General features: G+C 71.8%; 51 protein-coding genes (1 of these 51 cut by a window edge). 16 read left to right on the top strand and 35 right to left on the bottom strand.

All coding sequences use genetic code 11. The features are described from left to right. From ABD346_RS27860 to ABD346_RS27850, 3 genes are all read left to right on the top strand, one after another. Window positions 1–395, top strand: partial view of a DegV family protein gene (locus ABD346_RS27860; RefSeq protein WP_344378600.1) — the final stretch only. 451 nt of this gene lie to the left of the window's left edge; only the last 395 of its 846 coding nucleotides appear in the window; its start codon lies off the left edge, out of view; it ends in the stop codon at window positions 393–395. 287 nt (window positions 396–682) lie between these two features. Next, entirely contained in the window at window positions 683–1735 is a 1053-nt protein-coding gene (locus tag ABD346_RS27855) for a ComEA family DNA-binding protein (RefSeq protein ID WP_344378598.1), read from the top strand. Window positions 1736–1926: 191 nt separating this feature from the next. Next, on the top strand, window positions 1927–4281 hold the full coding sequence (locus ABD346_RS27850; protein ID WP_417801268.1) for a ComEC/Rec2 family competence protein: 2355 nt from the start codon (window positions 1927–1929) through the stop codon (window positions 4279–4281). A gap of 76 nt (window positions 4282–4357) precedes the next feature. Here ABD346_RS27850 and ABD346_RS27845 read toward each other — a convergent pair whose 3' ends face one another. Further along, window positions 4358–4819 carry a pyridoxamine 5'-phosphate oxidase family protein gene (locus tag ABD346_RS27845; protein WP_344378596.1) on the bottom strand — a complete coding sequence of 154 codons (462 nt, stop codon included), beginning with the start codon at window positions 4817–4819 and terminating at the stop codon, window positions 4358–4360. A gap of 309 nt (window positions 4820–5128) precedes the next feature. On the opposite strand from ABD346_RS27845, the gene ABD346_RS27840 reads away from it, so the two are divergent. Then, window positions 5129–6016: a YceI family protein gene (locus tag ABD346_RS27840; protein ID WP_381226749.1), complete on the top strand. Its 888-nt coding sequence runs from the start codon at window positions 5129–5131 to the stop codon at window positions 6014–6016. Between the two features lie 33 nt (window positions 6017–6049). Here the strand turns inward: ABD346_RS27840 and ABD346_RS27835 are convergent, their stop codons facing one another. Then, the gene (locus tag ABD346_RS27835; RefSeq protein ID WP_344378595.1) at window positions 6050–6298 is read right to left on the bottom strand and encodes a hypothetical protein; all 249 of its coding nucleotides are present in this window, start codon (window positions 6296–6298) and stop codon (window positions 6050–6052) included. Between the two features lie 90 nt (window positions 6299–6388). Between ABD346_RS27835 and holA the strand changes: the two genes are divergently transcribed. After that, a complete protein-coding gene (gene holA / locus ABD346_RS27830; RefSeq protein ID WP_344378593.1) occupies window positions 6389–7375 on the top strand; it encodes a DNA polymerase III subunit delta in 987 nt (328 codons plus the stop codon). A gap of 283 nt (window positions 7376–7658) precedes the next feature. Here the strand turns inward: holA and ABD346_RS27825 are convergent, their stop codons facing one another. From ABD346_RS27825 to ABD346_RS27800, 6 genes are all read right to left on the bottom strand, one after another. Then, entirely contained in the window at window positions 7659–7871 is a 213-nt protein-coding gene (locus ABD346_RS27825) for an acyl-CoA carboxylase subunit epsilon (protein ID WP_344378592.1), read from the bottom strand. A 9-nt stretch (window positions 7872–7880) separates the two neighbouring features. Further along, the gene (locus ABD346_RS27820; RefSeq protein ID WP_381226947.1) at window positions 7881–9455 is read right to left on the bottom strand and encodes an acyl-CoA carboxylase subunit beta; all 1575 of its coding nucleotides are present in this window, start codon (window positions 9453–9455) and stop codon (window positions 7881–7883) included. Further along, complete coding sequence (locus tag ABD346_RS27815) at window positions 9448–10512, bottom strand: Gfo/Idh/MocA family protein (RefSeq protein WP_344378589.1); 1065 nt, start codon at window positions 10510–10512, stop codon at window positions 9448–9450. Before ABD346_RS27815 ends, ABD346_RS27820 begins: the two co-directional genes overlap by 8 nt. Further along, window positions 10505–11962: an NDP-hexose 2,3-dehydratase family protein gene (locus tag ABD346_RS27810; protein WP_344378587.1), complete on the bottom strand. Its 1458-nt coding sequence runs from the start codon at window positions 11960–11962 to the stop codon at window positions 10505–10507. The genes ABD346_RS27815 and ABD346_RS27810 overlap by 8 nt, the downstream gene beginning before the upstream one ends. A 73-nt stretch (window positions 11963–12035) precedes the next feature. Next, window positions 12036–13337, bottom strand: coding sequence for a lipopolysaccharide biosynthesis protein RfbH (gene rfbH, locus ABD346_RS27805; protein WP_344378585.1), 1302 nt, complete (start codon window positions 13335–13337; stop codon window positions 12036–12038). A 39-nt stretch (window positions 13338–13376) separates the two neighbouring features. Then, complete coding sequence (locus tag ABD346_RS27800; RefSeq protein WP_344378583.1) at window positions 13377–14408, bottom strand: NAD-dependent epimerase/dehydratase family protein; 1032 nt, start codon at window positions 14406–14408, stop codon at window positions 13377–13379. Between the two features lie 117 nt (window positions 14409–14525). Here ABD346_RS27800 and ABD346_RS27795 point away from each other — a divergent pair, with 117 nt between their 5' ends. Further along, window positions 14526–15149 (top strand): dTDP-4-dehydrorhamnose 3,5-epimerase family protein, encoded by a 624-nt coding sequence (locus tag ABD346_RS27795; protein ID WP_344378581.1) that lies wholly within the window; start codon window positions 14526–14528, stop codon window positions 15147–15149. A 195-nt stretch (window positions 15150–15344) separates the two neighbouring features. On the opposite strand, the gene ABD346_RS27790 is transcribed toward ABD346_RS27795, so the two are convergent. From ABD346_RS27790 to ABD346_RS27770, 5 genes are all read right to left on the bottom strand, one after another. Further along, complete coding sequence (locus tag ABD346_RS27790; protein WP_344378579.1) at window positions 15345–16949, bottom strand: FAD-dependent oxidoreductase; 1605 nt, start codon at window positions 16947–16949, stop codon at window positions 15345–15347. Continuing rightward, complete coding sequence (gene rfbB, locus ABD346_RS27785; protein ID WP_344378578.1) at window positions 16946–17962, bottom strand: dTDP-glucose 4,6-dehydratase; 1017 nt, start codon at window positions 17960–17962, stop codon at window positions 16946–16948. The genes ABD346_RS27790 and rfbB overlap by 4 nt, the downstream gene beginning before the upstream one ends. Next, a complete protein-coding gene (locus ABD346_RS27780; protein ID WP_344378575.1) occupies window positions 17959–19026 on the bottom strand; it encodes a glucose-1-phosphate thymidylyltransferase in 1068 nt (355 codons plus the stop codon). Before ABD346_RS27780 ends, rfbB begins: the two co-directional genes overlap by 4 nt. Before the next feature lie 96 nt (window positions 19027–19122). Next, window positions 19123–19698 (bottom strand): NADPH-dependent FMN reductase, encoded by a 576-nt coding sequence (gene ssuE, locus ABD346_RS27775; RefSeq protein ID WP_344378573.1) that lies wholly within the window; start codon window positions 19696–19698, stop codon window positions 19123–19125. 66 nt (window positions 19699–19764) lie between these two features. Further along, complete coding sequence (locus ABD346_RS27770; protein ID WP_344378572.1) at window positions 19765–20907, bottom strand: MupA/Atu3671 family FMN-dependent luciferase-like monooxygenase; 1143 nt, start codon at window positions 20905–20907, stop codon at window positions 19765–19767. 357 nt (window positions 20908–21264) lie between these two features. Between ABD346_RS27770 and ABD346_RS27765 the strand changes: the two genes are divergently transcribed. Both ABD346_RS27765 and ABD346_RS27760 read left to right on the top strand, forming a co-directional pair. Beyond that, window positions 21265–22788 carry a class I adenylate-forming enzyme family protein gene (locus tag ABD346_RS27765; RefSeq protein WP_344378570.1) on the top strand — a complete coding sequence of 508 codons (1524 nt, stop codon included), beginning with the start codon at window positions 21265–21267 and terminating at the stop codon, window positions 22786–22788. A 39-nt stretch (window positions 22789–22827) separates the two neighbouring features. After that, window positions 22828–23091 (top strand): phosphopantetheine-binding protein, encoded by a 264-nt coding sequence (locus tag ABD346_RS27760; protein WP_344378569.1) that lies wholly within the window; start codon window positions 22828–22830, stop codon window positions 23089–23091. 374 nt (window positions 23092–23465) lie between these two features. Here ABD346_RS27760 and ABD346_RS27755 read toward each other — a convergent pair whose 3' ends face one another. The 9 genes from ABD346_RS27755 to ABD346_RS27715 all read right to left on the bottom strand — a co-directional run bounded on the left by ABD346_RS27755 (window position 23466) and on the right by ABD346_RS27715 (window position 34457). Further along, complete coding sequence (locus ABD346_RS27755) at window positions 23466–24581, bottom strand: nucleotide disphospho-sugar-binding domain-containing protein (RefSeq protein WP_344378568.1); 1116 nt, start codon at window positions 24579–24581, stop codon at window positions 23466–23468. Further along, window positions 24517–26214, bottom strand: a complete 1698-nt coding sequence (locus tag ABD346_RS27750; RefSeq protein ID WP_344378567.1) for an MFS transporter — start codon at window positions 26212–26214, stop codon at window positions 24517–24519. Before ABD346_RS27750 ends, ABD346_RS27755 begins: the two co-directional genes overlap by 65 nt. Continuing rightward, entirely contained in the window at window positions 26211–27380 is a 1170-nt protein-coding gene (locus ABD346_RS27745) for a nucleotide disphospho-sugar-binding domain-containing protein (protein WP_344378566.1), read from the bottom strand. The genes ABD346_RS27750 and ABD346_RS27745 overlap by 4 nt, the downstream gene beginning before the upstream one ends. After that, window positions 27368–28534 (bottom strand): nucleotide disphospho-sugar-binding domain-containing protein, encoded by a 1167-nt coding sequence (locus ABD346_RS27740; protein ID WP_344378565.1) that lies wholly within the window; start codon window positions 28532–28534, stop codon window positions 27368–27370. Before ABD346_RS27740 ends, ABD346_RS27745 begins: the two co-directional genes overlap by 13 nt. Then, the gene (locus ABD346_RS27735; RefSeq protein ID WP_344378563.1) at window positions 28522–30213 is read right to left on the bottom strand and encodes an AMP-binding protein; all 1692 of its coding nucleotides are present in this window, start codon (window positions 30211–30213) and stop codon (window positions 28522–28524) included. The genes ABD346_RS27740 and ABD346_RS27735 overlap by 13 nt, the downstream gene beginning before the upstream one ends. Then, window positions 30210–31463: a nucleotide disphospho-sugar-binding domain-containing protein gene (locus ABD346_RS27730; protein ID WP_344378561.1), complete on the bottom strand. Its 1254-nt coding sequence runs from the start codon at window positions 31461–31463 to the stop codon at window positions 30210–30212. Before ABD346_RS27730 ends, ABD346_RS27735 begins: the two co-directional genes overlap by 4 nt. Window positions 31464–31604: 141 nt before the next feature. After that, a complete protein-coding gene (locus ABD346_RS27725) occupies window positions 31605–32318 on the bottom strand; it encodes an ABC transporter permease (RefSeq protein WP_344378560.1) in 714 nt (237 codons plus the stop codon). Next, entirely contained in the window at window positions 32318–33247 is a 930-nt protein-coding gene (locus ABD346_RS27720) for an ABC transporter ATP-binding protein (protein WP_344378558.1), read from the bottom strand. Before ABD346_RS27720 ends, ABD346_RS27725 begins: the two co-directional genes overlap by 1 nt. Window positions 33248–33290: 43 nt before the next feature. Then, window positions 33291–34457, bottom strand: a complete 1167-nt coding sequence (locus ABD346_RS27715; RefSeq protein WP_344378557.1) for a nucleotide disphospho-sugar-binding domain-containing protein — start codon at window positions 34455–34457, stop codon at window positions 33291–33293. A gap of 261 nt (window positions 34458–34718) precedes the next feature. Between ABD346_RS27715 and ABD346_RS27710 the strand changes: the two genes are divergently transcribed. From ABD346_RS27710 to ABD346_RS27700, 3 genes are read left to right on the top strand one after another with little or no spacing between them, the layout of a single operon-like run. Beyond that, window positions 34719–35783 carry a ketoacyl-ACP synthase III family protein gene (locus ABD346_RS27710; RefSeq protein WP_344378556.1) on the top strand — a complete coding sequence of 355 codons (1065 nt, stop codon included), beginning with the start codon at window positions 34719–34721 and terminating at the stop codon, window positions 35781–35783. A gap of 34 nt (window positions 35784–35817) precedes the next feature. After that, the gene (locus ABD346_RS27705) at window positions 35818–36579 is read left to right on the top strand and encodes an NAD-dependent epimerase/dehydratase family protein (protein ID WP_344378553.1); all 762 of its coding nucleotides are present in this window, start codon (window positions 35818–35820) and stop codon (window positions 36577–36579) included. A 28-nt stretch (window positions 36580–36607) separates the two neighbouring features. After that, entirely contained in the window at window positions 36608–37276 is a 669-nt protein-coding gene (locus tag ABD346_RS27700) for an antibiotic biosynthesis monooxygenase (RefSeq protein ID WP_344378552.1), read from the top strand. Between the two features lie 66 nt (window positions 37277–37342). Here ABD346_RS27700 and ABD346_RS27695 read toward each other — a convergent pair whose 3' ends face one another. The 7 genes from ABD346_RS27695 to fabG all read right to left on the bottom strand — a co-directional run bounded on the left by ABD346_RS27695 (window position 37343) and on the right by fabG (window position 44505). Then, window positions 37343–38605, bottom strand: a complete 1263-nt coding sequence (locus ABD346_RS27695; RefSeq protein ID WP_344378551.1) for an FAD-dependent monooxygenase — start codon at window positions 38603–38605, stop codon at window positions 37343–37345. Next, window positions 38602–39432, bottom strand: coding sequence for an SRPBCC family protein (locus ABD346_RS27690; RefSeq protein WP_344378550.1), 831 nt, complete (start codon window positions 39430–39432; stop codon window positions 38602–38604). Before ABD346_RS27690 ends, ABD346_RS27695 begins: the two co-directional genes overlap by 4 nt. A gap of 11 nt (window positions 39433–39443) precedes the next feature. After that, window positions 39444–40475, bottom strand: a complete 1032-nt coding sequence (locus tag ABD346_RS27685) for an aldo/keto reductase (protein WP_344378549.1) — start codon at window positions 40473–40475, stop codon at window positions 39444–39446. A gap of 43 nt (window positions 40476–40518) precedes the next feature. Continuing rightward, window positions 40519–41139 carry an antibiotic biosynthesis monooxygenase family protein gene (locus tag ABD346_RS27680; RefSeq protein WP_344378547.1) on the bottom strand — a complete coding sequence of 207 codons (621 nt, stop codon included), beginning with the start codon at window positions 41137–41139 and terminating at the stop codon, window positions 40519–40521. Window positions 41140–41155: 16 nt separating this feature from the next. After that, window positions 41156–42679 (bottom strand): class I adenylate-forming enzyme family protein, encoded by a 1524-nt coding sequence (locus ABD346_RS27675; protein WP_344378546.1) that lies wholly within the window; start codon window positions 42677–42679, stop codon window positions 41156–41158. Continuing rightward, the gene (locus ABD346_RS27670) at window positions 42672–43622 is read right to left on the bottom strand and encodes an aromatase/cyclase (RefSeq protein ID WP_344378545.1); all 951 of its coding nucleotides are present in this window, start codon (window positions 43620–43622) and stop codon (window positions 42672–42674) included. The genes ABD346_RS27675 and ABD346_RS27670 overlap by 8 nt, the downstream gene beginning before the upstream one ends. An 85-nt stretch (window positions 43623–43707) precedes the next feature. Continuing rightward, window positions 43708–44505, bottom strand: a complete 798-nt coding sequence (gene fabG, locus ABD346_RS27665; RefSeq protein ID WP_189964197.1) for a 3-oxoacyl-ACP reductase FabG — start codon at window positions 44503–44505, stop codon at window positions 43708–43710. 437 nt (window positions 44506–44942) lie between these two features. On the opposite strand from fabG, the gene ABD346_RS27660 reads away from it, so the two are divergent. Next, complete coding sequence (locus tag ABD346_RS27660; protein WP_344378544.1) at window positions 44943–45383, top strand: nuclear transport factor 2 family protein; 441 nt, start codon at window positions 44943–44945, stop codon at window positions 45381–45383. Window positions 45384–45821: 438 nt separating this feature from the next. Here ABD346_RS27660 and ABD346_RS27655 read toward each other — a convergent pair whose 3' ends face one another. From ABD346_RS27655 to ABD346_RS27630, 6 genes are all read right to left on the bottom strand, one after another. Continuing rightward, window positions 45822–46079 (bottom strand): acyl carrier protein, encoded by a 258-nt coding sequence (locus ABD346_RS27655; protein WP_344378541.1) that lies wholly within the window; start codon window positions 46077–46079, stop codon window positions 45822–45824. 48 nt (window positions 46080–46127) lie between these two features. Further along, on the bottom strand, window positions 46128–47375 hold the full coding sequence (locus ABD346_RS27650; protein WP_344378540.1) for a ketosynthase chain-length factor: 1248 nt from the start codon (window positions 47373–47375) through the stop codon (window positions 46128–46130). Next, window positions 47372–48643 (bottom strand): beta-ketoacyl-[acyl-carrier-protein] synthase family protein, encoded by a 1272-nt coding sequence (locus tag ABD346_RS27645; RefSeq protein WP_344378539.1) that lies wholly within the window; start codon window positions 48641–48643, stop codon window positions 47372–47374. Before ABD346_RS27645 ends, ABD346_RS27650 begins: the two co-directional genes overlap by 4 nt. A gap of 60 nt (window positions 48644–48703) precedes the next feature. Beyond that, window positions 48704–49543 (bottom strand): thioesterase II family protein, encoded by an 840-nt coding sequence (locus ABD346_RS27640; protein ID WP_344378538.1) that lies wholly within the window; start codon window positions 49541–49543, stop codon window positions 48704–48706. Then, entirely contained in the window at window positions 49540–50310 is a 771-nt protein-coding gene (locus ABD346_RS27635) for a cyclase family protein (RefSeq protein ID WP_344378537.1), read from the bottom strand. The genes ABD346_RS27640 and ABD346_RS27635 overlap by 4 nt, the downstream gene beginning before the upstream one ends. A gap of 157 nt (window positions 50311–50467) precedes the next feature. Then, complete coding sequence (locus ABD346_RS27630; protein ID WP_053726113.1) at window positions 50468–51286, bottom strand: AfsR/SARP family transcriptional regulator; 819 nt, start codon at window positions 51284–51286, stop codon at window positions 50468–50470. Window positions 51287–51584: 298 nt separating this feature from the next. Here ABD346_RS27630 and ABD346_RS27625 point away from each other — a divergent pair, with 298 nt between their 5' ends. The 4 genes from ABD346_RS27625 to ABD346_RS27610 all read left to right on the top strand — a co-directional run. After that, window positions 51585–51749, top strand: coding sequence for a hypothetical protein (locus tag ABD346_RS27625; RefSeq protein WP_344378536.1), 165 nt, complete (start codon window positions 51585–51587; stop codon window positions 51747–51749). Continuing rightward, window positions 51749–54031, top strand: coding sequence for a TOMM precursor leader peptide-binding protein (locus tag ABD346_RS27620; protein WP_344378535.1), 2283 nt, complete (start codon window positions 51749–51751; stop codon window positions 54029–54031). Before ABD346_RS27625 ends, ABD346_RS27620 begins: the two co-directional genes overlap by 1 nt. Window positions 54032–54091: 60 nt before the next feature. Beyond that, complete coding sequence (locus ABD346_RS27615) at window positions 54092–54736, top strand: hypothetical protein (protein ID WP_344378533.1); 645 nt, start codon at window positions 54092–54094, stop codon at window positions 54734–54736. A gap of 209 nt (window positions 54737–54945) precedes the next feature. Further along, window positions 54946–56674: sensor histidine kinase (locus ABD346_RS27610; protein WP_344378531.1), on the top strand; the 1729-nt coding region annotated here is incomplete at its 3' end.

Here is a 56674-nt window from a genome sequence, read left to right as displayed (position 1 = left end):
GCGCCGGTGAGACCTCCGCCTTCTTCTACGTCGACACCCTGGACTATCTGCGCCGCGGCGGCCGCATCGGGGCCGCTCAGGCGCTGCTCGGCTCGGCCCTGGCGGTCAAGCCGCTCCTCCAGCTCGACGGCGGCCGGATCGACATGCTGGAGAAGGTACGTACCGCCTCGAAGGCCATCGCCCGCCTTGAGGAGATCGTGGTCGACCGGGCCGGGAGCAGCCCGGTCGACATCGCCGTGCACCACCTCGCGGCACCGGAACGCGCCGCCACCCTCGCCGACCGGCTGCGGGCGCGGGTGCCGGGCCTGGTCGACCTGTACACGAGCGAGGTCGGAGCGGTGATCGGCGCGCACACGGGGCCGGGGCTCCTGGGGGCGATCGTTTCACCGCGCTGAGGTGGATGAGGGGCGGTTCGAGGCTGTCGAGGCGGCCGCGCTGAGGTGCGTGAGGGGTGGGGCGGGGCCGTCGAGTCAGCGCGCACTGAGGTGGGTGAGGGGTGCTTCGGGTTCGTCGAGTCGGCTCGGGCTGAGGGGCGTCGGCGTGCCGAGGCCGCCCCGCTGAGCGGTCCGGATCGGGCCGGACTCCCCCGTACGGGTGGCGGAGTTGTCCACAACTCGCTTGCCGTCCACCGGAATTGGGCCTGCTCGGCGGGCTCGCGCCCGGGTGCCTAACGTCTCGTGACATGGCACTCCGATCACCACGCACCGCCACGAGCGGACCGGGCCGGGCCCCCGGCTCCGACGGCCGGGCCCGCCCGGGCCACGGCCGCCGAAGCCGCACCGCCCAGGCCCACGTCTCCGCCCTGACCGCACGCAGGCGCGCGGACGCGCTGTTCCTCCCGCCGCCACCGGGCACGGCGGCCCCGCCACACGAACCCGCCGCCCCGACGGTGCGCACCCTCGGGGAGTCGGCGCTGGCACCTCCGCCTGAGCCCGAGCGGGCTGCCCGGGGGACGCTCGCCGCGCCGGAAGGAGGTCTGGCCGGTCCCGGTGTGCGGGAGCGGGCCTGGGTGGCGGTGCGGGAACGGCTGCCGGTGTGGGCCCAGTCGAGGTTCGGTCTCGCGCCGCGCAGCCTGGCCGCGCTGTGCGTGGTGCTGGTGGTCGCGGCGGGGTTCGCCGTGCACCACTTCTGGGCCGGGCGCCCGCAGTCCGTACGCGCCCCTGACCTGGTCGACGGGTCGGCCCCGACGCTGCCCGGGGTGAAAAGCGCAGGCGGCAGCGCATCGGGACGTGGGGTGAGCGCCGGGGCGACGCCCCGGCCGGTGGCCAACGCGGCGCCGTCGCCGGCCGGAGTGCTCGTGGTGGACGTCGGCGGGAAGGTGCGGCGGCCGGGGATCTACCGGCTGCCCACCGGATCGCGGGTCGCCGATGCGCTGGCCGCGGCGGGCGGGGTGCGCGACGGCGCCGATCTGACCGGCCTCAACCGGGCGCGGCTGCTCACGGACGGAGAGCAGGTGCTGGCCGGAGTGCCGGGCGCGGCGCCCTCCGGGACGGGCGGCGGTGCCGCCGCCGGTACCGGCGGTGGCCTCGGCGGCGGATCGAGCGGTCCGGTCAGCCTCAACTCCGCTTCGGCCGAGCAGTTGGACGGGCTGCCCGGCGTCGGTCCGGTGCTCGCGCAGCACATCGTGGACTACCGCACCCAGCACGGCGGCTTCCGCTCGGTCGATGAACTGCGGGAGGTCAACGGGATCGGCGAGCGCAGGTTCAACGATCTGCAATCCCTGGTGCGGCTGTGAACCGCCTGGAGATCCATGCCGAGTCGGGCCACCGGCTGGGCGCGGCCAACCCGTACCGCGAAGAGCCGGCGGACCTGCGCCTGATCGGCCCGGCGCTGGGGGCGTGGGGCGGCGCGGCTGCGGCGCTCAACTCACCTGCAAATGCCGCGATTTGGAGTGTCGCGGGGTGTCTCGCCGTGGCAGGGGTGCTAATGGCGCCGGTCCTTCGGCGGGTCCTGGCGGGGTGGATGTCGGGCGCGGGGTTGCGTGGAGTTCGCGAACGGGTCCGGGAGGAGGGCGGCCGTCACGTCGGTGCAGTAGGCGAGAGTGACGCGGCAGTGGGCGGCGGCGGGGTCTGGAGGTGTCGAGGCGCTGTCGCGGGGGTGTTGGTCTGTGCGGCGGCTGGGATCGTGGCCGGGGGGCTGCATGCCGCCGAGGTGCGGCGGGGGCCGCTGCCGGAGCTGGCGCGGGAGTTCGGGCAGGCCACCGTGGAGCTGGCGGTCCGGGGGGATCCGAGACCGACGCGGTCCGCCGGGTGGGGTGGCGCCTCGGTCGCGGTGGATGCCGAGGTCGAGCGGGTCCTCGGGCCGGGTGGCAGGGCCGAGCGGGTCCATACGCCCGTGCTCGTCATCGCGCCCGCGAGCTGGCGGGGGCTGCTGCCGTCCACCCGGGTGCGGGTGACCGCGAGGCTCGCGCCGGGCGACGGGAAGATCGCCGCCCTGCTCAGGGCCCCGAACGGGCCGCCCCGTATCACCGGGCCGCCAACTGTCATGCAGCGCTGGGCCGGTGGGCTGCGGGACGGGCTGCGCGAGGCGGCCGAAGGGCTTGCGCCGGATGCGCGGGCGCTGCTGCCCGGCCTGGTCGTCGGCGACACGTCCGGGGTGACGCCCGAGCTGCGCGCCGCCTTCGAGTCGACCGACCTCATGCATGTCATGGCGGTATCCGGAAGCAACTTCGCGATCATGCTGGCCCTGTTGATCGGATCGCCGGGGAAGGCCCTGCTGGCCGAGCGGGGTGGCCTCGCGCCGCGGCTCGGCATCTCCCTGAGGGCGACCGCACTGCTGGGCGGGGTGCTCGCGCTGGCCTTCGTCGTGGTGTGCCGACCGGAGCCGAGCGTGCTGCGGGCCGCCGCATGCGGCCTGGTCACACTGCTGGCGATCGGCACGGGCCGGCGCAGATCGCTGATCCCCGCGCTGGCCGCCGCCGTCCTGCTCCTGGTGCTGTACGCGCCCGAGCTGGCCCGGAGTTACGGGTTTCTGCTGTCGGTGCTCGCGACCGGGGCGCTGCTCACGATCGCGCCGGGATGGGCCGCGGCACTGCGAGGGCGCGGGGTGCCGGCCCGGCTGGCGGAGATGCTGGGCGCGGCGGGAGCGGCGCAGGCGGTGTGCGCTCCGGTGGTGGCCGTGTTCGCGGCGCGGGTCAGCCTGGTCGCGGTGCCCTGCAATCTGTTGGCAGAGCCGGCGGTGGCGCTGGCGACGGTCGCGGGCTTCGCCGCACTGGTCGTTGCGCCGGTCGCGATGCCCCTCGCCGAATCGCTGGCCTGGAGCGCCGGTTGGCCCACGGGCTGGATCGCGTCGGTGGCCCGCACCGGAGCGGCCCTGCCCGGGGCGGAGTCGGGGTGGCCGGGCGGCTGGCGCGGGGGAGCGCTGCTCGCCGTCGTCACCGGGGTGGCGGTGCTCGTGGCGCGGCGGCTGCCCCGGTACCCCTGGGCGGCCGCAGTGCTGGCGCTCATTGTGCTGCTCGCCGTGATGCGGCCGGCCCCGCTGGCCAGGATCGTCACGGGCTGGCCGCCGCCGGGCTGGTCGTACGCCATGTGCGATGTGGGGCAGGGCGATGCCACGGTGCTGGCCGCCGGGGAGGGGACGGCGGTGGTGATCGACACCGGGCCCGAGGCCCTCCCGGTCGACCGCTGTCTGCACGAGCTCGGGGTGAACCGCATTCCGCTGCTCCTCCTCACCCACTTCCATGCCGATCATGTGGGCGGCCTGGCAGGGGTGTTGCGGGGCCGGTCCGTCGGGTTGATCGAGACGACGGGGTTCGCGGAGCCGCCCGACCAGGCGGCGTTCGTGTGGCGCACCGCCGCCGCGGACGGCGTGCCGGTGGTGCCGGCCACGTACGGGGAACGGCGGACGCTGGGCGGGCTTTCGTGGGAGGTGCTGTGGCCGCCGCCCGCGCCCGGGCCGGTGCCGGACGGGCCGAACGACGCCAGCGTCACCCTGCTGGTCCGCACCGCCGCCGGGCTGACCCTGCTGTTGCCCGGCGACCTCGAACCCCGTTCGCAGCGCCGGCTGTTGAGGCGGAATCCGGGGCTCGCTCGGGTGGACGTCCTCAAGGTCGCCCACCACGGCTCGGCACACCAGGACCCCGCGCTGCTCGGGGTCGTACGTCCGAGGCTGGCCCTGATCTCGGTCGGCCGGGCCAACCGGTACGGCCACCCCGCGCCCGGCACCATCGCCGTACTGCGCGCGTGGGGTGCGGCCGTGCTGCGCACGGACACGGACGGGGCGATCGCGGTGACGGGGGCGGGGGAAGGGCTGCGGGCCGTACCTCGGGGGCGGGACCCGTGACGCGGGGCTCGTGATGGGGCGCGGCCAAGGCGTGGCCGCCGGCCGGGGAGGCGCCGGGTGCCCAGTGGTCTGCGGGTCAGACGAGCCAGGCTCCCTCGCGCATCAGGTCGCGGTCGGGGATTTCGTTGGCCTCGCGCCAGGCCTGGATGCGCTGGGGGACGACGCGGAAGTAGGTGTACGAGGGGCCGCTGTCGCGCGGATCCCAGATGACCTTGGCGGCGAAGGCGTCCCCCGAGGACTTCGGGAGTTCGGTGGTGGGGATCACGGTGACGGTGCCGGTGATGTGCACGACGTCCCGGGTGTGGCCGAGCGTGACCTGCACCGGGCGGCCGCCGGGCAGCAGGTTGCGCAGGGTGGGGTTGGTCAGGCGGGTGCACATGAGCAGGGAGCCGTCCTCCCAGACGAAGGAGAGAGGCATGAGGTGGGGGTCACCGGAGGCGGAGGCGGTCGCGACCCAGGCGTCCTCGTCGTTTTCGAGGCGGGTCAGAACGTCCTGCTTGCGTTGTTCGCGGCTGCGCGCCGGCTCGCGTGTCGTCATGTCCCGTTACGCTAGCGGCGGTTGGGGCCCGAGTGCCTCGGGCGCCGGACCTAGGACCTGCGGGGGAGAGCGGGATCCGCAGGGGGCAGAACGCGGTCCGTTCGGGCCGGGCAAGCGAAATGGCCAATTCGGGCCTCTGGTGACAGGTGCCTCAACAGTGCCCAGGCGCCGCGTTTGCCTCGAACAGCACAACAGTGATCGAATGCATCTTCGTCAAGGGGCCGCAGTCCTGCTGTGGCGAGGACGGACGAGGATGTCTGCCCCCTGCGCGGCCCGGCAGAAATTTCAACGCACGGGGGTGCGTACACAGTGTTCAGCCGCTGGTTCGGCAAGAGCTCGACCAGTTCTCCGCTTCGTACCGGGCCACTGGCCGGCCTGTCCGTCCCGTCGACCGCGGGCGTGCTCAGCTGCCGGGTGCTCGATCCGGTCAGCGAGCCGGTGCAGCGGGCCGAGTTCGTGGTCAGCGACGCCTCGGGCCGCCGGGTCGTGGGCGGGGAGACCGACCCGTTCGGGACCGTGGTCACGACGGTTCCGGCGGGTGAGTACCGGCTGGCCGTCACGGCCGAGGGATATACGCCCTTCCACGCCAACGCCACCATCAGCGCGAGCGGGCTCGCCGCGCTCGGCGACGTCACGCTCCAGGTGGCGGCCCCTCCCTCATTGCCCGACCCGGGCGAGTGGGAGCTCGACCCGACGCACTCTCAGATCGGCTTCACCGCGAGCCATATCGGCCTTGCCCGGATCCACGGCCGGTTCAACACCTTCGCCGGGGCCATCCGGATCGGGGAGCGCATGGAGGGGTCCGCCATGCACGTCATCATCGACACCGCCTCCATCGACACGGGCGTGCGGATGCGCGACGACCACCTGCGCTCCGGCGACTTCCTGGACGTCGGGAGCTATCCGACGATGGAGTTCTACAGCGACCGGTTCGTGCACCGGGGCGGCGGCCGGTGGGCGATCATCGGAGGGCTCACCCTGCACGGCGTGAGCCGTACGGTGACGCTCGACACGCAGTACCTGGGGCTCGGCACCGGGCTCGGCGGCGAGACCCGGGGCGCCTGCCGGGCCAGCACCGAACTGCACCGCGAGGACTTCACGCTCACCTGGCAGACCATGCTGGCGCGGGGCATCGCGGCGATCGGGTCCTCGATCTCGATCGACCTCGACATCCAGCTCGTGCCGAAGACGGGCTGAGCCCGGGAGAGTCAGGAGGGTCCCCCGGGTGCGTCAGGGGGATTCGAGCCAGCCGTCGTGTTCGGCGGCCAGGGCGTCCAGCGCCTCGGGGTCCAGGCGGGCGTCCGGGTCCTCCACGACGACGAGCCACTGGGCGTCCTCGGCGTCGTCCTCGCCGGCCAGGGCGTCGCGGACGAGCTGGGGCTCCTCGGCGAGGCCGAAGAGGTCGGTCAGCTCGGTGGCCACGTCCTCGGCGGCGTCGCGGTCCGGGAGCACCAGTACGTGTCGGGTCACATCGTTCACCTGGCCATTCTCCGATATGGGGGTGGCACGGGAAGGAGGGGGCCGGGAGCGGGCCGGGACTGTCAGTGGCCCGTGGGATGCTGGAAGGCGATGGCCACCAGGAAGAACTCCACCGACGATCCGCTCGCCCCCGTCACGCTCGCCGTGGGCCAGGAGGACCTGCTGCTCGACCGCGCCGTGCAGCAGGTGGTGGCGGCCGCCCGGGCCGCCGACTCCGACACCGATGTGCGTGACCTGACCTCCGACCAGTTGCAGCCCGGCACGCTGGCCGAGCTGACCAGCCCCTCCCTCTTCGCCGAGCGGAAGGTGGTGGTCGTACGCAATGCGCAGGACCTGTCCGCGGACACGGTCAAGGACGTGAAGGCGTACCTCGACGCGCCCGCCGAAGAGATCACCCTGGTGCTTCTTCACGCGGGCGGCGCCAAGGGCAAGGGGCTGCTTGACGCGGCCCGCAAGGCGGGGGCGCGGGAGGTCGCGTGCCCCAAGACCACGAAGCCGGCCGAGCGGCTGACGTTCGTACGGCAGGAGTTCCGGGCGCTGGGGCGTTCGGCCACGCCCGAGGCCTGCCAGGCGCTCGTCGACTCCATCGGCAGCGATCTGCGCGAGCTGGCGTCGGCGGTGTCGCAGCTCTGCGCGGACGTGGAGGGGACGATCGACGAGGCGATCGTCGGGCGCTACTACACGGGGCGGGCCGAGGCGTCCAGCTTCACCGTCGCGGACCGGGCGGTGGAGGGGCGTGCCGCCGAGGCGCTCGAAGCGCTGCGGTGGTCGCTGTCGACGGGGGTCGCGCCGGTGCTGATCACCAGTGCGCTCGCGCAGGGGGTGCGGGCGATCGGGAAGCTGTCCTCCGCGCGGGGTGGGCGGTCGGCGGATCTCGCGCGGGAGCTCGGGATGCCGCCGTGGAAGATCGACCGGGTGCGGCAGCAGATGCGGGGGTGGACGCCCGAGGGGGTTTCCTTGGCCCTGCGGGCCGTGGCTGAGGCGGATGCGGGGGTCAAGGGTGGGGGGGACGACCCTGAGTACGCCCTTGAGAAGGCCGTCGTCACGATCGCCCGGGCGGCACGGTCCGGGCGGTAGCACCCTGGGCTGCGCCCTGGCCCGCCTCGGAGGGTGACCGGGGTTTCGCCCCGGGCCCCTTCGCACGGGGCTGCGCCCCGGGCCCCGCATTTTCGTCGGCCGCGGGCCGTGTGTGGCTGGTCGCGCAGTTCCCCGCGCCCCTGAAGGGCCTGGGCTGCGCCCGACCCTTGAGCCCCTCGGGTCCCTGAGCCCCCAACCTCAACCCCCAACCCTCACCCTCCAACCCCCGCACCCAAGCGCCCAAGCCAAGGGCGTGGGGGTTGGGGGCTGGAGGATGGTGGAGTTACGCCGCCCTTCGCCAGCTCACCGGTGGGGCGTACGGCTGGCGGCGCCAGGCTGCCAGGGGGACTACCGGGGCCAGGGCCGCGGGTGGCTCCGCTCTCAGGGAGAGGAGGACCACCGTCAGGGCGGCCAGTTCGGCCTCCGTCGGGGTGCCTCTCAATACCCGGAACAGAGGGTCGGCCGACTCGGCTGGCGCATTCGAATCGTTCGGCACGCTCACTCCTTACTGCGGGGGATTTCCGTGCTTGCGGGACGGCAGGTCCGCGTGCTTCGTGCGGAGCATCGCCAGAGCCGCGGCCAGTACCGCCCTCGTCTCGGCCGGATCGATCACGTCGTCCACCAGGCCTCGCTCGGCCGCGTAGTACGGGTGCATCAGCTCGGATTTGTACGCTGCGATCTTCGACGCCCGCACCGCCTCCGGGTCGTCCGAACTCGCTATCTCCCGGCGGAAGATGACGTTCGCCGCGCCTTCCGCGCCCATCACCGCGATCTCGTTCGTCGGCCAGGCGTAGGTCAGGTCGGCGCCGATCGACTGGGAGTCCATGACGATGTACGCGCCGCCGTACGCCTTGCGCAGGATCAGGGAGATGCGGGGCACCGTCGCGTTGCAGTACGCGTACAGGAGCTTCGCGCCGTGGCGGATGATGCCGCCGTGCTCCTGAGAGACGCCCGGCAGGAAGCCCGGCACGTCGACCATGGTCAGGAGCGGGATGTTGAACGCGTCGCAGAGCTGGACGAAGCGGGCCGCCTTTTCGCTCGCCTCGATGTCCAGGACGCCCGCCAGGAACTGCGGCTGGTTCGCCAGGATGCCCACCACACGGCCGTCGATCCTGGCAAGCGCGCAGATGATGTTGCGGGCCCAGTGCTCGTGGACCTCAAGGAGGTCGCCGTGGTCGACGATCTCCTCCAGGACCTTGCGCATGTCGTACGGGCGGTTGCCGTCCGAGGGCACCAGGTCGAGCAGCACGTCGTTGCGGCGGTCCGCCGGGTCGTCCCCCGCAGGCAGGGGCGGGGGCATCTCCCTGTTGTTGGAGGGGAGGAGAGAGATCAGATAGCGGACCTCCGCCAGGCACGTCTCCTCGTCGTCGTGGACGAAGTGGGCCACGCCCGAGACCCCGGCGTGGACGTCCGCGCCGCCGAGGCCGTTCTGGGTGATCTCCTCACCCGTCACCGCCTGCACCACGTCCGGGCCGGTGATGAACATCTGCGACGTCTCCCGGACCATGAAGACGAAGTCCGTCAGGGCGGGGGAGTACGCGGCGCCGCCGGCGCACGGGCCCAGCATCACGCTGATCTGCGGGATCACCCCGGACGCCCTCGTGTTGCGCTGGAAGATGCCGCCATAGCCCGCCAGCGCGCTGACGCCCTCCTGGATACGGGCGCCCGCGCCGTCGTTCAGCGACACCAAAGGCGCCCCCGCCGCGATCGCCATGTCCATGATCTTGTGGATCTTTGTCGCGTGGGCCTCGCCCAGGGCGCCGCCGAAGATGCGGAAGTCATGGGCGTACACGAAGACCGTGCGGCCCTCGACCGTGCCCCAGCCGGTGACCACGCCGTCCGTGTACGGCTTCTTCGCCTCCAGACCGAAGCCCGTCGCGCGGTGCCGGCGCAGCTGCTCGACCTCCTGGAAGGTGCCCGGGTCCAGGAGCAGGTCGATGCGCTCGCGCGCGGTCAGCTTGCCCTTGGCGCGCTGGGCCTCGGTGGCCTTCTCGCTCGGGCCGAGCCTGGCCTGCTCACGCAGGACGTGCAGTTCGGCGACGCGTACGGCCGCGGTCTGCGGCGGCGGCTGCTCAGTCACGGTCACGGTCGGTCCCTTCCTCATCCGAAGGCGAAGTAGAAGTAGAAGTCGAAACTGAAGTCGGCACGGAACGCGCGGTTCGCTGGTGCGTCGCCCGCGCGCGCACGGCGTCGAGCAGGCTCGCCTGCTCCAGGCACTCCCCGGCGTCCGGCGACTCGACGGCGCCGGAGCGCACCGCGCGGACGAACGCCCGGACCGTGGCGGCCACTTGGTCGTGCGGGGCGAGCGTCAGCTCGCGCGGGCCGTGGGCATCCGTGATCCACACCTCCGGCTTGTGGTCGGCGGCCGGGGTGAACGCCGGCTCGACGCGGATCCGGCCCTCGCTGCCCCACAGTTCGTACGCCGAGCGGTACGCGTGCTCCATGCCGAAGGCCAGCTGGCCGAGGACGCCCGCGGGGGAGCGCACCAGCACCGCGCCCGAGGTCTCCACCGCCGAGCCGTCCCCGTGTTCCAGGGCGGCGCCGACGATCTCCAGGCCCGCGCCCAGGAAGTACAGGGCGGCCCGCACCGGGTAGTAGCCGACGTCCAGGAGGGCCCCGCCGCCGAGTTCCGGGCGGTGCCTGATGTTCCCGGCGGGCAGCGCCGGGATCGCGAACGCCGCGCTGAACGCCCGGAGTTGACCGATCGCACCACTGCTCACCAGCTCCCGTACGACCGAGTGCTGGGGATGGTGGACGAACATGACGTTCTCCATCAGCACCAGGCCCGAGGCGCGCGCGAGGGCGAGCAGCGCCTCGGTGGTCGCCCGGTCGGCGGTGAGCGGCTTCTCGGCCAGGACGTGCTTGCCCGCGCGCAGCGCCCGGCCCGCCCACTCGGCGTGCAGGGAGATGGGCAGCGGCACGTACACCGCGTCCACATCGTCCCGGGCGAGGACCGCGTCGTACGACTCGACCGCCGCGCAGCCGAACTGGTCCGCGACCTCCTTGGCGCGCCCGCCGTCCCGGCTGGCCACCGCGGTGAGCTCGACGTCCGGGTCGGCCGCCATGGCGGGCAGCACCCGGCGGCGGGCGATGTCGGCGGTGCCGAGGACGGCGATGCGCAGGGGTCGATCAGTCATCCGTCAGATGTCCCATGGCGTTGAGGCAGGCGAGGAGGGTCCTGGCCTGCACATTGACGTAGTGTCCGTGCTTGATCAGCGCCGTCAGCTGGCTGACCGTTACCCACTGGTACCCGGCGGGCGGCACGACCGGCGCTTCCGCCTCGTCGGCCTCGATGACCAAGTAGCGGTTCTCCGCGTACAGGAAGCGGCCGCCCTCCTCCGAGTGGATCGTGTCATAACGGATGCGCTCCGTGGGCGCCGACATGACGAGGTCGAGGAACGGCGGGCGCACCTTCAGCCCCTCGAAGTTGTCCGGGGAACACTGCACGGTGGGGGCCAGTTCGACCGTGTCGAGGAAGCCGCCCTCGACCTTGGCATTGGCCAGGACGTGCAGTACACCGTCGAAGGAACGGGCCAGGAAGGCCGCGATGCCGCGGCTGCACGGCTCGATCAACGGCTGGGTCCAGCCGGTCACTTCGCGATTGCCGGCCTGCACCTCGACGGCGACCACGTTGAACCAGCGGCCGTCGTCCTTGCCGATGCGCGCCTCGTCGCGGGTCCAGCCCGGCACGTCGTCCAGCGGGATCCGCTCGGCCTGCACGTCGTAGCGCGAACGCTCCGCGGTGAACCAGGAGAGCAGCTCGACGTCGGTGAGCAGCGCGGCGGCCTCGGGGTCGCGGGAGCGGGCCAGGGACTGGCTGAAGTCGTCGGCCGCCGCGGTGCCCGCGCCGTAGGCCGGCAGGCAGGCCAGGACCGTGCGCGAGTCCATGTTGACCAGGTTGTCCCGGTGCAGGAGCTCGGCGATCTGCCCCAGGGTCAGCCAGCAGAAGTCCTCGTCGAGCGGCACCTCGCCCTCGACCTCGACGAGCATGTTGCGGTTGCTCTTGTGGTAGAACCACGAACCGTGCTCGGACTGGAGCACGTCGGCGAGTATCCGGCCGCGCCCGGCGCCCGTGAAGTACTCGATGTACTTCACGTCGGCGCCCTTGTGGACCTTGGTGTAGTTGCTGCGGGTGGCCTGCACGGTGGGGGAGAGCTGGAGCAGGTTGCGGTTGCCCGGCTCCATCTTGGCCTGGAGCAGGAAGTGCGGTATGCCGTCGAACTCCTTCACCAGGATGCCGAGGATGCCGACCTCGGGCTGCTTGATGATCGGCTGGTACCACTCCGTGTGCGGGCCGTCGTCGGTCGTGACGTGCAGGCCTTCCACGCTGAAGAAGCGCCCGCTGGAGTGCACCAGGTTGCCGGTGTCCGGCTCGAAGGACCAGCCGCGCAGCTTGGAGAACGGGATGCGTTCGACGCTGAAGCGGCCCGCTTCCTTGCGCCCGGCGAACCACTGGTGGAACTGCTCGGTGGTCATGACCCCCTCGGAAGCGGCCAGCGAGGCCGTCATCCGGCCGACCGCCGACATCGGCTCGCGGGGACGGAGTACCGGCTGTGACTCGACCGGCTCCGCAAAGGTGGACGACATGTACGCTCTCCTCGTCAAGAAGGCATCTTTGGCGGGATATGGCTGGATGTGGCGAGGGCGTGGGGGGTCCGGCTCACCGGCCGGCGAGGAACTCACGGATCGAGGACACCATGTAGTCGGTGTGCTCGTCGGTCAGTCCCGGGTAGACCCCGATCCAGAAGGTCTGCTCGGTGATGATGTCGGAGTTGGTCAGGTCGCCCACGATCCGGTGCGGGGCGTCGACGTAGGCGGGCTGGCGGGTCAGGTTGCCGGCGAACAGGTTGCGGGTGCCGATCTTCCGCTCTTCGAGGAAGTTCACCAACTCCTTGCGCTTGAACGGCGCGTCGGGGTCGACGGTGATGACGAAACCGAACCAGCTGGGCTCGCTGCCGAGCGTCGCCTCGGGCAGGATCAGGTGCGGCACACCCTCCAGGCCCTCGCGCAGCCGCTGCCAGTTGCGGCGGCGGGCGGCGGTGAAGTCGTCGACCTTGTCGAGCTGGGTCAGGCCGAGGGCGGCCTGGAGGTCGGTGGCCTTCAGGTTGTAGCCGATGTGCGAGTAGATGTACTTGTGGTCGTACCCGGCCGGCAGGGTGCCCAGCTGGTACTGGAAGCGCTTGAAGCAGCGGTCGCTCTCGCCCGGCTCGCACCAGCAGTCCCGGCCCCAGTCGCGCAGCGACTCCACGATCCGGGCGAGCGCCAGGTTCGAGGTCAGCACGCAGCCGCCCTCGCCCATCGTCAGGTGGTGCGCCGGGTAGAAGCTGACCGTCGTCAAGTCACCGTAAGTACCGGTGAGTTGACCGTTGTACGTGGAGCCGACCGCGTCGCAGTTGTCCTCGATGAGGAAGAGGTCGTTCTCCTCGGCGATCTGCGCGACCTCGGCGACCTCGAAGGGGTTGCCGAGCGCGTGCGCGACCATGATGGCCCGGGTCCTGGGGCCGACGGCGGCCTTGATGCGCTCGGCGGTCGTGTTGTACGTCTTCAGCTCGACGTCCACGAAGACCGGGATGAGGCCGTTCTGCAGGATCGGGTTGACGGTGGTGGGGAAGCCCGCGGCCACCGTGATGACCTCGTCGCCCGGCTGGAGGCGGCGGTCCTCCAGGTGCGGCGAGGTGAGCGCCGACATGGCCAGCAGGTTGGCCGAGGAGCCGGAGTTCACGAGGTGTGCCTTGCGCCGCTTCATGTAGCGCGCGAAACGGGACTCGAACTTGCGCGTGCTGGTTCCGGCGGCGATGCGCATGTCCAGGGCCGCCTCCACCAACGCCACCCGGTCGGCCGGTTCGAGCACCGCACCGGACGGCCATATCTCGCTGACTCCCGGCACGAACTCTTCGGACGGCTCCTTCTCCAGGTGGTACTCACGCACCTGATCGAGAATCCGTGCCTTGGTCTCACTCATCTTGACTGCCTCCATGGTCGTCAGTTCGGCACGAAGCCCTCAGCGGTGACCCGACGTGGTCATCGTCGTAGGAGTGACTTGAAGGGCACTGGACAACGGCTCGCGGTCGGCGGCCGCGCGGGCGTGGACCAGCAGATCGCGCAGCGAGTCGTCCAGGCTCCGGCGCGGGGCCCAGCCGAGCAGGGCGCCGGCCAGGCCGATGTCCATGCGCTGGTACTCGGTCTCCGGGGGACGGCCGCCCTGGACCGGCGCCTCGATGATCTCCGCCGTGGCGCCGGCGAGTTCGGACAGCCGAGCCACCAGCACCCGCACCGAAGTGGCCTGCCCCGCGCCGATGTTGACGACCCGTCCGGAAGCATCGCTGCGCGCTGCCGCAAGTACGGACTCGGCCACGTCCCGTACGTCCACGAAGTCCCGGTGGGCCAACAGCGGCGCCAGGCGCAGCGGTTGTGATGCGGACGTCGCGAGGTGGTGGGCCACCAGGCCGAGCAGGCTGGCCCGGTGGGTGCCGGGGCCCGAGACGTTCGAGAGGCGCAGCACCAGGCCCGTGGCCCCGCCGGCCGCGATCGCGTCGAGCAGCGCCCGGCCACCGGCCAGCTTCGAGCGGCCGTAGGGGGTGACGGGTGCCGTCGGGAGGTCCTCCGTGATGGCCGTCCGGTTCGGGACCGGGCCGTACTCGTGGACCGAGCCGAGCTGGATCAGCCTCGGCCGGCCGTCCAGCAGGGCGAGACCGGCCAGCAGGCGGTGCACCAGGTCGGTGTTGGCGCGGGCCATCTCCTCCTCGGTGACCTGCCAGGCCGCGCCCGCCGCGTTCACCACCACCTCCGCGCCGCGCCGGGCCAGCAGCTCCGCGATGCGGCCGGGCTCCGCGCCCACGACGTCAAGTCCTTCCATGGCGTACGGAGTTGGCGTGCTCGGCGTGCTGCGGGCGACGCCGGTCACCGTCCAGCCGGCGGCCTCGAAGGCCTCACAGACGTGCCGGCCCACGAACCCGGTGGCCCCCAGCACCACCACCGATCCGGCCTGCCCCACGTGCTCGTCCCCTGTTGTCCGGCTGCTGCTCACCGACACGTCCCGGCCTCCTGTCTACGCGGTTTGACGACACCCTCGCGCAGGTCGCTAGGGGGGCACTGGACAAGGGGGCGCGGCGCTACCGGAACTTGAGTGGCGGCACCTAGCGTCCGGTTCATGAGGATCGAACAGACGGCCATCCCGGACGCGTACCGCATCATGCCGAAGCTGTTGACGGACTCCAGAGGCAGTTTCCACGAGTCGTACAGATACGACCTGCTCGCCGCCGAGACCGGGCACGCCTTCGTGCCACGCCAGGTCAACTACTCGGCGTCCTCACGCAATACGGTGCGCGGGCTGCACGGAGTGGCCATTCCGCCGGGCCAGGCGAAGCTGGTGAGCTGCGTGCGCGGGGCGCTGCTCGACGTGGTCGTCGACGTACGCGTGGGATCGCCCACGTTCGGCGAGCACGTGACCACGGTGCTCGACGCGCAGGACGGGCGGGCGATGTTCGTGGCGGAGGGGCTCGCGCACGGGTTCGTGGCGCTGACCGACGACACGTGCATCAGCTATCTCTGCTCCACCGAATTCGTGCCGGGTACGCAGATCGACCTGCGGGCCTTCGACCCGGAGCTCGGCCTCCCGTGGGCCCGCTGGCTCACGGGGGAGGCGCTGCTGTCGGAGAAGGACGCGGCGGCTCCTACGGTCGCCGAGGCCTTGGAGCTCGGGTTGCTTCCTACGTATGCGCAGTGCCTTTCCCTTTACGGGAGGGGTGAGGAGGGGCAGCGGGCTGCGGCCTAGGACCCGGGGGCGCCGCCCCCGGACCCCCGCTCCTCGAACGCCGGAGGGGCTGCTTTTTGCTCCCCGGCGCTGAATGGGTGCCCGAGGCCGGACCTTTGTGCCCGGTAAGGGCACCTTTTTGCGCTGCGCCGGAACTCCATGCACACCGATTGGGCCCGCCCCGGATGGATCCGGTGGCGGGCCCAATCGGTGGGCTCAGTGGGTCAGTTGGCGGGATGCTGCCGGGTGGATTCCCAAGGATGTCAGTGCGGTCGACGGGGACTCCTCTGCTGGGCCCCTCGCGGCCAGGTAGCCGTCGGGGCGGATCAGGAGCCAGGTGCCCGCGGGGGCGCCCAGGGCCGTGGACAGATGGCCGGCCGGGTCGGACAGGGCGTCCGGGCCGGGGGTGTTCACCGTGCGGACGCGTACCGAGGGGCCGTAGTGGTCCTCGGGGGCCTCGCCGAAGGTGAGCAACAGCCATTCCGGGCGCTGGAGTTCACCTATCAGGTCCTGCCAGCCCGGGCTTTCGGCCAGGTCCGGTGCTGTTACGCGGGCCACTCGCTCGCCGGGGCGTACGCCGCCAGACTCAGTCGACGGGTGCGCCAGCGGGCCCGCCGCATACCCCAGTCCCAGCGCCGACATGCCGCCCATGATCTTGCGCTGGATGCGGCCCTTGACCGGGGGCAGCGAGCGAAGCACCGTGAACGCGGCGCGCAGGGCGGCCGCCGCCTTGCGGCTGCGCAGCTGGACCAGCATCGTCGCCATCTTGGTGGTGCGCAGCAGCTCCGCGCCCACCGGGACGCGTTCGTCGCTGTAGCTGTCCAGGAGGGAGTCCGGGGCCTCGCCGCGCAGGACCGTGGCGAGCTTCCAGGACAGGTTGACCGCATCCTGGACGCCCGTGTTCATGCCCTGCCCGGAGGCCGGGCTGTGGACGTGCGCCGCGTCGCCCGCGAGCAGCACCCGGCCGTTGCGCATCTGGGCGATCATGCGCTGCTGGATGGTGAACACCGATACCCAGGACGGCGATTCGACCACGGCGGGCTTGCCCGTACCCGTGGTGATCTTCGCCGAGAAGCGCCGGGCCACCATCGCGTCGTCGCCGCCGTAGGACGTCTCCGCGGTGTCGAGCAGGCGCCACTTGCCGGGCTCGGGGAACGGCACCATCATCACGGTGCCGGTGGGCGTGCGCATCCAGTGGATGCTGTCCTTCGGCAGGTCGCAGTGGACGGTGGCGTCCGCGATGAGCCAGGTCTCGCTGGACTCGCCCTCGAGCTTGAGGCCGAGCTGCTTGCGGATGGTGCTGTGGCCGCCGTCGGTGCCGACCAGCCAGTCGGCCGTCACGGTTTCCGTGGTTCCGTCGGCGTGGGTGAGGTGGGCGCGTACGCCTTCGGAGCCCAGGTCCTCGAACTCGGTGAGGCGTACGCCCCATTCGACCTCGACGCCGCGGCGGGCCGTCGCGGTGCGCAGCACCTCCTCGGTGATGACCTGGTCGACCATCAGCGTGAACGGGAAGCGGGTGGGCAGCCGGCTGTAGTCCGTGTCGAAGCGGATCAGGCGGCGGCCGTTCTGATGGAGCGTGAAGTGCTCCACCCGCTGGCCGCGCGGAAGGAGCTCGTCCAGGATGCCCATCTGGTCGTACGTCTCCAGCGTGCGGGCGTGCGTGGCGAGCGCCCGGCTGGTGGTGGCCGGGCCGGCCGCCGCGTCCACGAGCCGGACCCGCACACCGTGCCGGGCCAGCTCGTGGGCGGCGCTCAGCCCGACCGGACCGGCGCCCACGACCAGCACCTGGGGTGCGGGCGCCGTTTCGCTGAGCAGTGTCACTTCTGGCCCTCCTGCGGCGCGTGCTTGACCGCCTTCCACCAGCCCGGGTTGTCGCGGTACCAGGCGGCGGTCTCGGCGAGGCCGTCCTCGAAGGAGATGCGCGGCGCGTAGCCGAGCTCCTCGGCGATCTTGGCCTCGCTGAGCGAGTAGCGCAGGTCGTGGCCCTTGCGGTCGGCGACCCGGACCACCTTCGACCAGTCGTTGCCGGTCAGTTCGAGCAGGCGCTCGGTGATCTGGCGGTTGGTCTGCTCGTTGCCGCCGCCCACGTTGTAGATCTCGCCCGCGCGGCCCTTGGTGAGGACCAGCTGGATGGCGCGGCAGTGGTCGTCGACGTGCAGCCACTCGCGGATGTTGGCGCCCTCGCCGTACAGCGGGACCGTCTCGCCTTCGAGCAGGTTGGTGACGAAGCGCGGGATGAGCTTCTCGGGGTGCTGGTAGGGCCCGTAGTTGTTGGAGCAGCGGGTGACGGAAACGTTCAGGCCGTGGGTGCGCCAGTAGGCGCGGGTGATGAGGTCCGAGCCCGCCTTGGAGGCGGCGTACGGGGAGTTGGGCAGGAGCGGCCACTCCTCGGTCCAGGAGCCCTCGTCGATGGAGCCGTACACCTCGTCGGTGGAGACGTGCACGACGCGCTGGACGCCGGCGCGCAGGGCGGCCTCCATGACGTTCTGGGTGCCGCCGACGTTGGTGGCGATGAACTCGGCGGCGGACTCCAGGGAGCGGTCCACGTGGGACTCGGCCGCGAAGTGGACGACCGCGTCGTGGCCGGGGAACAGCTCCAGGAGCAGCGGCAGGTCGCAGATGTCGCCCTCGACGAAGGTCAGGCGGGGGTGCGAGGCGGGCAGGTTGTCGCGGTTGCCCGCGTAGGTGAGCTTGTCGAGGACGGTGACCTCGGCGTTCTCGTAGCCCTCGTAGCCGCCCTCCAGGAGCGTACGGACGTAGTGCGAGCCGATGAAGCCCGCGCCGCCGGTGACCAGGATCTTGTTCATGCCGCTCTTCTCCGTGGTGTTCGTCATGCCGCGACCTCCACGCGGGTGTGGTCGCCGACCACCAGGCGGTGGTGGCGGCTTGCCAGATCGATGCCCGTGACCGCGGCGGACCTGCCGAGCAGGGAGCCGTGCAGGCCCCGTACCGCGGAGATCGTCGCGCCGTCCAGGGCGATCGAGTAGTCGAGATGGGTGCCGGACAGGACGCAGTCCCGGCCGATGGACGTGTGCGGTCCGACGTGGCTGTCCTCCAGGACCGTGCCCGCGCCGATCACGACGGGGCCCTCCACGAAGGAGCGGGTGATCTTCGCGCCGGGCTCGACGACGACCGCGCCGATCAGCACGCTCTGGTCGTCGACCTCGCCCTCCACGCGGCGCTCGATGTTGTCGAGGAGCATCTGGTTGCACTCCAGGACGTCCTCGACGCGGCCGGTGTCCTTCCAGTATCCGCGGTACTCCTGGGCCCGGACGGTCTGGCCGTCGGTCACCAGCCACTGGATGGCGTCGGTGATCTCCAGCTCGCCGCGCGCGCTCGGCACGATCGAGTCGACGGCCTGGTGAATGGCCGGGGTGAAGAAGTAGACGCCGATGAGCGCCAGGTTGGAGCGCGGCACCGGGGGCTTCTCGACGAGCCGCTCCACGACGCCGGTCGCGTCGACCTCGGCCACACCGAAGGCGCGCGGGTCCTCGACCTGGGCGACGAGCACCTGGGCGGCCGGGCGCAGCGCGTGGAACTCGGCGGCCGCCTCGGCGATGCCCTCGGGGAGCATGTTGTCGCCGAGGTACATCACGAAGTCGTCGTCGCCGAGGAACGGCTGGGCGAGCTGCACGCACTGGGCGAGCCCCTGCGGGCTCTCCTGCGGGATGTACGTGATCTCGACACCGAGCCGGGAACCGTCACCGAGCGCCTCGGCTATCTCCTCGACATGGTTGCCGACGATGATCCCGATCTCGGTGACACCGAGGTCGCGGATGTTGTCGAGCACCCGCTCCAGGACGGGCTTGTTGGCGATCGGGATGAGCTGCTTGGGCATGGAGTAGCTGAACGGGCGCAGTCGGCTTCCCGTACCGCCGCTCAGAACCAGAGCCTTCATGGGGTCCTCTTCTGTCGTGGTTACGTCGTGATCGACACATCAACAGGCAGATGAATAGGGGATGTTGCAGAGCGGTGTGTGGCCCCGCGATGCCGGTCAGGCGGCGGGCACGAGGCGGACGGTCGGGGTGGCGGCCTCGGTGAGGCTCTCCACCAGGTCGGCGAACTTGTCGGTGGCCTCGTGCAGCAGGGCGTCCGTGTCGGGCTCAAGACCGGCGAAGCCGCCAGGCCCCTTGCGGATGCCGCCCGCGTGCACGAAGAAGCTCTCGGAGACAGCGCGCGGCTTCATCGACATCAGCACCGGGCGCAGCCCGTAGTCGAGCGCGAGCACATGGGCGAGCGAGCCGCCGGTGGCAAGGGGCAGTACCACCTTGCCTTCGAGGGCGAACTGCGGCAGTACGTCGAGGAAGGACTTGAGCAGCCCCGAGTAGCCGGCCTTGTAGACGGGGGTGGCCAGGACGATGGCGTCCGCCCGGGCGAACTGCCCCGCCGCGTCGGCGAGTTGGGGATGGTTCAGGTCGGCCCGCAGGAGTTCGGCCGCGGGCAGGGTGCGCACGGCGAGCGTCTCCACCCGGTGCCCGCGGCGGGCCAGGCGGTCCGTCGCGAGGGTGAGTACCTGGTGGGTGCTGGAGACCGGCGACGGACTGCCGGAGACGGCGAGGATCGTCGGCATGGACAACCTCCTGAGGTGCGATGAGGAGAGGTTCGGTGGGTCGGGCGCGGGAGCGCCGTCGTGGATTCAGGCGACCAGGACCGGCTCGGCGGACGCGGCCGCCTCGCGGCGGACCGCGGCGACGCGCTCCAGGGAGGCGAGCACCAGCTCGGGGTCGGCGACGAAGTCCACCAGGCAGGCGATCTCGTCGACGCCGGCCGCGCGCACCCGGCGGGCGGTCTCCGTGCACTCCTCGACCGAGCCGATCAGCGAGTTCCCGGACAGGTAGCGGTTGACGCCGAGCTCGGCGAGCTTGCGCTGGGCCTTCACCGCGGAGAGCACCTCGCGGCCCTGCTTGTTGCCGCTCATCCGGCCGCCGGCCTCGACCGCGAGGGCCTCCAGGTCGATGGCGGAGAGCAGGTAGTCGCGCAGGGCGCCGCCGCCCGCCTCACGGGCTTCGGCCGCGTCGTCGGCGACGTAGGTGTGCATCATGACGGTGACCTTGCCGGGGCCCTCCCAGCCGGCCTCGGCGCGGGCCGCCCGGTACAGGGCGATCTTGTCGGAGAGCGACTCGACGTCCTGGTTCTCCAGGTGGGTCAGGATGTTGCAGCCGAGCCGCCCCGCCTCGCGGAAGGTCCCCTCGCTGCGGGACGCGGTCACCCACACCGACAGGTCCTCCTGCACCGGGCGCGGGAAGACGGGCAGCGTGGTCTCCGCGCCGAGCGGGTTGGGGCCGGTCCAGTGGCCGGTGCGCCAGGCGGTCCGGATGTCACCGACATCCTTGATCATCTGCTCGCGCCGGGTCTCGTACTTCTCCGGCGCGATCACGAAGTCGTTGACGTTCCAGCCCGAGCCCACCGAGATCGCGACCCGGCCGCCCGAGATGCCGTCCACCATCGCGAAGTCCTCGACGATGCGGGCGGCCGGGTGCAGCGGCGTCACGACGCTGCCGGCCCGGATCTGGATGCGGCTGGTCACCGCGGCGATCGCCGCCGAGGTCACCGCCGGGTTGGGGAAGGCGCCGCCGAAGCGGTGGAAGTGCCGCTCGGGCGTCGATACGAAACCGAAGCCGAGCTCGTCGGCGCGGCGGGCCGCGTCGAGCATCAGACGGTAGGTCTCCTGTGCCCGGTCGCCGACCGCGGCGAAGAAGAAGACACCGAAGTCCAGCGGCCGCTCACCTGCCGAGCCGTCCGCACGGCGGCTGCCGGTCTGCTGGGAATCCGCGTTCATTTAGCGCTGCCTCCTTCCCCGTCGGACGTCGTCGCGGCGGGGTCGTCACCATGGGGGCTTGCTGCCCGGCGACACCATGGGGCGGCCTCCTCGCACCGGACTTGAGTCCGAGCAGTCCCCACCCACTCCACCCCGGCTCAAGTGCACCGCGAGCAGGGCCCGTTGTGCTGAATTCGACCAAGACCCGAGCGAGGCTCACGACACCCCCCCGGGGCGCGAGGAACGGCGCGATCAGCCCAAGACGGCCGGCAGCCGAACAACCAGGCACCCCGCACGACCACCGCTCCAGCCCGGCTCGAAGCCGGCCCCCCACGCTCGCGTGACCGACTTCCGTTCCGATGACCACGAGGTTGCTGGATGACGACTCAGACGCTGGTTGCCGCGGACACCGGCACCGATACAGTCCACGGACTGCTCGCGGCAGCCGTGGCCGCCCGGCCCGACGCCCCCGCGGTGCGCGACGCCTCGGGCGTGTGGACCTATGCGGAACTGGACGCCTGGTCACGGGCGTACGCCGACTGGCTCACCGCCCAGGGTGTGGGGCACGCGGACCGGATCCTGGTCCGCGTGGGCAACACCCGCGAATTCACCGCCCTGATGTTCGGCGCGTTGCGTCGCGGCATCGCCTTCGTGCCGGTCAACCCGGCGATGAAGCGGTTCCACCTGAACACCGTGGTGCCGGACTGCGACCCCGTCCTCGTGATCGGCCAGAACGCCGAAGACACCGCGATCCTGCGGGAGTTGACGGACCGGCCGGTCTTCGAGCTCGACGAGGTGCGGCGCGGCGCAGAGGCGCTGTACGACGCCGCACCCGCCGCGCTCGACGAGGCGCCGGTCGCCCCGGACGACCTCGGGCTGCTCATCTACACCTCGGGCTCCACCTCGGCGCCCAAGGCCGTGGTGAGCACGCACGCTCCGATCGTCTTCGCCGCCCGCGCCATCCAGGCCCGGCTGAACTACCGCGAGGACGACGTCGTCCTGGTGGCGGTGCCGGTCTCCTTCGACTACGGGCTCTACCAGATCCTGCTGTCCGTCATCGCGGGCGCGCAGGTGCTGCTCACCTCGCCGGACCGCCACGTACGGCTGCTCGGCACCCTGCACGAGCACCGGGTCACCGTCGTCCCGCTGGTGCCCTCGCTCGGCGAGATGCTGCTCACGCTGGCCCGGCGGGACCGCCGCGAGGCGCCCCCGGTACGGCTGTTCACCAACACCGGGGCCGCGCTGACCGGGCCCGTCATCGCCCAGCTGCGGGAGGCCTTCCCGTACGCCCAGGTCTCCCCGATGTTCGGCACCACCGAGTGCAAGCGCATCACCGTGCTCGAACCGGACGGCGACATCGCCCGCCCCGGCTCGGTCGGCCGCGCCCTGGACGGCACCGAGGTGCTGATCCTGGACGACGACGGCCGGCTCCTGCCGCCCGGCACGGTCGGCGAGATCTGCGTACGCGGACCGCACATCATGACCGGCTACTGGCAGGCCCCGGAGCAGACCGTCCTGCGGTTCCGCCCCGACCCGGTCACCGGCGAGGTCACCCTGCACACCGGCGACTACGGCCACCTCGACACGGATGGCCACCTCTACTTCGAGGGCCGCCGCGACGACCTGTTCAAGCGCAAGGGCGTCCGCATGGGCACCCTGGAGATCGAGACGGCCGCCCTGGACATCAAGGGTGTGACGGCCGCCGCCGCCCTGGCCCCGGCCGAGGGCCACGACCTCACGCTTTACGCCGTCACCGAGCTGACGGCCGACGAGGTGCTCGCCCAGCTGACGGAGCGCCTGGAGGCCGCCAAGGTCCCGGCCGTCTGCCACCTGCTGGACGAGCTCCCGCTCACCCCGAACGGCAAGACCGACAAGCAGCGCCTGCGCCGCGAACAGAAGTGACCGACTCCCAAGTCACCCATTCAGTAAGGAGATTGAGCCATGACCACCACTGACGTCTCGTGGGACGCCGGCTTCGAGCAGCTGCTGACCTCGGTCCTGCCACGGGTCACCGCCCCGCTGGACCCCGCGCTCGACCTCAAGGCCGTCGGCCTCGACTCGATGGCCACCATCGAGCTCCTGGTCCGCCTGGAGGACCAGTACGACGTGGAGATCCCCGAGAACAGGCTCACGGCCGAGACGTTCGCGACCCCGGGCGCGCTGTGGGCGGTCCTCGCCGCGCAGCGCACCGCGGCCCGCGCCTGACCCACCCCGCGCTTTCACCGCAACCGTCCAACCCCCCACCCACGAAAGTCCCCGGAGGACACCATGAACACCATGCACCTCGTCATCGGCCTCGGCGCCACCCTCCTCTTCATCGTCGCGGCGAAGGTCATCGGCGACGTCGTGAAGAAGCGCCGCGGCTGACCCGGCCACAGGCCACCAGGGGCCCACCGACCGCACCGGTCGGTGGGCCCCTTCGCCGTGCGGGAAGCCCACGGAACGGCCCCGAGCGTCCCCGCCCATGTGCGGACGGGGCTCCGGGCGGCCGTGCGCCCGGCCCGCGTAGGGCCGAGCCCCCCTCGCACGACGAAGGGCCCTCGCACCGGCGAGGGCCCTTCGTCGTACCGCGGTCGGGGTCAGGCGGCCAGGCGCTCCAGGTCCTCGACGACCCGGGCCGGGCTCGGCATCTCCTCCATGTCGGCGCGCAGCTCCTGCGCACACTTGAGGTAGCGCGCGTCCTCCAGGACGTCGCGGATCGCCTCGCGCACCTGGTTCGGGTCGTTCTGCGGCGCGGCCTCGCCGAGCACCCGGGCGGCGCCTGCCGCGGCGAGCAGTTCCGCCGAGGCGAACTGGTCCACGATCTGCGGGAGCACGATCTGCGGGAGCCCGAACGCGCACGACGTCAGGGTCGTATTGGCGCCGCCGTGATGGACCACCGCGTCGCAGTCACGCAGGATCATGTTGAGCGGCACCGGCTCCACCACCCGTACGTTGTCCGGGAGTTGACCGAAGCCCTCGTGGAAGGCGGCGCCGGCCGTGACCACGGCCTCCACGCCGGCGAGGCCGTCGAAGGCCGCGATGATCGAGCGGTAGAGCCCGGTGCCGTTCAGCACCAGCGTCTGGCGGCCCAGGCACACCACGACGCGGCGCACCCCCTCCGGGGCCGGCCCGCGCAGCCACTCGGGCGCGGTGCCGGCGCCGTTGAACGGTACGTAGCCGACCGGCGCGCCCGGCGCCGCGCTCGGGTGGCGCAGCGCGGGCGGGCACGGGTCGAGCAGCAGGTCGGGGTCGGGCAGGCCGTCGAGCCCGAGCCGCTCGGCCGCGCCGTGCAGGAAGTTGCGCGCCGAGGCGCGGGACGGGCCGCTCAGCGGGTCGACGCCCCAGCGGTGCTGCACGGAGGGCACGCCGAGCGCGGCGGCGACGATCTGGCCCGCCAGCTCCATCTGCTCCGAGACGATCAGGTCGGGCTTCCACGCGCGTGCGAAGTCCAGGTAGGAGCTCAGCAGATAGCGGGCGTGGGTCTCCCACAGCTTGGTGGCGCCCGCCATCTTCTCCGGCGGGGTCGGGCCCATCATCTCCAACGGCCTGACGCCCTCCGGCAGATGGCGCTGGAGCACGTCCAGGCCGTGGAAGCGGTCGCCGATGTCGGCGGCGGGGATCCCGGCGGCGCGGGCCGCGTCGGTGACGTCAGGCTGCGCGGCGACCTTCACCTCGTGCCCCGCTCCCATCAGCGCCCAAGCCAGCGGCACCATGGGGGTGAAGTGAGTGGGGAAGGGGGTGCTCAGCATCAGTACGCGCATCTTCTTCGTCCTCCTCGGACGTCGGGGCCGCAGCAACGGCGGAAGGGTCGGCGGGCTCCTCGTGGACCAGGGCGTTGACGTCGACGTCGTCCATGAAGAGCGCGGTCAGCAGGGCGAGCACCATCAGGCCGGCGGCCGTCAGGAGCACCGCGGACGTGGCGTGCGCGAAGGCGTCCGTGACCAGGTCACGGCGGGCCGGGGTGAGCCCGGCGAGCTGGGCCGCGGCGGCGTCGGGGTCGCTGATGCCGGCGTCCCGGGCCGTCGAGGCGAAGCGCGCGCTCAGGATCGCGCCGAGTACGGTGCCGCCGATGGTGGTGCCCAGCATGTTGGCGAACCGCGAGGTGGTGGTGACGACGCCCAACTGGTCGGCGGGCGCGGCCGATTGGGACATGAACAGGGCGATCTGGGTGACGCCGCCCAGGCCCACTCCGAGCAGCAGGAGCAGCGCGTTGAGCTCCCAGGCGGGGGCGTCGGCCGCCGTGAAGCCGAGCCCGGCCGCCGCGGCGGTCGCCGTGGCGGTGGTGGCGACGAGGACCGCGCGGCACTTCCCGGTCCGGGTGACGATCTTTCCCCAGGCGAAGAAGACCACGATCACACCGACGGCGAGCGGGATCAGGTACAGGCCGACCTGGTTGAGGTCGACGCCCCGCACGATGTTCAGGTAGTTGATGAGGAACACCGGCAGCGAGAACAGCGCGAAGCCGCCCACGAACTGCAGGATCGCCGAGGGCCGGAAGACCCGGTCCTTGAAGAGGGTGAGCGGCATCAGGGGGTCGGGCGCCTTCAGCTGGCGCACCACGAAGAACATGGTCATCGCGAGGCCGCCGAAGACGTAGGGCACCACCTGGCCCGAGAACGTGTGGAGGTCCCCGTACTTCTTGACGCCGAGCAGCAGCGCACAGGTGGCCGACGCGATCAGCATCGAGTCGAAGGGGTCGACCCGCTGCCGGGTGCCCCGCACCGGCAGGCGCAGCGCCCAGGCCACCCCGCCGAGCGCGAGGGCCGCGACCGGCACGTTGATCAGGAAGATCCAGCGCCAGGACAGCTCCTGGCTGAGCGGGCCGCCGATCATGGGTCCGGCGATGAGGCCGGCCGCGACGAGCATGCCGCCCGCGTTGGAGCGCCCGGCCCGCGCCTTGGGCGGGAACAGCGTGGCGATCACGATCAGCGTCATGCTCATCAGGCCGCCGCCGCCGATTCCCTGCACTGCGCGGAACAGGATCAGCTGGGTCAGCGTCTGCGCGGTGGCGCACAGGGCGGATCCGGCCAGGAACGCGACGAGCGCGACGAGATAGATCCTGCGCGGCCCGTAGCTGTCACTGAGCTTGCCGTACAGCGGTTGGGCGGCCGTCGCGGCGAGCAGGTACGCCGTGATCAGCCAGGGGAAGCGGTCCATCCCGTGCGCCGGATCGAGGTCGCGCACGATCGGCAGCACGGCGGAGGAGACGATCGAACCGTCGAGGAGCGAGAGGATCATGATCGACATCGCGGACACGATGAAGACCAGGACCTGGATGCCGCTCATGCCGTGCGGAAGGGGTTTCTTCTCCTTCTCGCTGTCCAGGGCGAGTACCTCGGTGCTCACGCCCATGCCTCCTGCCGTGTCGTCAGTCGTAGCAGCTGCTCGGCGACGTCGGCCGGCGAGGGCATGGCCGCCGTCTGCTCCCGCAGACGCGCCGCGCCCTCGCGGTATGAGGGCTCGGTCAGGAGCGCCCGGACGGCGTCCGCGAGGCGGTCGGCGTCGTTCTGGAGTTCCGCCGAGTCCAGCGTCAGGCCGGCCCCCGCGTCCGCGATCCGGTCGCCCGCGACGAAGGCGTCACCGAGCTGGGGCAGCACCAGCTGCGGGATGCCGAGGGCCGCGGCCCCCAGCGTGGAGCCCGCGCCGCCGTGGTGCACGACCAGGTCGCTGCCGGGGAAGAGCAGCCCGGGCGCGGTCAGTTCGGTGTACGTCATGCCCTCGGGCAGCGCGCCGATCGCCGCGCGGTGTTCCGGCGCGGCGGACACGACGGCCTCGACGTCACCGGCCCGCGCGAGCACGTCCACGATCCGGCGGACCAGGCTCGCGCCGTCGAGCTCCAGGGTGTGCCCGCCCAGGGCGACGGCCACCCGGCGGCCCGGTGTGCCGCGGTAGGTCCAGGGCGTGCCCGCCCCGGTGTGCGGGACGGGCCGGATCGGGGTTCCGGCCGGCGCCTCCCGGTCGGCGAGGGCCGGCGGCGCGGGGTCGAGCACCAGGTCGGGCACCGGTACGTGGTCCAGGCCGACCAGGCCGCACTTGGGCTCCAGGTACTGGCGGACGTAGCCGAGCATGGCCGGGTCGGTCGGGTTGACGCCCCAACGGTGCTGCACGGAAGGGATGTCGAGGACCGCGGCGACGATCGCCCCGGCGAAGTCCATGTGGTCGGAGAGCACCAGGTCCGCCCCCCACTCGCGGGCCAGGCCCAGGTAGTCCGGCAGGAAGTACGACACGTGGTTGCGCCACACCTGGGCGACCCCGCTGATCTGGTGCGTGTCCGGGCGGCCGAACACCTCGATGGGCCGCAGCCCCGCCGGCCGCCGGCCGCCGCGCAGGTCCTCCGAGTGGAAGGCGTCGCCGAAGGTGACCGTGGGCAGCCCGGCCGCCTCGGCGGCCAGGGTGACGTCGGGCTGCCCGGTGACCAGGACCTCGTGCCCGGCGTCGGTGAGCGCCCGGATCAGAGGCAGCATCGGCAGGAAGTGGGTCTCGACGGGGGTGCTGAGGACTAGTACGCGCATCGCAGGTTCTCCAGGTCGCGGACGACGGCGGCGGGGCTCGGCATGGCGGCGACGGAACGCGCCAGCTCGGTGGCGCCCTTCGTGTACCGCTCGCCGCCGAGCAGGGTGCTCAGGGCATCGGCGAAGATCGCCGGGTCGTTCTGTTCATCGGCGGTGCCGAGGGAAATGGCGGCATCGGTGGCGGCGAGCAGCTCGCCACCCGCGAACTGGTCCGCCAGCTGCGGCAGCACCAGCTGCGGGACACCGGCGCCGGTGGCCGTCATCAGGGTGTTCGCGCCGCCGTGGTGCACGATCGCCGCACAGGTGTCGAGGAAGCCGTTGAGCGGCACCGGCGGAGTCAGCCACACGTTGTCCGGGACCGGACCCAGGGCCTCCATGTACTCCTCCTGCACCGTGAACACCCCCTCGAACTGCGGGAGTTCGGCAAAGGCGGCCAGCATCGAGCGGAACAGCGGGATGCCGCCGAGCGCGATCGTCTGACGCCCCATGGACACGACGACGCGGGGCTTGCTCCCGGCGCTCCACAGCCGCCGGGGGACCGGCCCGGTGCCGTTGTAGGCGACGTGGCGGATCGGCGTGGCCTTCGGGGTGCCCGGGTAGAGGAGCTCCGGCGGGGCCGGGTCGAGCACCACGTCGGGCTGGGGAAGTCCGCCCTCGATGCCGTAGCGCTCGCAGGTGCCCCGCAGGAAGTCGTCCGCGGTCTCCCGCATCAGCGGGCTCAGCGGGTCGACGCCCCAGCGGTGCGAGACCACCGGAATCCGCAGCACCCCGCCGACCAGCAGCGCGGCGTAGTCCATCTGCTCGGAGACCACCAGGTCGGGCTTGTACTGGCGGGCCAGCTCCAGGTACTGCGGGAACATGTAACGGGCGTGCAGCACCCAGACCTTGGAGCCGACGGCGATCATCTTCGGGTTGGTGGGGCCCGTCACCTCGATCGGGCGGATGTCGGGCCGCAGCGCCGGGCTCAGCAGGTCCTTGGCGCGGAACTCGCGGCCGACGGTGACCGTGCTCAGGCCGGCCGCGCGGGCGGCCGGAATGATGTCCGGCTGCCCGGCCACCAGCACCTCGTGCCCGGCCCCCCGCAGCGCCCAGGCCAGACCGACCATCGTCGTGAAATGGGTGGACTCGGGGGTGCTCAGGATCAGTACGCGCATGAAGGGTCCTCGGGGTCGGCGGGGGCGACGGGATGGCCAGGGGCGGCGAGCCCGTGCTGCACCGCTTCGGTGGAGTGGGTGGGGTCGTCGGTCGCGGCGGCGTGGGAGCGCACGTCCTTCGGCCGGGTCCGCGCGACGAGTTCACGGCGGTCGAGCTTGCCGTTGGGCAGCAGCGGAAATCTGTCGAGGAGGCGGACGCGGCGCGGCACCAGATGGTCCGGCAGCAGCGCTGCGAGCCGCTCGCGCAGTTCGCCGGGGTCCGGGCCGTCGGGGTCCGCGCGGGTGTAGAACAGGGCGAGCCCGTGGTACGAGCCGTCGGGCCGGGGCATCGGTACCACCGCCGCCCCGGTCACCGGGGCCACCCGCTCCACGGTCCGCTCGACCTCGGCGGGTTCGATGCGGTGTCCGCGGATCTTGATCTGACGGTCGCCCCGGCCGGTGTAGTGCAGTACGCCGTCGGCGCTGCGGAACCCCAAGTCGCCGGTGCGGTAAAGGCGTTGGGCGCCCGGGCCGGTGCCGAACGTGGTGAAGGGCGGCTCGTCGGGCGACCGGCCGCCGAGGTAGCCGAGCGCCAGGCCCGGACCGCCCAGGCAGAGCTCGCCCGTCTCCCCGGGGCCGCAGACCCGGTCGCCGTCCAGGACCAGGGCCTCGGTGTGGGCGAGTTCGCGGCCCAGCGGGATGCCGGCGGGACCGTCGCAGTCCTCGGGCCGGACGTCGTGGGCGGTGACGATGGCCCCGCACTCCACCGGACCGTACACATTGAGCAGCCGGATGCCGGGGTGCTCGGCCAGGAAGCGGCGTATCCGGGTCGGGGCGGCCCGCTCGCCGCCGACGGCCAGCCACTTCATGCCGGCGAAGGCGCCCACGTCCGTGGTGACCAGCATGTTGAAGAGCTGGGTCGTCAAGAACGCGGCGTTCACCCCGTCCCGGGCGATCAGCGCGCGCAGCGTGCGCGGCAGCAGGACCGGCTCGTCGAGCAGCACCGTGGTGCCGCCCGTGAGCAGCATGCTCCAGCAGTCCAGGGTGAAGCCGTCCCAGGTCGGCGGGGCGGTCTGCGGCATGACCGTGCCGGGCCCGAGCGCGGCGAAGGTGTCCCGGTCGAAGAGGCGGACCGCGTTGTGGTGGGCGGCGATCACGCCTTTGGGGGCGCCGCTCGTGCCCGAGGTGAAGAACACCGCGCACGGGTCGGTGCCGCTCACCGCCACCGGCTCGGGGCGCAGCCCGCGCGCCGCGGTGACGGTGAGGTCCTCGGCGGGCGGCGCCCAGGTGGGCACCGGCCACGGTCCCGGCCGCGTCGTGACGAGCAGCGGGGCGTCGAGACGGCCCAGCTGCCCCTCGATGCGCCCGGCGGGCCAGCGGGTGTCGAGGACCGAGTAGGCGGCCCCGCACTTGAACAGCGCGATGAGCACCGTGATCAGCGGGGCGCCGCGCTCCATGAGCACCGGCACGAGACGGCCCGCCGTCACCCCCCGCTCCTGCAGGAGCGCCGCCAACGTGTCGGACGCGGCGTCCAGTTCGCGGTAGGAGACCCGAACGGGGCCGTGGGATACGGCGGTTGCCTCCGGAAAGCGGCGCGCCGCGTCCTGGAACAGGGCGTGCATGGTCTCGCCCCGTACGAACGGGCGGGTGCGCCGGTGTGGCGCGGGCGTGGTCGCGGGCGCCAGGAGTTCTACGGTCATCCTCTTCCTGCCTCTGCGAAGTCGGGGAAGTCCGGGACGCCGCCGGTCCTTCCGGTGCCGGCGGAGGTGGGGGTGGGGATGGCGGTGCTCCCGGCGAGTACGCACTCCTCCAGGAAGTCGACGAGCCGGCCGGGCGTGGGCATCCGCGCGATCTCGGTGCGCAGCGCGGCGGCGCGCCGGCGGTAGGAGGGCCGGGCCAGCAGGTCCTGGACGGCGGTGCCCACCGCGCCCTCGGCGGCGTCGGCCGACAGGGCGGTGCCCGCACCGGACGCCCGGACCAGATGCGACCAGTGCTCCTGGAAGGCGTTCTGCGGCAGCAGCAGCTGGGGCAGGCCCTGGGCGACGGCGATCAGGCCGCTGCCGACCCCGCCGTGGTGCACCAGCGCGTCGCAGTGCGCCAGCAGCACGTCGAGCGGGAACGACTCCACCACCCTTACGCCGTCCGGCAGTTGACCGGTGGCCGAGGCCTGGGCCCCGGTGAGCGCGAGCACCACGTCGGCGCCGAGCTCGCGCAGGCCCGCCACCACCTGGTCGCGCACCTGGTCCAGTGCCGCCGTCGTCACCCCGCCCGTCACGCACACCAGGGGCCGCCCGGACGTCCGGTCCTCGCGCAGCCAGCGGGGCACCGCGGCCGGGCCGGCGAACGGTACGTACCGCATGTCGGCCCTGCGCACCCCGTGCGGCGGGCGCAGGCCGGGCGGGCACGGGTCGATCCAGACGGACGGACCGGTCACTGGGTCGAGGCCGAAGCGCTCGAAGAGGCCGGCGTAGGAAGGCCGCAGGTCGCTCTCCCGCTCGCAGTGCACACCGAGCGAGACGCCCCAGGTGTGCCCCACGGCGGGGACGCCGACGGCCGCGGCGGCCACCAGGCCGGCCGCCGCCGCCGTGTCGTGCACCACGATGTCGGGGCGCCAGAAGCGGGCGAAGTCGACCAGGTCGTCGGTGAGGGTGTCGGCGACGGCGATCATCTTCTCGACCAGCGCCTCGCTCAGGTCCGCGTCGAGGACCGCGACGGACTCGCCGGCCTTCTTCAGGCGGCCGGGGCCGAGGCCCAGCGGGCGGGCCGCCACGGCACCCGTGACGGCGTCGTCGCCCACCGGAACCGCGACCAGGCCGGCCCGGATCACCGGATCGGCGCACTGGGGCCGCACCGCCACCCGTACCTCGTGGCCCGCCAGCCGGCAGGCCCAGGCGAGCGGGATGATCCAGGGGATGTGGGCCGGGCCGTGACCCACGAACAACACGCGCATTCAGTCGCCTCACTCCATCGCGTTCGGACGCTGGCAGAGCAAGGGTCGGCGTAGCCGCTCGAATGCCGCTCGCGTGCCGTACGAACGCGGAAATGCCCGCAGGGAAGGGTTCCCTGCGGGCATGTGCGCGGTGGCGCGGGGTCAGGCGCGGCGGCCGCCCCTGCGGTAGGCGAAGGCGGCGAAGACGGCGAGCAGCGCCGTCCACACCGCGAGCACGCCGAGCCCGGAGGCGGCGGGTGCCGCGCTGTCGGCGGCGCTCCAGGACAGCTGGGCGTACCGGAAGACCGGGGTGGCCCGCGACACCTCCTGCGCCCAGGAGGGGAAGTTGTCGATCGGCAGGAGCAGCCCGCCGAGCAGCGTCAGACCCAGGTAGGTGACGGTGCCCGCGATCTGCGCCAGCTGGGCCTTGAAGAGGTAGCCGATGCCGATGCCGAGCATCGCGAGCGGGGCGATGCCGATCCACAGCAGGAAGAACATGGCGACCCAGGTACCGGCGCTGAGTTCGACGCCCCGGTAGAAGGCGCCGATCAGACCGATCACGGTGATCGGCAGGATGGCAAGGCAGGTCGCGACCGCGCCGCGGGCCACCACCACCTGCACCGGCGAGAGCGGGGTGAGCCGCAGCTGGCGCAGCCAGCCCAGCGCCCGGTCCTCGGCGATGCCGGTGCCGTTGGTGATCACCACGCCGAGCGCGCCGAAGGCGGCCGCGCCCACCATGGACTGGGCGAGCGACTTCTGGTCGGGACCGCCGCCCGCGAAGGTCAGGTACATGCCGACCGGCATGACGAGACTCATCATCAGGTAGCCGCCGTTGCGGACCAGCCGCAGGATTTCGAGGCGGATGTAGCCGATCATCAGTTGGTCCGTCCTTCCGGAACGGTCTCGCGGTGGCGCGCCTGGTGGGTCAGGGCGACGAACGCGTCCTCGAGACCGACGCCCGACACCTCCAGGTCGGTGAAGGCGTCCGCACGGGCCAGGGCGTGCACGGTCAGGTCCGAGTCGGTGGTGCGCAGGTGCACCCGCCCCCCGTGGAACTCCACCGAGCTGACGCCGGGGAGCAATTCGTATCCGTCGCGGCGGCCGGAGCGCGGTACGAAGCTGACCGAGCGGCCCTCCACCATGCTCTTGATCTGCGAGGTGGTGCCGTCCGCGACGACCCGGCCGGAGGCGATGACGACGACCCGGTCGGCGCTGTTGTCGGCCTCTTCGAGGTAGTGCGTCGAGAACAGCACGGTGTTGCCGCGCGCGGCGTACCGCTGCATCGCGGCCCACAGCTCGCGCCGCGACTCCACGTCGAGGGCGGCCGTCGGCTCGTCGAGCACCACGATGTCCGGGTCGCCGGCCAGCGCGAGCGCGAAGCGCACCCGCTGGGCCTGGCCGCCGGAGAGCTTGTCGACCCGGTGGTCGGCGATCTTCGTGAGCTCCGCGAGCTGGAGGACCTCCTTGAGCGGGAGCGGCTTGCGGTAGGTCTGCCGGACGAAGTCGACGATTTCGCGCACCGAGACGCGGGGAATCATCTTCCCCTCCTGGAGCATGGCGCCCAAGTGGCCCGCGCGCATGGCGAGTTCAGGACTCTTGCCGAAGATCTCGATGGTGCCGTGATCCGGCGGGAAGAGTCCCAGGAGCATGCCGATCGTGGTGGACTTGCCGGCGCCGTTGGGGCCGAGCAGCGCGACCGTCTCGCCGCGACGGATCGTCAGATCGATCCCGTCGACGGCACGGACGCTGTCGTATTCCTTGACGACGCCCTTGAAGACGACCGCGGGCGGGCCTTGTTCTGCCATGGGGGGTGGCACCTGTTGCCTTTCCTGTGTGAGTGGACGCATGTCAGATCAGCCCTTCCAAGGTGCGGACCAGTTCTGTGGGGCCTGGCAGGCATTCGATCTCCGTGCGGACCTCCCGCGCGGACTTGCCGTATCGCTCGTCGCCGAGGAGCCCCGCCAGGGCCTCCCCGACGATCTGGGGGTCGTGCTGATCGGCCTCGTCGAGGAGGCTGATTCCGGAACCCGACTCGTGGACGAGCCGGCCGGTGGTCTGGAGGAACGGCTTGTCGCCGGCGACGACGAGCTGGGGCACCGCCTCGGCGAAGGACGTCATCGCCGTGCCGCTGCCGCCGTGGTGGACGACCAGGGACGTGTGGCGCATCAGCGGGCCGATCGGGAAGTGGTCGACGACCTTGACCGCGGCCGGTACGCCGGCCAGCGCCGGGTGGTACTGGGCATCGATCGGCACGAGCACGTCCAGGTCCCGCGCGGTGCAGAAGTCCAGGACGTGCCGGAAGCCCAGCGGGAGTTCACCGGTCTCGGCGAGCACCCGGGCGTGCCACATGCCCAGGCACAGCAGCACCCTCGGCCGCTCGGGCGCCCCGAGCGCCCAGTCCGGCAGCCGGGCGGTGCCGCAGTAGGGGATGTAACGCGTCAGCAGGCCGGGGGTGTTGTCGCCCCCGGGCACCAGCGAGGCGGGGCTGGGGTCGACGACCACCGCCGGGTCCGGGAAGCCCTCGGCCCCGAACTCGCGGCACAGGTCGTGGAGTTGGACCTTCGCCTGGCGCAGCAGCGCGCTGGTGAAGTCGTCCGGGCCCCAGCGGTGCACGATGCCGGGCACCCCGAGGGCGGCCGCGGTGACCAGCCCGCCGAACTCGACCGGGTCGGTGACCACCAGATCCGCCGACCAGTCACGGCCGAGCCGGACCAGGTCGTCGATGTAGCCGCCGAGCCGGGTGCGCCAGCGCTCGCCGGCCGCGTCCCACTCGGAGTCCGGACGCCGGTCCATCGTCGCCCGGTCGGGCATCGCCACGGCGCCGGGCCGGGTGAGCCGCCGGCGGAGCTCGCCGCCGCCGATCAGATGCGTGTCGAGACCGGCCGCGGAGGCGAACTTGAGCAGCTCGGCGTCGCCGGCCACCAGGACCTGATGACCGGCGGCGCGCAGGGCCCAGCTCAGCGGCACCATCGGCATGAGGTGGCTGGGCACCAGGGCCGTCATCAGGACACGCATGTCTCCTCCTGAGCCGCCGTGGCGGCGAGTCTTCCTCGTCGGTGGCCGGCCGTCCGGCCCGCGGTGGCCAGGGGCCGCCGCACGGCCGCCCGTCGGTCATGCACCAGAGCGTGACCTGCCCCACTCGAAAGGCACTTGAGCGGCCCTCGGCCGGACCTTCCCCTGCCGCACTCAAGTCCGATTCGAGAGCCGGTGGCGACCTTGGGCGCATGCCACATGCCCGAAGGATTCGACCGACCCGCCGAACAGGGGAGTAGCTGGATGCGCTGGAACGAGATCTATGTCGCCTCGCTCGGCAGCTGGCTGCCCGAGCCCGTCCCGGTGGCCGAGGCCGTCGCGGCCGGGGAATGCGGGCAGGAGTGGATCGACGACTTCGGCTACGAGTCCGTCATGATCGCCCGCGAAAGCGCGGAGGAGGGCTGGACGGCCCCGCCGGACATGGCGGTCGCCGCCGGCCGCACCGCCCACCAGCGCTCCGGCCTGGACAAGTCCGCCTACTCGCTGCTGCTGCACGGCAGCACCTGGTTCCAGGGTCTCGACATCTGGCCGGCCGCGTCCTACATCGCCAAGCGGACCGTCGGCACCTCGGTGCCAGGACTCGATGTGCAGCAGCGCTGCAACATCGGCATCAGCGGGCTCGACCTGGCCGCCGCCCACCTCAAGGCCGGCTACGGCAGGGGCAGCGCCGTCATGCTCACCACCGCCGACCGCTTCGGCGGCCCCGGCGCCAACCGCTGGCAGCTGCGGCACGGCAACGCCTACGCCGACGGCGCCACCGCCACGATCCTGTCCACCGAGGGCGGCTTCGCCCGGCTCGTGGCCACCTCGACCGTCGCCGACAACTCGCTGGAGCCGATGGCCCGCGGGGACGAGCCGTTCGCGCCGGTCTCGCGCGCCGCCGAGCGGCAGATCGACCTGGCCGCGCGCGGCGAGGCGCACAAGGCCGTCAGCGACGAGACGTTCACCAACATCCGCTTCGGCAAGGTGATGCAGGAGGCCAAGCAGTCCGTCCTGGACGACGCGGGTCTGGACACCGACGACCTCGCCTACATCGTCATTCCGTCCACCGGCCGGATCAACGGCCCCTTCCAGATCCACCACCTGCTCGGCGTCGAGGAGTCCCGCACCACGTGGGAGTTCGCCCGCCGTAGCGGCCACATCGGCCCCGGAGACTGGGCGGCCGGCCTCGAACACCTGCTGCTCACCGGCGCGCTCGCGCCCGGCGACCACGTGATGCTCTACGGCGGCGGAGCGGGCTACACCATCACCACCGCGGTCCTGGAAATCCTGGAGATCCCGGCCTGGGCCGAGCCCGCCGCGGCCTGAACCGGCCGCCCGTCACAAGGAGTTGGCACACCCCATGGAGATAGTCGGCAGGGGCTTCCTGGCCGGACACCTGGCAGGCATCGCCGGACACCACCCCGACGTGGTGGCCCTGGCGGCCGGCGTCTCGGCCGCGGGCGACATCCCGCCCGAGCAGTACACCCGGGAGTCCAAGCGTCTGTACGAGGTGCTGCGGTACTGCGAGGAGAAGGGCAAGCGCTTGGTGTTCTTCTCCACGGCGTCCGCCGGAATGTACTCGGTGCCCGACGCCTCGCCCGGCCGCGAGGACGGCCCCGTCTACCCGGCGACCCCGTACGGCCGCCACAAGCTCTCCCTCGAAGCGGTCGTCAAGTCCTCGGACGTCGAGTACCTGATCCTGCGCCTGTCGCACGTCGTCGGCTTCAACCAGCCCGCCCACCAGCTACTTCCCGCTCTCGTGCGGCAGTTGGTGAGCGGCGAGATCCAGGTCTACCGCGGCGCGCAGCGCGACCTGATCGACGTCGAGGACGTCATCAAGATCGTGCACACGCTGCTCGTCGACGGCCGCACCCGTGACGTCGTCAACGTCGCCTCGGGCCACGCCCCGCACATCGAGGACGTGGTCACACACATGGAGCACCTGCTCGGCACCCGCGCCGAGAAGTCCTACGTGGAGGCCTCCGGCGCCCAGCCCGTCTCCATCGACAAGCTCTGCCGCCTCGTGCCGCCGGTGTACGGGCTCGGCTTCGGCCCCGACTACTACCGCAAGGTCCTCGACAAGTACGTGCACGCCTATGCGCACCAGCCCATCACCGCGTAACCACCCACCCAGATTCGGAGTCACACCCATGAGCGAGAACAGCCCCGTCGTCGCGGTCGCCCACTTCGTCCTCAAGGAGAAGCACAAGGCGAAGGGCGCCGAGTTCGAGAAGGCCTACCTCAAGTACAAGGAGGCCGTCGCCGCCAAGGACGGTCTGCTGCGCACCGCGCTGCTCCGCGGCATCAAGGAGCCCGACAACTTCGTCATCCTCACCTGGTGGCGGGACGCCGACGCGCACCGCACCGTCGTCGGCGACTGGCAGTTCTTCACCGCGGTGAGCAGCCGCTTCGTCTACCTCGCCGCCATCACCAGCGTGCACGGCCCGGTGCTGGCCGGCGAGAACGCGGCCGACGGCCTCGGCGAGCTCGTGGTGCCGTCCGCGGACGCCGCCGTCGCGCTCACCACGTTCACCCTGCGCGAGGGCGCCGACCAGCAGGCCTTCGAGGGCTCCTTCCTCGGCCACCTGTCCTTCGTCAAGGGCCACGACGGCTTCCTCGGCCACCAGCTGGTGCACTCCAACCGGGAGACCGGCGCCTACGTCAACATCGGCTGGTGGAGCGGCCCCCAGGCCTACCTGCCGGTCCTGCAGAGCCCGGAGATGGCCGCCGACGCCAAGACCATGGCCGTGCACGCCGAGGTCAAGGGCGGCCTGTACAAGGCGGTCGTCGACTCGGCGCGCACCGAGGTCGCCGTCTGAACCACCGCACACCGAAAGGCGGGCCGGGTCCTGAGGACCCGGCCCGCCTTTCGCGTCGCGTACTTGTCAGCGAGCAGTGAACAGCCCCTCGGCCACCTCGATCGACGGGTTGCCGAACGCGATGGTGCGCAGCACCTTGCGGTAGACCGGGGTGTGCTTGACGACGGCCGCCAGCTTCGGACGCACCCGCGTGGCGAACGTGCCCGTCGACAGCATCGCCTTGGACTGCATGCCCTGGAGCCGCACCATCGTCGCGATGTCGGGCGCCCGGCGCTCCTCGAAGCGGGACAGGAACGCGGCGCTCGCATCCCCCCGGCCCACCGACTCGACCAGGAGCGGGTGCAGCACGACCGCGTCCTGCACCGACAGGTTGATGCCCTGCGCGCCGATCGGGCTGTGCGTGTGCGCCGCGTCGCCCATCAGGACCAGGCCGTCGGTCGCCCAGCGCTCGGCCCGCCCGGAGAACACGTCGAGCAGGCTGAGGTCGCGCAGCGAGGTGATCTGGGCGTCGATCAGGTCCGCGTACGCCGGCACCGCCTTCGCCAGCTGCGCCTTGACGTGGCCGAGGCCCTGGGCGACGACCGTCTTGTAGCCGCCGTGCGGCAGCGTCCAGCCGACCTGGATCCGGTTGGGCCAGGACCCGTACGCGAGCACCGGGCTGGTGCCGGCGCTCCGGAACACCCGGACGTCATGGGCGGCCTCGGGCTCGTCCTTGGTCAGCTTGAACCACAGCACGTCCTGGTCGAAGGCCTCGCTGCGGCCCGCCTCGATGCCGGCGAGCCGGCGCACCTTGGAGAACCGCCCGTCGGCGCCGACCACGATCTTGCTGTGGAAGACGTGCCCGTCGGCGGAGGCCCCGGTGATCCGGCCCCGCTCGTCGCGCAGGAGCGCGTTGACGCGGCAGCCGTCCACGTACTCGAAGTCGGCGAACTCGGCGCAATGCAGCAGGAGTTCGGTCAAAAGATGGGACTGCGGGATGGACAGGAGGTGGTCGTACGGGGCCGGCAGCGCGCGGTAGTCGATGTCCAGCAGGACCCGGTCCTGCTCCACCAGGCGGAACCGGTCGTGCTCGTGGCAGCCGCGCTCACGGGCCCCGGCGAGCACGCCGAGCCGGTCCAGGACCGTCATCGCGCCCGGCTGGAGGATCTCGCCGCGGAACTCCCGCTGGTGCGAGCGCGAACGCTCCACCACGGTGACCCGCACCCCGGACTTGAGCAGCAGCAGAGCGAGGGTCAGACCGGCGGGGCCCGCCCCGACGATGCACACGTCACTGCGGTGCTCCTCGTCGGTGCGGGCCCCCGCGCGGACCTCCTCGGCGGCCGCGGTCATCGCTGCCCGGCCAGCGCGAGCGCGGACCGCACGTCGTTGGTGGCCATCGCCAGGACCCGGTCGCGCCCGGCCGGGGCCACGGCGAGCACGTCCGCCGTCACCAGAACCCCGCCGGGCGCCTCGACCAGACGCCAGCGGCGCCGGTAGAGCTCGGCCGGCGCGGGCGGCGTCAGCAGCTTCTGCACGAGGGTGTGGCCGCCGTGCTCGATCTGCACGGTCGGGGCGCCGTCCTGGGTGCCGAACCACGCGCTCTCCTCGCCGTCGCGCCACGGCAGCGCGTCCAGGAGCCGGGCGTGCACCGAGGCGACCGAGCCGGCCAGGACCGCACGGTCCTCGACCCGGATCACGTCGGAGGTGAGGGAACCGGGCTGCTCCGTCTTGGACTTGAGGGTGCGCATCTGGAGCCCGCCGTGCCGGTCGAGCTCGCCCGCCGTCTCCGCGGGATCCGCGTCCGTGGTGAACCAGTGCCCGGACACCACCCGGCAGCCGCCGTCGGGCCGGGGCAGGAAGTCCCAGGTGCCGCCGAGCTCCTTGATCGGGCCCACCGAGCCCTGCTGCGCGAAGTCCATGCGCAGGGCCACCGGGTCCAGGGTGCGCCGGGAGGTCCAGATGCGCAGGCCGCCCTCGGGGCCCGGGCGCACCGCCCAGAACTTCACCTCGTCGTCCTGGCCCTGCTGGCTCAGGGTCTCGGTGTGCGCGATCCAGGGGTAGAGCAGCGGCCAGTCGGCCACATCGGTCAGCGCCCGGTAGACGGTGTCCGCCGAGGCGTCGATCTCGATGCCGGCACGCGTCCGGTGGATCTCCCTGTCGGTCGTGGAAGTGCTCACAGCAGTACCTCTCAGAGGGTGGCGGGGGAGGGGGAGGCGGCGGCCCTGGCGCGGAGCATGCGGCTCAGGGTCAGGCCGGGGTCGGTGACCACGACGGGGCCGAGGGCCGCGTCGACGCGGGCGAGCAGCTCCGGGTCGAGCACGGCCTCGGCGGCCGCGAGGTTGCGGCCGATCTGTTCGGGCGCGGAGGCCCCGATGACCGCCGTGGCGACCTGGGCGTTCTGCAGCACCCAGGCCAGGGCGAGTTGAGGCATCGTCAGATTGGTCTCCTCGGCCAGCTCGGCGACCCGGCCGACGGCACCGAGGACCTCGTCCGACAGGAAGCGGTAGCGCTGGATGGAGACGTCTCCGCCCTTGGCGGCCACCGCCCGGGAGCCCGCGGGCGCCTGTTGGCCCGGCTTGTACTTTCCGGTCAGTACGCCGCCGGCCAGCGGCGACCAGACCATCTGCCCGATGCCGAGCGGCGTGCACGCCGGGACGACCTCGGCCTCGATGACCCGCCACAGCATCGAGTACTGCGGCTGGTTGGAGACGAGCTCGATGCCCAGGTCGCGGGCGAGTTCCGCGGCCCGCGCGATCTCGTCGGCGGCCCACTCCGAGACGCCGACGTAGCGGATCTTGCCCGCGGCCACGGCGTCCGCGAAGGCGCCCATGGTCTCTTCGAGCGGCGTCGAATCGTCGTACAGGTGCGCCTGGTACAGGTCGATGTGCCCGGTGCCGAGGCGGCGCAGCGAGGCGTCCAGGCTCTCGGCGATCCGGGTGCGCGACAGTGCGCCCGGGCCGGGCCCGCCGCCCCTGCCGACCTTGGTGCAGATCACGACGGCGTCCCGGTCGACGCCCGCGAGGGCCCGGCCGAGGTGCTCCTCGGCCCGGCCCTCGGCGTACGCGTCGGCGGTGTCGAACGTGGTGATGCCCGCGTCGAGCGCGGCCCGCACGCAGGCGGAGGCGGCCCGGTCGTCCAGCTGGTTGCCCGCGGTCAGCGAGTTTCCGAACGCGACCCGGCTGACCACCGGTCCCGAGGCACCGAGACGGCGGTACTCCATGGTGAATCCCTTCTGTTCTGGGCGAGGCCCGCCTCCCGAGCCGTCAGGCCCCGGCTGGGACGGGCTCGGCGCGGTTGCCCGCGACATGGGCGGCGGGCACGGTGCGCACCTCGGCGAGCGCGGCGAGCGCCGCGTACTCGGGCAGGGCGGTCGCCGCGAGCGCGGCTTCCGCGTCGCGCCAGCGGGTGAGCGCGGTGAACCCGCCGGGCCGGGCGAACAGCGACTTGGCGAGGTCGGCGGCGACGAAGCCGTCGACGGCGGCGGCCGCCCGGGCGTGTGCGCGGTGGGCCTCGACGAAGGCCTCGGCGTTGTCGGCCCCGACGGTGAAGAAGTCCACGAAGAGCACGTCACCGGGCTCGCCCGCGGCGCCGTCGAAGCGTGCGATCCCCATCGAGGGATCGGCCTCCACGGAGACGATCTTGTGGAACTCCTCGGCGTGCTCCTGGAACGTGGCGCTCGCGAGAACCTGCTGGAAGTCCTCGGGCCGCTTCCACCAGCCGAGGTTGACGTACACCTCGGGCCGGTCGGCGGAGCGGACCGCCTGGTGGGCGAGGAAGCCCGGCTGCGCGCGCATCCACTCCACATGGGTCAGGAAGCGCGCCTCGAACTCCTCGGCGCCGGCCGGGTCGAGCAGCGTGAACGTATTGATGACGGTGAAGGACATGCGGTGCCTCTCCGGCTCAGCTTGCAACGGGCTGACGGCAGGTCAACTGCTCGGCCAGCACGCGCCGTTGGATCTTTCCGTTGCCCGACCGCGGAATCGCGTCGAGCGTCATGGCGTCGCGGACGTGCTGGTAGTACGGCAGGGCGTCATTGGCCTGCGCGATCACGTCCGCGAGGTCGTCCGGGTGAGCGCCGGCGAGCACCACGAGGGCGCCCGCGACCGCGCCGTGCTCGACGTCCGCCAGCTCGACCACCACGACATCGGCGACCCGCGGGTCGCGGCGCAGCACGCGCTCCACGTCCGAGGGCGCGACGAGGAAGTTGTCGCACTTGAAGACGTCTTTCAGGCGGTCCACCAGGAACAGCCGGCCGTCCTCGTCGATCCGGCCGACGTCGCCGGTGCTCAGCCAGCCGTCCGGCTCGAGTCCGGTTCCGTCGGGCCCGCCCGCGTACCCCTGCATCACCTGCGGGCCGCGCAGCTGCACCTCGCCGACGCCGCCCGGTGCGAGCACCGCGCGCGAGTCGATGTCGACGACCCGGCACTCGGTCCCGGCGACCGGGGTGCCGACCGAGCCGTGCACCGGGTGGTCCGGGTCGTCGCTGTGGGTCAGCGGGGAGGTCTCGGCGAGCCCGTACCCCTGGAAGACGGGCACGCCGAACCGCTTGGACAGGCGGCGCGCGGCAGGCACCGGCAGGCCCGAGCCGCCGGACGCGATGCGCCGCACCGACGTCATCGACACGGAGTCGAGGTCCGGGTCGGCCGCGAGCCGGGCGAGCCGCACCGGCAGGCTGTACAGGATCGTCGCCCGGTGCCGGTTGGCCGTCATCAGCGCGGCATACGGCTCCGGCGAGGCGCACAGGACCTGCGTGGCGCCCGCGGCGATCGCCGAGTTGAGGTGCATCGGGTGGTAGGTCGGCAGATGGTTCAGGCTGACCGTCTCGCCGTCGAGCCGGTGCGCCTGGGCGATCTGCGCCGCGTTGACGGTCACATTGCGGTGGCTGAGCCGAACGGCCTTGGGGCGCCCGGTGGTTCCGCTGGTGAACTGGAGCGCGGCGGTGTCCGCGGGTCCCTTCGCGTGGGCGGCGAGGGGGCGGTCGGAGGCGAGGGCGTCCAGTCCGTCCGTGCCGGCGCCGATCAGGACGACCTCGCGCAGCTCGGGCAGCCGGTCGCGGACATTCTCCAGGCGCGCGCCCAGACCGGTGTCGAGCAGGGCCACGCGGGCCCCGCCGAGGCCGAGCACATGCAGCAGGTCGTCCTCGCGGAGCAGCGGGTTGACCACGGCAACGGTGTGCCCGGCCCGCACGGCCGCGTAGTAAGCGACGGCGACGTCCGGGTGCAGGACGGTGCCCACCGCCACGACCGTGGGCTCGGGCGCGAGCGCCTGGAGCCCGGCGGCGACGGCGGTGACCCGGGCGTCGAAGGTGGCGTAGTCCATCGCGAAGTCGTCGGTGACGACGGCGTGCCGCGCGGGGTGCGCGGCGGCGGCCCGGGACAGCAGCTGGTCGAGCCGGTCGGGCACCTCGGGCAGGGTGTCAGCCACGGAGCGCCTCCGCGTAAGTGCGGGCAAGCTTCAGGGTGTTGGTGGAGTTGGTGGACAGCGCACGGTGCACGTAGGCACGCGCGTCGGCGACGGTCTTGCCCTCGCCGAGGTACTTCTCGATGGTGTCGGTCCGCAGCGTGACGGTGTGCCGGGACGTGACATCGACGCCACCCTCGACCTCGGCGATCGTCCACCGGCCGGTGTGGGCGGTCATGAGCCCGGGCACGGTGGTCTGCTTGTAGACGATGCGGTCGGGCGCGAAGACGACGCGGATCGACTCGGTGGTGTGCACGGACCCGTCGGCGGTGCTGGTGTCCATGGCCATGACCTGCACGCCCGGCTCGTCCTCGGTCAGGTCGAGGCGCGCGACGTGCGGCAGGCGCTCGGGCCACAGGTCGGCCCGGTTCAGGAAGTCGAAGACGTCGGCGGCGTCGGCCTTCATGTGGACGGTGTCGTCGAAGGTGAAGACCAGCTCGTCCAACTGGGCGTGCTGCTCGGCGAGTTCCTTGATGTTGTTGAGCTCGGCCGCACTGTTGCGGTCCACGGCCGCGTTGATCCACTCGATGGCGTCCGGGGCGTCGTCGACGGCCTCGAAGTCGTGGTGGAGTTCGAGCAGCGAGGTCTCGGCGTCCACGGGGGACACCACCCAGGCGCCGCCCATGCCGGCCACCGGCGGAGCCGACACCTCCTGGCGGAAGTCGACCCGCAGGCGCTGCGGGTCGAAGGTGCGGCGCGAGATCCAGTTCTTGACGGCGCCGTTGGCGGTCGCCCAGATGTGGATGCGCTCGGCGCGGTCGTCCCGCTCCAGGTGCTCGACGTGCACGTTGGGGCCGAAGTACTGCGGCCACTTGGTGACATCGGCGACGATCCCGTACACGACCTCGGCGGGGGCGGCGACGGCGACGCTGTGGAGGGTGTGGTGCTTGGTTCCGGTCACGGACACGGGGAACTTCCTTCTGTGGTCGGGTAGGTGAGGGAGCCGTCGGGCTCGTCGTCGTGCGGGGCTGAGCGACGGTGTCGGCGCGTCGTCAGAAGTTGCCGAGGCCGCCGCAGACGTTGAGGGCCTGCGCGGTGATGGAGGCGGCGGTGTCGGTGGCCAGGTAGCCGACCAGTCCGGCGACCTCCTCCGGGGTGGAGTAGCGGCCGAGCGGGATCTTCGAGGTGAACTTGGCGAGGATCGCGTCCTCGGAGGTGTCGTACGCCTCGGCGTAGCCCTGCCGCACGCGCTGCGCCATCGGCGTCTCGACGTAGCCGGGGCAGACCGCGTTCACGGTGATGCCGGTCGGGGCGAGCTCGTTGCCGAGCGCCTTGGTGAAGCCGACCACGCCGTGCTTGGACGCGGAGTACGGGGCGCCGAGCACCACACCCTGCTTGCCCGCGGTGGAGGCGATGTTGATGATCCGGCCCCAGCCGCGTTCGCGCATGCCGCCGGCGTTGAGCACCTCGCGGGTCACCCGGAAGACGCTGTTCAGGTTGGTGTCGATGACGTCGTCCCACACCTCGTCCGACACGTCGGCGGTCACGCCGCCGCCGCTGCGGCCGGCGTTGTTGACCACGACGTCGACGCGGCCGTACGTCTCGACGGCGGCGGCCACGAGTTCCTTGACGGACTCGGGGCTGCGGACGTCGGCGGTCGCGCCGGACACCTCCAGGCCCTCCTCGCGGAGCTCCTTGACGGTGAGCTCGACGGACTCGGCGCTGCGCGCGCAGATGAACACGGCGAGGCCGGCGGAGCCGAGGGCACGGGCCGACGCCAGACCGATTCCGCTGGTCGCCCCGGTGATGAGCGCGACGCGGCGGTCGGTGGTGGCCTTGGGCTGAGTCATACGGATCTCCTCCGGAGGGGTTGGGGTATGGGGGCCAAAATGCGCTGGGGCACTTGAAGGGGTATCGAGCGGGGCTGGACTCTTCGGCGGGGCCGCGTGCGCGGTGCCTGGGGCTCCGCCCCAGACCCCGGAGGCCCCACCCCGCCCCTTCCCGAGACCCGCCGGGGGTGGGGTGGTTCGGCTGCGGACCGTGGGTGGTTGCTCGCGCAGTTCCCCGCGCCCCTGGCAGGGTTGACCTTGGCAGGGTGCCCTTGCGGGCATACCCAGCCTGTCATGGGGGTCCCCCCTGGCCCTTAAGGCCTTGGGGGAGTTTGAGGACGAGCGCCCTCAAGGCGCGCACGGGGGTCTGGGGGCGGAGCCCCAGCGGGGCACCAGTACGGGTCGAGCGGGGGGCGGCACGCTCCTGGGGCAGGAAGATCCAGGAGGAGAGGACCCCCATGAGCGTCACCGAGCTGCCGCAAGCCACCACCGCCGGGCTGTACACGGAGATCCAGCAGTTCTACGCGGAGCAGATGCACCTGCTCGACGACGGCAAGGTCGAGGAGTGGGCCCACACCTTCACCACCGACGGTGTGTTCGCCGCCAACGCGCAGCCGGTCCCCGCGGTGGGCCGCGAGGCCATCACCGCGGCCGCGGCCGCCGCCACCGAGGCGTACGCCAAGGCCGGCGTCCAGCGCCGGCACTGGCTGGGCATGGTCTCGGTCGAGGGCGTCGACGGCGACGCCGTGAACGCCCGTTGCTACGCGCTGGTCATCGAGACGCCGCGGGGTGGGCGACCGGAGATCAAGGCGAGCACGCTGTGTGAAGACCGGATCGTGCGGGTGGACGGGGCCTGGCAGATCCAGGACCGCCAGATCACCCGGGACGACCTGATCTGACCCTCCCCCCCCCAGGACAAGTGCCCGCACGCAATCCCCCGGCGTGCGGGCACTTCTGCGTGTACCGGGGGGGGCGGGGGTGGGGTGCGGGTCGGGCGGGGTGCCCTGGGGCTCCGCCCCAGACCCCGTTCGCGCCTCAAGGGCGCTCGTCCTCGAACGCCGGACGGGCTGGGGGTGGGCTGGTGTCCATGCTTGCCGGGCGGGCTGAAGATGCCGGTGCCGGCCAGGGGCAACCCTGTCAGGGGCGCGGGGAACCGCGCGACCAGCCACCGACTTCCCGCAGTCGACCAGCAAACGTATTCAGCCCTTCCGGCGTTTGAGGAGCGGGGTCCGGGGCGGAGCCCCAGGGGGTTGCCTCGCGGGCGCACCCCGCGCAACGCAAACGGCCGCCGCACCCCGTAAAGGGTGGGCAGCCGTTGCAAGGGGCATCCCGCAGGGCTACGCCGCCGTCGCGGTAGACGACAGGCACTCGTTGATGAACTCCAGCAGCAGCCGAGGCGTGGACGCCTCCGCCACCGTGTCGTCGGACAGCTGTATCCGGTAGTCCCGCTCGATGACCCCCGTCACCTGAAGGATCGCGAGCGAGTCGTAGCCCAGGTCGTCGAACGGCACGTCCAGGACGTCGCCGTCCAGGTCGATCCCCTCGCCGACACCGGCGCACTCGCGCAGCAGCGTGGTCAGTTCCTTGAGATTCATGAAGATCGCCTTTCTCGCACAACAGGTCTCACGACAACAGGTTGGAGTTCAGTTCGCCGCGGTCACGACGGCCGCGGCGTTGAAGCCGCCGGTCCCGCGGGCCAGGACGAGTGCGGTGCGGACCGGGCCGCGCCGGGCCTCGGTGACCAGGTCGAGCGCGTCGGCCGCGACCGGGTTCGTGACGTTCACGGTCGGCGGGATCACCGCGTCCCGGATGGAGAGCAGCGCCGCCGCCAGGTCGAGCGAGGCGCCGCCGGCCGACAGGCGGCCCGTCATGGTCTTGGGGGCCGTCACGGGCACCCCGCGGGGGCCGAAGAGCGCGGTCAGGGCCGCCTCCTCCTGGCGGTCCAGCTCCGGCACCCCGGACGCGTCCGCGAAGACGACGTCCACGTCCGCGGCCGTCAACCCGGCTTCCGCCAGCGCCAGTTCGGCGGCTCGGCGCAGGCCCGGCTCGCCCTCCCGGCCCGGCCCCGGGTCGAAGGTGGCGGCGTAGCCCGAGAGCTGTCCGTAGACGCGCGCGCCGCGCTCGCGGGCCGCCTCGGCGTCCTCCAGGACGAGGATCGCGCCGCCCTCTCCGGCGACGTAACCGCTGGCCTCGCTGTCGAACGGCAGGAACGCGCGCTCGGGGTCGGCGACCGGGCTCATCCGGCCGCCGGCCAGCTGCGCCGTCCACCCCCAGGGGCAGACCGCGCCGTCCACGCCGCCGGTGACGATGAGCTTGCTGCCCTTGCGCAGCTGGCGCCGGGCCTGGGCGACCGCGTCGAGCCCGCCCGCCTGCTCGGTGACCAGCACACCGCTGGGGCCGCGCAGGCCGTGCCGGATGGAGATCTGGCCGGTGTTGACGGCGTAGAACCAGGCGTACGACTGGTACGCCGAGACGTACTGGCCGCCCTTGCTCCACAGCGCCTGGAGCTCGCGCTGGCCGAACTCGAAGCCGCCCGCGGAGGCCGCGGTGACCGCGCCCGCCGAGTACTGCGGCATCTCGGCCGGGTCGGCGCCGGAGTCCTCCAGGGCCTCCTTCGCCGCGGTCAGGGCGAGCCGTGTCATGTGGTCGGTCTGCGGGAGCAGCCGGCTCGGGATGTGCTCCTCGGCGTCGAAGCCGGGCACCTCGCCCGCGAGCGTGGCCGGGTAGCCGGAGGCGTCGAAGCGGGAGACCGGGCGGATACCGCTCTCGCCGGCCACCGTCGCCTCCCACCAGGCCTGCGTGCCCAGGCCGTTGGGGGCGGTCACGCCGATTCCGGTGAACACCGCGGTGGCGGAGCGCACCGCCGTACGTTCGAGCAGTTCGCTCGTCATGCCGTCTTCCTCCGCTCGGGCTTGGTGAGCACGATCGCGCTCTGGAATCCGCCGAACCCGCTGCCCACGCTGAGCACGGTGTTGATGTCGCGCTCGCGGGCGTGGATCGGCGTGTAGTCGAGGTCGCACTTGGGGTCGGCCTCGTGCAGATTCGCGGTGGGCGGCACCATGCCGTGCTCGATGGCCAGCGCGGACGCGGCGATCTCCAGGGAGCCGATGGCGCCGAGCGAGTGCCCGATCATCGACTTGATGGAGGAGACGGGCGTGGCGTACGCGTGGTCGCCGAGGCTCTTCTTGAACGCGGCCGTCTCGTGGCGGTCGTTCTGCAGGGTGCCCGAGCCGTGCGCGTTGATGTAGTCGATGTCGGTGCCGGGGATCCCGGCCTCCTCCAGCGCGGCGCCGATGGCTTCGGCCATCTCCGCGCCGTCGGCCCGAAGCCCCGTCATGTTGTACGCGTTGGAGCGCGAGGCGAACCCGGCGATCTCGGCGTAGATGTGCGCGCCGCGCGCCACGGCCTGCTCGTACTCCTCCAGGACGAACACCGCGCTGCCCTCGCCCAGGACGAAGCCGTTGCGGGACTTGTCGAAGGGCCGTGAGGCCGTCTCCGGCTCGTCGTTGCGGTTCGAGGTGGCCTTGATGGCGTCGAAGCAGGCGACCGAGATCGGCGAGATCGGCGCCTCGGTGGCCCCGGCGATCATCACGTCGGCGCTGCCCTCGCGGATCAGCTCGACGGCGTGCCCGACCGAGTCCAGGCCCGAGGTGCAGCCGGTGGAGACCACAGCCGTGGGACCCTGCGCGCCGAACTCCCAGGCCACCTCGGCCGCGAACGAGCTCGGCACGAAGTAGTCGTACAGGTGCGGCACGGCCCGCTCGTGGTCGACGAGCCACTCGGCGCCGTTGTTGCTGACCGCCGCGTACTCGTAGGCGAGCCCGGTGGTCGCGCCGACCGCGCTGCCGATCGTGACGCCGGTGCGGAACGGGTCGATGCCCGCCATGTCCAGGCCACTGTCGGACACCGCCTCACGGGCGCCGACCAGCGCGAACTGGGCGGCCCGGTCGAGGCGTCCGGCCTGCTCCTCGGTCAGCCCCTGGGCGACCGGGTCGAAGTCGACCTCCGCGGCGATCCTCGACCGGAAGGCCGAGGCGTCGAAGAGGGTGACGGCCCTGGTCGCGGTGCGTCCCGCGGTCAGCAGGGACCAGTACTCCTTGGTGCCGACGCCTCCGGGGGCGACCACACCGATTCCGGTGATGACTACGCGTCGGCTCACCTGTCCCCCTCGTTGGGCTGGGCCTGGGGGTGCGCCCCGGGAATGTGCAGCACGGCTGCGTCACCTCTCTGATAGGTCCGCTGTGAGATCCGCTGTTGGAAGGAGTCTCGTCCTGCCCTCTTGACGCCCGCTCGACTCGCCGTCGTACTTCCCCTTGAGCGACTCCCGCAGCTCAAGGGCCACTTCGCGCAGCAGCTCGGGCACCCCCCGCTCGCGTACGAAGAAGTGGTCGCCGGGCAGGGTCTGGAGCCGGAACCGGGTCACCGAGTAGTCGGCCCACTCGGCCACCTCCCACAGCGGCGCGATCGGGTCGTCGCGCCCGGCGAGCGCCATCAGCGGGGTGCCCACCGCCTTGTCCGCGTTGACCTGGCAGAGTGCCTCGCCCAGGCGCAGATCGTCGCGGAGCGCCGGGATCACATGGCGCTGCCACAGCGACCGGTCCCGCCCGCCGGCCTCCGGCGGCGCCGCCTCCAGGTCGACGAGGAGATCGATGAGTTCGTGGTCGGGCAGGCGTGCCCCGCGCAGCAGCGTGTTGCGCAGATGCGGCGGCGGTACGGCGCCGATCACCAGCCGGGCCGGCGGCAGCAGGCCGTCGTCCTCCAGGGTGCGGGTCAGCGCGTGCGCGACCAGACCGCCGAGGCTGTGCCCGTACAGAAGATAGGGCCGGTCGAGCAGCGGAGTGATCAACTCCCGCAGCTCATTCATGAGTTCGGTGGCGTCCGTGATCCGCGCCTCCTTGGCGCGCGGCCCGCGGCCCGGAAGGAGGACCGGCACCACCTCGGCCGTGTCGCCGAGGATCTTCTGCCACTTGGCGAACGAGGAGATCCCGGCGCCCGCGTGGTGGAAGCAGAACAGCCAGGGCGTCACGGTGTCTTCCCGTACGGCGCTGTCGGTTCTCATTCGTCGATCAGGGCGACGGCCCGGGTCCAGCCCGCCCCCGCTCCGGCGATCTTCACGGGGAAGCAGGACACCCGGAAGCCGTGCGTGGGCAGGGTGTCGAGCTGGGCGAGCCGCTCGACCTGGCAGTACTCACGGCGCCGGCCGGCGAAGTGGGCCGGCCACAGGACCGACCTGTCGCCGGTCTCCTGGAAGGTACGGATCATGTGCCCGAACGGCGCGTCCAGGCTCCAGGCGTCGGTGCCGATGACGCGGACGCCGAGGTCGAGCAGGTAGTCGGTGGCCGCGCCGTCGAGCCCGGCGAAATCGGTGAAGTACCGCGGCGTACCGGAGTGTTGTGAAGCCCCTGTGTGCAGCATGACGATGTCGAGCGGCTGCGGGGTGTACCCGATCTCGGCGATCTGCTTCTCGATGCGCTCGACGCCGATGGTGCCGATGCCGACATCGCTCACGTCGAGCACGACGGCCGGGCGCAGGAACCAGTCCAGCGGCATCTCGTCGATGTGCCGGGGCCGTCCGTAGTCGCCGACCGAGCCGTAGTGCGAGGGCGCGTCCACGTGCGTACCGGTGTGGCTGGTCAGGGTGAGGGTGTCCAGGGACAGGAGTTCGCCCCCGGGCAGATCGGCCGGATCGAAGTCGAGCCCGAAGTGCTCCTTCATCTCCGCCGCCATGTGCGCGGCGCCCTCGGCGGGCGTCATGATCTCGTGGACGATCGGGTCCGGCTCCCAGCCGGCCGCGTCCACGGGCGACGACAGATCGATGACTCGCAAGGTAACCCCCAGTGTCGTTGGCGACGTTCGCGGGGCACTGTGCGTCGACCGCCTAGAGGCCGGATCGAGCCACGCACGCGTCGGACCCCGCCCTGTGGGGGGAGAGGGCGGGGTCCGGACGCGTTGCTGCCGGGCGGTCGGGCCGCCCGCGCGCCGCTCAGGCGGCGAAGAGGTCGAGCACCGGGCGACGCCCGGCCAGGTGCGAGTCGAGCGCCGGGTCACCGGCGAGCACCGCGCGGTGCAGCTGCTGGAGCCGTGCCGACGGGTCGAGCCCCAGCTCGTCGGCGAGCCCGCGCCGCAGGTTCTGGAACACGTCCAGGGCCTGCCACTGCCGGCCGGAGCGGTACAGCGCCACCATGCACTGGGCGTGCAGGCCCTCGTGCAGCGGGTGACGGGCCGTCAGGGACGTGAGCTCGGCGAGCAGCTGCATGTGCCGCCCGAGCCGCAGGTCGGAGTCGATCCGCTGCTCAAGAACACCGAGCCGGCTCTCCTCCAGACGCACGAGCTCGATCTCCAGCAGCGGCCCGAGACGCACATCGACCAGGGCGGGACCGCGCCACATGCCGAGCGCCTCGCGGTAGAGCGCGGCGGCGCTCTCGTCGTCACCCCGCTCGGCCGCGCCGCGCCCGGTCGCCACCAGACGGTCGTACTCGTGCACGTCCACCGCACCCGGCGTCACTTCGAGGAGGTAGCCACCGTGCCGGGTGGCGAGCACCTCACGTGCGGTGTAGGGGCTGTCCGGGCCGAGCGCCCCCGCGATCAGCCGGCGCAGCTGAAGGATGTACGTCTGCAGGGTGGTCAGCGCGCTGCGGGGCATGTCGGCGCCCCAGATCTCCTCCATCAGCGTCGGCACCGGCATGACCTGGTTGGCGTACACCGAGAGCAGCGCCAGTATCTGCCGGGGCTTGCCGGCGCTCGGGACGACCGACGTGCCGCCCGACTCGGCCATGAGCGGACCGAGAACCTTGATCTCCATGGGATTCCTCCGGGGTCGGATCTGCCGGATGACCCGATGGTTTCGGACCCGGCTCCAAGCACCCTCAAAAGCTGTCACCCAGACCGGACTTACGGCAGTGCCGGGCTCCTGAACCCGGCATGTGAGTGTCCTGGGGACGGGTATGAAAGTTTCATGTGCATCCCGTGACCGCGGCACTGGGGCGGATTCGGCCGACCCGGCAGAGTTCTGGACGTCGGCCCGACCAGGAGTCGAGAGCCGACGGCTAGGGGGTTCAGGTCCCCCGAGTCCTCGTCAGCTGTCTGCCAGGGGGAAAACCATGAATGCGAACGTTGCTCTCGCTGTTTCTGTCGGTGACGATCTTGTGATCGAGGAGTTCGGGCGGTACGCCGTTTCGAGCAGGCCCCCGTACGCCAGCTGGGGCTCCAGCGTCACCCAGGTACCGGCGTCGGCCACCGCCGAGACCGTCCGGCGCACCATCTGATGGCGGCCGTCCAGACCGCCGCCCCGCTCCTGGGGTTCAAGCCGCACCTGAGGGTCGAGCAGGTGCCCGGTGAAGCGGTGTACCTGATCTCCGACCAGCGCGTCACCGCACTGCACGGCGAGCAGATCGCTCGGCTCGCCCCCTTCCTCGACGGCACCCGCCCCCTGGAGCGCATCACCCAGGACACCGCGGACGCGCTCCCCTCCGGGCAGGCTGCCCGGCTGGTGTCGCGGCTGACCGGCGCCGGGCTGCTGTGCGGCCGTGAGCGCCAGGTGAGTGCGCAGGAGACCGCCGAGCAGGCGTACTGGGAAGCGGCAGGACTGGACGGAACAAGGGCGGCCAACGCCCTGGCCCACGGCGCGGTACGCGTCACCTCGGTCGGGAGTACGGACGCGGGCGAACTGTCGGCAAGCCTCGCCGCCGCAGGGCTCACCACCACCGACACTGACCCGGCCGACCTCACGCTCGTCCTCTGCGACGACTACCTTGACCCGGAACTGGCGGTCATCGACGCGGAGTTCCGTGCCACAGGCCGTCGCTGGCTGCCGGTGAAGACCGAGGGAACCGAGATGTGGCTCGGCCCCTTCTTCGGCGACCTCGACGGGCCCTGCTGGTCCTGTCTGGCCGAACGGCTGTGGCGGACCCGCTCGGTGGAGGCGCACGTCCAGCGCATGCTGGGCCGCTCGGGCCCGGTGCCCCGGCCCTCCTGCACGCTGCCCGCCGCCCGGCTCGCCGCCCTTCAGCTGGCCGGCCTCGAAGCCGCCAAGTGGCTTGCCGGATACCGCGATGAGAGCCAGCAGGCGCTGCGTACGCTCGACGGGCTGACCCTCGCCGGGGAGCTGCACCCGGTCGTACGCCGCCCGCAGTGCGCCACGTGTGGCGAGCCGGGCATGACCACCGCCCAGGTGCAGGCACCGGTCGTGCTGCGCTCGCGGGTCAAGCGGGACACCAACGGAAACGGCCACCGCAGCCTCACGCCTCAGCAACTCCTCGATCGCTTCGGGCACTTGGTCGATCCGGTCACCGGGCTGGTGCGCGACATAGTGCGCAACGCGTGCGGACCGGAGTTCTTCAACTCCTTCTCTGCGGGCCTCAACCCGGCCGCGGGGAACCAGGGTCTCGGCGCGATACGCGGCGGACTGCGAGCTTCCTGCGGAGGCAAGGGCGCCACCGAGGTCCAGGCCAGGGTCAGCGCCCTCGCCGAGGCCTTGGAGCGCCACTCCGGACATTTCGAGGGTGGCGAGGCAACGGTCCGCGCCAGCTATCGCGAACTGATCGGGGACGCGGTCCATCCCAACGACGTCCAGCTCTACGGAGAGCGGCAGTACACCGGCCGCGACGCGTGGAACGAGGCCCACGGTCCCTTCCAGCACGTGGCCGACCCCTTCGAAGAGGACACGGCAACCGACTGGACACCGCTGTGGTCGGTGACCGAGCAGCGGCACAAGCTGCTCCCGACCGCGCTGCTGTACTACGGAGTGCCGCAGCCGCCCGGCGCGTTCTCCTGCCTGGCCACCTCCAACGGCACCGCAGCCGGGGGAACCGTGGAGGACGCCGTGCTCCAGGGCTTCCTGGAACTCGTCGAACGCGACGCGCTGGCCCTGTGGTGGTACAACCGCACGCGCCATCCCGCAGTGGACCTCGATGCCTACGACGACCCGTGGATCACCGAACTCAAGCGCGTGCACGCCTCGTTGGGCCGAGAGGTGTGGGTGCTCGACCTGACCGCCGACCTGGGCATCCCGGTCATGGCCGCACTGTCGAGGATTGCCGGCGCCGAACCGGGGCAGCGGCAGGACATCATGTTCGGCTTCGGTGCCCACTTCGACCCCGCGATCGCGCTGCGCCGCGCACTGACCGAGCTGAACCAGATGATGCCGCACGTGGTCGCCCCCGACGGCAGCGTCTCCCGCGCGGCCGCCGAAGACCCCGACGTACGCGAATGGCTGCGTACGGCGACCGTGGAAGCCCATCCCTACCTCCTCCCCGCGGACTGCGCCCCGACGGGCCCGGACACGCACCCCTACACTCCGAACGACGACCTGTACGAGGACATCGAGGCGGTCGTAGGGCTGCTGCGCGACAAGGGGATGGAACTCCTCGTACTCGACCAGACGCGGCCCGACGTGGGCCTGCCGGTGGTCAAGGTGGTGGTGCCCGGACTCAGACCGCACTGGGCCCGCTACGCCCCCGGACGCCTCTTCGACGTCCCGGTGCAGCTCGGCAGACTCGCCGCGCCGACCGCGTACGAGGACCTCAACCCGGTCCCGCTCTTCCTCTGAACCCGCTGAACCCGCACGTCGCACGCGAACCACACCCTGCCGGTGGAAGGACCCTCTCTCATGCGTATCGACCGCCTCGCGGCCCGTGAACTCGGTGAGTTCTGGTCGCTGCGCGAGGATGTCACGGTGCTGTTCGGTCAGAGCACCGTGCTGCGCACACCGTGGGGGGAGCTGCACCTGGAACGCCCCGGAACGCTGCTGTGCGAGGCGCTGCGCCGGATGCAGCTGGGCCCGGTGTCGCTCGCCAATGTGGTACCCGGCTTTCCGGGCTACGACGTGCCGGAGGACGAGTGGAACGAGGCCTCGCGGGAACTGCTCGACGCCCTGGCACCGCTCCAGCACGTGATCGTGCGCCATCTCGCGATCGGCGCCTCGCCGCTGCTGAGCGTGATCCCGCTCTCCCCGCGTGCGTCGTTCCGTCCGCCGCCAGTCGCCCCCGGAGGCGAACTCCGCGTGCCGAAGGAAGCGGTGCTGCGCCGGCCGGGGCGCGATCCGGTGCTCTCGTACGAGGGCTGCGACCACCGCATCGAGCTGCACGGCCCCGACGCTCCTCGGCTGCTGCTCCACCTGCAGGGAGGGAAGGGCGATTTTCGGTCACCGCTGGACGTTCCGCTGCCGGGGACCGTCGTCCGGGCCGCCCGCGCCTACGCGGTCGCCGCCGGGATGCTTTCCGCGGTGGATCTCAAAGGTGCCGCCCGTCTGTGAGAACCGGTCGAGCACTACAGATTCGGGTCCCGGATTACCTATGATCCGGACCGGAGAGGTGCTTCTGACCGGGCACCACGAACCATGGGGGACAGTTGAAAGCAGAAGTAGTCGACCGTACGGAAGGAATATCCGCGGACGTCGGCAGCGTGGTGCTTCCGCCACGTAAGGCAATAGCCGTGACCGCGGCCGCACTCCTCGGTTTTTTCGTGATCGACGCCGTTTTCATCTGGGCTGAGAATCCGCCATGGTGGGAACGCGTCGTGGCGCTGCTCGGCTTCGTGGCGATCTTGGGTCTCCAACTCGGCCACTCGTTTCCGCAGCTACTGCCGGGCGTCTACCGCTATCGGTACGCGACCTGGAGCCTCCAGGCAGTTCTGGCCTATGCCCCCCTCGCCCTGTTCGGCTACGCGTGGGGCGGGATGACGGAGTTCCTTACCGCCTCCTCGGTCCTGGTCTTCCCGGCGGTGATCGGCTGGCCGCTCTTCGGTGCCGGAGTGCTCACCTGCTGGGGTTTGTACAGTGGCCGCGATGCCAACACCGTCCTCTACAACGTTGTCGAAGGCGCGCTGATCCCGCTGATCGTCATCGGACTGTCCCGGATGTCCGACATGATCGTGAAGCTGCACCGTTCCCGCGAGGAGCTGTCACGGCTCGCGGTCGCGGGTGAACGACTGCGGTTCGCCCGCGACTTGCACGATGTTCTCGGCTTCAGCCTGTCGGCGATTTCCCTCAAGTGCGAGCTTGCCTACCGGCTGCTCGCGGACGCGCCGGCCAAGGCGAACGAGGAACTCGGTGAAGTGCTGAGTACCTCACGCAAGGCGCTCGCCGACGTGCGTTCGGTCAGTCGTGGCTACCGGGAGATGTCGCTGTCCGGCGAGGCCAAAGCGGCAGTGTCGATGCTGTCTGCCGCGGGCATCCACACGACGCTGAAGTTCGAGGTCGGCCAGCTGCCCGCAGTGGTGGACACGGTCCTCGCGACCGCGCTGCGTGAGGGTCTGACCAACATGCTGCGGCACAGCAAGGCCGAGAAATGCGAGATCAGGGCCGAGCGCGTGGGCACCGGCGCCGTCCTGACGCTGGCCAACGACGGCATCGGCCGCGTGAGGCTCCCCAAGGGCGGTACGGACGGAGGTCTCGCCGCGCTCGACTGCCGCATCAGGAAGCTCGGCGGCACCCTCGGCCACGGCGCCGACGACCAGGGCTGGTTCCGCCTCGAAGCGGTCGTGCCGCTGCCGGACCAGGCCGGGGAGGACCGGGGCGCGGACCGCGTGGCCGCCGCCGACACGGACGACGCCGAACGACCGTCGGTACAACCCCAGGGGCACCGGGATCTGGTTCCCCGGGCCGCCACAGCGATCACACTCGCGGTCCTGGTGGGTTACTTCTTCGCGTATTCCCTGATCGCCATGTCCTACCGGCCACCGTTCGGCGAGGCTGTGGTGACGGAACTCTGCATCTTTGCAACTCTCGTCATCCAGCTCGCTGTTTCATTCCAGTGGCGATTCGCCTGGTCGGCCCGCCACCCTCGGCTGCTGAGCCACGGCGCCCTCGCTGCCATGCTGCTGCTTCAATGCGTGCCCTGGTCCTTCCTCGGTCCGACCTGGCTGGGGATGCCCGGCTTCGTCGCCGGCTCGGCGCTCCTCATGCTGCCGACGGCCGCGGGCTGGGGTGCGGTCGCTGCGCTGACGGTGCTCACCGACATCGTCTTCCGCCAGGTCGACGGGACGCTCACGGACCTCATCTACGAAACGGCGTACACCCTCATCTGCGCCCTGGTCGTTTTCGGCCTGTCCCGCATGGCCCAACTCGCCTCCGAACTCCACTGGTCCCGTACGGAGATCGCCCGTCTGGCGGTGACGACGGAGCGCCTGCGCTTTGCTCGTGACTTGCATGATCTGCTCGGGTTCAGTCTGTCGGCGATCACGTTGAAGTGTG

Origin of the sequence: Streptomyces mauvecolor (genome assembly GCF_039532965.1) — a bacterium.
Lineage (GTDB): Bacteria > Actinomycetota > Actinomycetes > Streptomycetales > Streptomycetaceae > Streptomyces > Streptomyces violascens.
This window is presented reverse-complemented; position numbering and strand designations above follow the sequence as displayed.

Bases quoted from the DNA above. Each gene is read 5' to 3' on its own strand.
- ABD346_RS27855 (WP_344378598.1), top strand. From the start codon at position 683: ATGGCACTCCGATCACCACGCACCGCCACGAGCGGACCGGGCCGGGCC.
- ABD346_RS27850 (WP_417801268.1), top strand. From the start codon at position 1,927: ATGGCGCCGGTCCTTCGGCGGGTCCTGGCGGGGTGGATGTCGGGCGCG.
- ABD346_RS27845 (WP_344378596.1), bottom strand. From the start codon at position 4,819: ATGACGACACGCGAGCCGGCGCGCAGCCGCGAACAACGCAAGCAGGAC.
- holA (WP_344378593.1), top strand. From the start codon at position 6,389: ATGGCCACCAGGAAGAACTCCACCGACGATCCGCTCGCCCCCGTCACG.
- ABD346_RS27815 (WP_344378589.1), bottom strand. From the start codon at position 10,512: ATGACTGATCGACCCCTGCGCATCGCCGTCCTCGGCACCGCCGACATC.
- ABD346_RS27810 (WP_344378587.1), bottom strand. From the start codon at position 11,962: ATGTCGTCCACCTTTGCGGAGCCGGTCGAGTCACAGCCGGTACTCCGT.
- rfbH (WP_344378585.1), bottom strand. From the start codon at position 13,337: ATGAGTGAGACCAAGGCACGGATTCTCGATCAGGTGCGTGAGTACCAC.
- ABD346_RS27795 (WP_344378581.1), top strand. From the start codon at position 14,526: ATGAGGATCGAACAGACGGCCATCCCGGACGCGTACCGCATCATGCCG.
- rfbB (WP_344378578.1), bottom strand. From the start codon at position 17,962: ATGACGAACACCACGGAGAAGAGCGGCATGAACAAGATCCTGGTCACC.
- ABD346_RS27780 (WP_344378575.1), bottom strand. From the start codon at position 19,026: ATGAAGGCTCTGGTTCTGAGCGGCGGTACGGGAAGCCGACTGCGCCCG.
- ssuE (WP_344378573.1), bottom strand. From the start codon at position 19,698: ATGCCGACGATCCTCGCCGTCTCCGGCAGTCCGTCGCCGGTCTCCAGC.
- ABD346_RS27770 (WP_344378572.1), bottom strand. From the start codon at position 20,907: ATGAACGCGGATTCCCAGCAGACCGGCAGCCGCCGTGCGGACGGCTCG.
- ABD346_RS27765 (WP_344378570.1), top strand. From the start codon at position 21,265: ATGACGACTCAGACGCTGGTTGCCGCGGACACCGGCACCGATACAGTC.
- ABD346_RS27760 (WP_344378569.1), top strand. From the start codon at position 22,828: ATGACCACCACTGACGTCTCGTGGGACGCCGGCTTCGAGCAGCTGCTG.
- ABD346_RS27755 (WP_344378568.1), bottom strand. From the start codon at position 24,581: ATGGTGCCGCTGGCTTGGGCGCTGATGGGAGCGGGGCACGAGGTGAAG.
- ABD346_RS27745 (WP_344378566.1), bottom strand. From the start codon at position 27,380: ATGCGCGTACTAGTCCTCAGCACCCCCGTCGAGACCCACTTCCTGCCG.
- ABD346_RS27740 (WP_344378565.1), bottom strand. From the start codon at position 28,534: ATGCGCGTACTGATCCTGAGCACCCCCGAGTCCACCCATTTCACGACG.
- ABD346_RS27735 (WP_344378563.1), bottom strand. From the start codon at position 30,213: ATGACCGTAGAACTCCTGGCGCCCGCGACCACGCCCGCGCCACACCGG.
- ABD346_RS27730 (WP_344378561.1), bottom strand. From the start codon at position 31,463: ATGCGCGTGTTGTTCGTGGGTCACGGCCCGGCCCACATCCCCTGGATC.
- ABD346_RS27725 (WP_344378560.1), bottom strand. From the start codon at position 32,318: ATGATCGGCTACATCCGCCTCGAAATCCTGCGGCTGGTCCGCAACGGC.
- ABD346_RS27720 (WP_344378558.1), bottom strand. From the start codon at position 33,247: ATGGCAGAACAAGGCCCGCCCGCGGTCGTCTTCAAGGGCGTCGTCAAG.
- ABD346_RS27715 (WP_344378557.1), bottom strand. From the start codon at position 34,457: ATGCGTGTCCTGATGACGGCCCTGGTGCCCAGCCACCTCATGCCGATG.
- ABD346_RS27710 (WP_344378556.1), top strand. From the start codon at position 34,719: ATGCGCTGGAACGAGATCTATGTCGCCTCGCTCGGCAGCTGGCTGCCC.
- ABD346_RS27705 (WP_344378553.1), top strand. From the start codon at position 35,818: ATGGAGATAGTCGGCAGGGGCTTCCTGGCCGGACACCTGGCAGGCATC.
- ABD346_RS27700 (WP_344378552.1), top strand. From the start codon at position 36,608: ATGAGCGAGAACAGCCCCGTCGTCGCGGTCGCCCACTTCGTCCTCAAG.
- ABD346_RS27695 (WP_344378551.1), bottom strand. From the start codon at position 38,605: ATGACCGCGGCCGCCGAGGAGGTCCGCGCGGGGGCCCGCACCGACGAG.
- ABD346_RS27685 (WP_344378549.1), bottom strand. From the start codon at position 40,475: ATGGAGTACCGCCGTCTCGGTGCCTCGGGACCGGTGGTCAGCCGGGTC.
- ABD346_RS27680 (WP_344378547.1), bottom strand. From the start codon at position 41,139: ATGTCCTTCACCGTCATCAATACGTTCACGCTGCTCGACCCGGCCGGC.
- fabG (WP_189964197.1), bottom strand. From the start codon at position 44,505: ATGACTCAGCCCAAGGCCACCACCGACCGCCGCGTCGCGCTCATCACC.
- ABD346_RS27660 (WP_344378544.1), top strand. From the start codon at position 44,943: ATGAGCGTCACCGAGCTGCCGCAAGCCACCACCGCCGGGCTGTACACG.
- ABD346_RS27655 (WP_344378541.1), bottom strand. From the start codon at position 46,079: ATGAATCTCAAGGAACTGACCACGCTGCTGCGCGAGTGCGCCGGTGTC.
- ABD346_RS27650 (WP_344378540.1), bottom strand. From the start codon at position 47,375: ATGACGAGCGAACTGCTCGAACGTACGGCGGTGCGCTCCGCCACCGCG.
- ABD346_RS27640 (WP_344378538.1), bottom strand. From the start codon at position 49,543: ATGAGAACCGACAGCGCCGTACGGGAAGACACCGTGACGCCCTGGCTG.
- ABD346_RS27630 (WP_053726113.1), bottom strand. From the start codon at position 51,286: ATGGAGATCAAGGTTCTCGGTCCGCTCATGGCCGAGTCGGGCGGCACG.
- ABD346_RS27625 (WP_344378536.1), top strand. From the start codon at position 51,585: ATGAATGCGAACGTTGCTCTCGCTGTTTCTGTCGGTGACGATCTTGTG.
- ABD346_RS27620 (WP_344378535.1), top strand. From the start codon at position 51,749: ATGGCGGCCGTCCAGACCGCCGCCCCGCTCCTGGGGTTCAAGCCGCAC.
- ABD346_RS27615 (WP_344378533.1), top strand. From the start codon at position 54,092: ATGCGTATCGACCGCCTCGCGGCCCGTGAACTCGGTGAGTTCTGGTCG.